Origin of the sequence: Variovorax sp. E3 (genome assembly GCF_016082275.1) — a bacterium.
Taxonomy (GTDB): Bacteria; Pseudomonadota; Gammaproteobacteria; order Burkholderiales; family Burkholderiaceae_C; genus Variovorax.
Genome location: NZ_MOWM01000049.1, coordinates 1 through 46,153, shown reverse-complemented (window position 1 = coordinate 46,153; position 46,153 = coordinate 1). Strand labels below are relative to the sequence as shown.

Genomic DNA, 46,153 nt, shown 5'->3' with positions numbered 1-46,153 from the left:
CGCGCCGCCGCGATGCGCCCGGCCAGCGGGCCGGGGCCCAGCTTCCAGCGCGAGCGGCCGTCGACCTTCACGCTGTGCACGTGGCCGCGGTCGGCCAGGTGGCTCAGCTGCTGGCGCAGCGCGGCGCCGCCGGCTTCGGGCTGCAAGCCGACGATGCATTCGGCCAGCATGCGTTCGAGCTCCTTCGCGGAGGCCGCCTCGTGCGCCTCCAGGTGCGTGGCGACGGCGCGCCGCACGTCGGCCGCCAGTTCGTGGGGGTTGTCGCGTGTCGTCGTGTTCATGCGCGGGTCTCCTCGTCGGTTGCGGGGCCGCCGAAGGTGTCGAGCACGCGGCGGGCGATGCGGTCGGTGCGCGCCTTGCCGGCGCCGTACTTGCCGCTGGCGTTGAGCACCTGGCTCACCGCCGCGGGACTGATGTGCAGTTGCGCGGCGACCTCGGAGCGCGGGCGCCCGGTGCAGGCATCGCGCAGCAAGGCGAACCACGCCTGGCTCATATAGGAAGGGGGCGTGTCGGTCATCGGGCCACCTCCGCGCGGGATGCGGGCAGCGGCGGCGGCGTGGCGCCGATGTCGCGCAGCAGGGCGTAGCGCTTCATGCCGTCCACGCGCCGGGCGTCGACGCGCACGGCCCGCGGGCACTGCCGCGACCACGACAGCAGCAGCGCGCCGGCCTGGCGGCGGCCCTGTGCGATGTCGTCGTCGGCCTGCGCGTTGTCGTTCAGCAGCAGCGCCGCGGCCTCGTCGGCCGTCAGTGCGCGGCGGATGCGCAGCAAGTTCCACAGGCGGGTGGCGAACGGGTCCGCGGCGCGGACCTGCGCATCGGGCGCGGCCGTGGGGGCGCTCGTCTCGCCCTGTGCCGCTGCTTCGGCGCGGCGGTCCGCCAGCGCCATCAGCGCCTTGGCGACGAACCATTCGGATGTCGTGTGTTCCATCACGCGCCTCCTGTCTGGCGCGCGCGGCCTCCGGTCTCGGTCAAGGTTTTCTTCACAGTACGTTTCTCCTCGCTTGTGGCACTGCTGCTCCGTTCACTGGCACGCCCGGTGAAGGCCGGGGCCTTCGTCGGGGACTCTTCAAGCTCCGTTTTCGCGCCCTCCCCGGGGTGCGCGAGGCCGTTCGGATTGCGCGTCAGCGCGATGCCCCGGTCGCGAGGCCGCTGGTAGCGGCCTGGCCAGATCACCTCCGGCGCGACCCCCAGGGCGCGGGCCACGATGCGTTCGGCCGCAACCCACGGACGGTTCAGGACTTCGTTGATATGCGCGTATCCGTGTTCTTTTGCCAACTTGGACAGGTTGGTCCCGCTCATTTCGAGTGCTGCTTTAACCTGAGCAGGGTGCCAATCCATCAAAATATGTTGTTTTGTGTCGATGGGCCTGATTATGCACACAAATCAGGTTTTCACAAACAAGAAAAACATGAAAACGAACATTTACATGAGCTCAGACACGAATCGGGTTGTAAAAAGACTTCCGTGTGTCTAGGATGTGCGCGTTCGCACAAATCAAAGTTAACGTGACCTCGCAAATCAACACTCCACCCGACGACGAACAAGTGAAGGCTCGCGTGGGCGAACTGGCCCTTGCGCAAGGCGCGCGGGTTCGCGATCTGCGCAAGCAGAAGGGGCTCACCATCGACGACCTCGCGCAGCGCAGCGGGCTGCACTTCAATACGGTGGGCCGCATCGAGCGGGGCGTGAGCGACGCCAGCCTCGAGCAGCTGTACGTGATGGCACTGGCGCTGGGGGTCGATCCGTCGGAGCTCAACCCCTTCCAGCCCGCCCACCCGCCCAGCCAGCTGTCGAGCGGGCTGGACGACGAGGTCTTCGTGCTGGTCGAACTGCTCGACGTGCGCGTGAGCGCCGGCAACGGCGCCATCAACGGCTCGCAGGAACACATGGGCCGCTTCGCGTTCAGCCGCTCGTGGATGGCGCGCAAGGGCGTGAAGCCGGTGCACGCGCGCATCGTGCATGCGCGCGGCGACTCGATGGCCGACAAGATCAACAACGGCGACATCCTGCTGGTCGACACCGCCACCAAGTCGCTCGACCAGGACGGCGTGTACGTCATACAGCTCGACGGCCACGACTACGTGAAAGTGCTGCAGCGCGACTTCTCCACCGGCGGGCTGCAGATCATCAGCTACAACCCCGCGTACAAGCCGCAGGTGCTGAGCGCCGAGCAGGCGGCCGACCTGCACATCAGCGGCCGTGTGGTGTGGCACGGCGGCGAGATCTGACGCGCCGTTGCCGGTGCGGTAAAGGGCGCTTCAACGCACCCTGAAAAAAAGAGGCCGGCTCATGTCGGCCTCAGTCGTTTGAGGCCCTCGCCCGACCATTCGGGTCATGGGCAACGACACCTCTCGAACACTCTTTCATCGACGCCGCGCACGTGAGCGCGGCGAGGCGCCGCGCCAGCTGCTGGCCGTGCTCGCGCTCAGCGCGGCGGGGCTCATCGGCATCGTCGCGCGCGAGGGCTACAGCGACAAGGCGTACCCCGACCCCATGCACGGCACGGCCGTGCCGACCATCGGCTTCGGCACCACGGGCGGCGTGCGCATGGGCGACACCACCACGCCCGTGCCCGCGCTGCAGCGCGCGCTGCGCGACGTGCGCACCTACGAAGGCGAACTCAAGCAATGCGTGAAGGTGCCGCTGCACCAGCACGAGTACGACGCCTACGTGAGCCTGGCCTACAACATCGGCGCCTTCAACTTCTGCACTGGCGGCCAGAAGGGCCGCACGTCGGTGCTCGTGCAGCGGCTCAACGCGGGTGACTACGCGGGCGCGTGCAACGCCATCCTCGGCTGGAAGTACGTGGGCAAGACCGACTGCTCGGCGCCCGGCAACAAGTCCTGCGCGGGCATCTGGAAAGACCGCCTCCGGCTGCATGCGCAATGCATGGGGAGCGACGCGCCATGAGCGGCCTTTCCGGCAAGGCCTGGGCGGGCTTGATCGGCGGCGTGGCGACGGTGTCGCTGCTCGCTGCCTGCGGCTTCGCGGTCCACGAGGCCGGCCGCATGAAAGAGCGCGCCGCCTGGCAGCAGAAGGAAACGCAGCGCGCCGTGCAGCTCGCGCAAGACCTGCAGGCCGAGTACGAGCGCGGCCGCGCCGCGTCGGCGAAGTACCAGCTGGGCGCGAGTGCCCTGCAGGCCAGCTATCTCTCCCTCGAGGCCCGACCCATGACTTGCGCCAGCGCGTTTCCCTCGTCGTCCCTGCCCGCCGCACCGGGCGGCCAGCGCCATCACCGGCCGCGACCGCGTCGCCCGCCGACACGCCACCACCGCCCGAGGCTGCTGACGACGGCCCTCCTCGCCTCAGCCTTGCTGCTGTGTGGATGTGGAACAGCGCCCTCGCGGGCACCGACGTACCCGCGGGTGCCTGCGGACTTGCTGATACCTCCAGCGAGGCCTGTGCTGCTGACGCCGGCCTCGGCGTCGACGACGCCTGGGCCAACCACGCCATCACGCCCGCTCATGCGCCGCGGACCGGCTCCGGCACCGCGCGCTGATCGAGTTCCTTACAGAAAGACCCGCCCCATGAGCGACCACCCCCACGCACGCACGCAGGAGCTGCTGCTGCTCGGCCAGATCCACGGCCTGGTGCAGGCCCTGAAGGACGGACAGGACCGGCAGAACCGCCGCATGGACGGCTTCGACACGCGCTTCGATGCGCTCGACGGCCGGCTGCGCACGGTCGAGCAGCGCGCGGCCGTCTTCGGCGCCGCATCGGGCGGCGCGATGGCCATCGGCACCGCGCTGCTCGCCGAGGCCGTCAAGCAGTGGTTCCGCAACGGCCCCGGCATCAACTGAGCGGCGAGGGGGCGGCGGATGTCGGCCTCAGCCATTCGGGCCTGCACCGCGACAGTTCATTCACCAACCCATCCATCAACGAAGCAAGCGATCGATGTTCACTTCCACACCGAACGGAGCCCAGGCATGAGCCGTCTCGACACCCTTCGCAGCGCCATCGTGCAGACGCTGAACACCGTGCCGCAAGTCGGCCGCGTTCACGACCGCGAGCGCTCCCTGGCCGACGAAGCCGCGCTGCGCGCGCTCTTCCTGCATGACCTGCCGGGTGGCGGCCAGCAGCTGCGCGGCTGGTGGCTGCGCCGCACCGCCACCGAGGAGCGCAGCGTGAACGCCGCGGGCCGCGCGATGAGCGTGGACACCTGGACCGTGCACGGCCTGCTCGCGTTCGACGACGCCGCCGCTTCGGAGCTGGTGTTCGACGCGCTCATCGAGGACATCCGCGACGCCGTGCGCGCCGACCCCACCTTCGGCGGCGCGTGCGCCTCTGGCCCGCTCACCGACGACAAGCGCACCGACGGCGTGCAAGTCGACGGCACCGGCCTCGTCACCTTCTGCGGCGTGCGTTGCCACGGCATCGCGCTGCAGCTGCGGACCTGGCGCTACCTCTGACTGCCGCTGGGCAGCTTTTTTCTCTTTTGTTTTTTCGACAACCAACCAACCAACCACCAACGGAGAACGCCGACATGGCAAAACTCATGCGCAAGATGGCCATCCTGGCCAAGGCTGAAACGGTACGCGGCACCGACGCCCTGCCCACCGGCGCGGCCAACGCGATCCTGGTCAGCGAAGTCACGCTGACCCCCATCGAAGGCGACGTCGTCCAGCGCGACAACGTGCGCCCGTACTTCGGCTCGCGCGGCTCCGTGCTGGTCACGCAGTACAGCAAGATCGCCTTCTCGGTCGAGATCGCGGGCGTGGCCGCCGCCGGCGACGTGCCCGGCTACGCCGCGCTGATGCGCGGCTGCGCCATCGCCGTCACCACGGCCGCGGGCACCAGCACCACCTTCGCGCCGGCCACCGACGCGCTCGAGTCGCTCACCATCTACGGCAACGTCGACGGCACCGTCTACAAGATGACCGACGCGCACGGCAACGTGAAGGCCACCATCAATGCCAAGGGCATTCCGAAGTGGCAGTTCGAGTTCACCGGCCTGTTCGTGCCCGCCGAAGACGCGCCGCTGCCCGTGGCCGACTACACGAAGTTCATGGACCCGCTGGGCGTGAACAAGGCCAACACCACGCTCTCGCTCGACGGCCTCGGCGTGGCCGCCAACGCCTTCGCCTTCGACGCAGGCAACACCGTCGTCAAGCGCGACCTGATGACGGTCGACGCCGTCGACATCACCGCGCGCGTGTCGACCGGCTCCGTCACTTTCGAGAACACCTCCGTGGCCACCAAGGACTGGATCGGCATGGCGCGCGCCAGCCAGCGCGTGAACCTGGCGCTCAAGCACGGCCAGGGCGCGAGCAACGTCGTCGAGTTCCTGTCGCCGCGCGCGCAGATCGGCAAGCCGACCTTCAGCGACGTCGACGGCGTGCAGATGATCACCGTGCCGCTCGAGTTCGTGCCCACCGGCGCGGGCAACGACGAGTGGTTGATCGTCGTTCGCTGAGTTTCGACACACCACACCACGCCACTTCACTCCATCGAGGAACAGACAGAGATGCCCCAGAAACTCAAGATCGCGATCAAGCCGACCTTCATCGCGCCGGTCGTGATGCGCGTGCCCGGCGACGGCCAGGTGGAGGAAGTGCGCTTCAGCGCCGTCTTCAAGCGCCTGACCAAGTCCGACAACGACACCCTGCAGACCCGCCTGGACGGCCGCAGCCTCACCGACAGGGAGCTGCTGGACATGGTGCTGGCCGACTGGAAGGACCTGCAAGGCGACGACGGCGCGCCCTTCATCTGCACCACCGAGAACCGCGCGGCGGCGGTGGAGGAATGGCCGTCTTTCGAGGCCGCCATTGCCTACAGCTACTTCGAGCACGCCTACCCGGCCGCGGTAAAAAACTGAGAGGCGCCGCGCGCCTTGTGCTCGGAGCAGAGCATCGCGTCCACGACGAGCTGGACGACGATCTCCGCAGCCAGTGCGCGTCGCTCGGTCTCGACCCGACCCGGCTCGTCTCTTCGACGGCCAACGGCGGCGGCCCGCCACCTTTCGAGCTATGGCCCGAACACCAGGAAGCATTCGAGGTGTTCCATGCCTGCCGAACGCAGTGGCGGGTCGTCGCGGGTGCGGCGGGCGCGTGGTTCCAGGGGCTGGACTTCGCGCCGTCGACGTCGCCATGAAGCGCCTGGGCATTCCACGCGCGCGCCAGCGCGAGGTGTTCCTGCAGCTGCAGGTGATGGAAGACGAAGGCATCGCGGTGCTGAACGTCTAGCGGCACCGCGGGCCCACCGGCCATCGAAGAAGCATGGGGCCGGCAGATGTCGGCCTTATTTTTTCTTACCTCAAACGGACCATATAGACATGGCTGCGACACAACAACTAGCGATTCAGATGACGATGAACGCTTCGTCGATGAAGGCGGACCTGGCCGAGGTCTTGAGCGAATTTTCAAAGTTCGTCGACAGGATATCGAGCGGCGCCAGCAAGGCGGAAGAGGCCAAGGCGAAGGCGGCAGCCTCCGCCAAAGAGGTTGCTTCTTCTTTTCAGAGCCTGTTCTCCAGCATCCAGAGCGGTCAGTCGCCTTTGACCTCGCTGGTGGGTGAAGGAGCGAAGCTTGTGACCTCCTTCGGCGGTGTCGGCTCGGCCGTCGGCGCGGTGGGCTCGTACTTCAAAAGCATCGTCACGCCCCTCAACCTGGCAACGAATGCCGTGACCATGCTGACCGAGGCCTATGTCGAAGGCAGCAAGGAAGCCACGGCCTACGCCACCGCGAAGGCGATGACCGGCAACTACGTCGGCCTCACATCCGACCAGTTGCAGACAAAGGCCATCGATATCGCTGGCACGCAAGGCACACAGGCCAAGGCCGCGGAAGCAGTGGCTGCGGTGGTCAACACCGGCAGGATCAGCGGAAGCGTCGTCAGCGAAGTGGCTGGCGCGACCGCGGAGATGAACCGGGTGCTGGGCACGTCGATCAACGAAGCCGTGGGCAATTTCGTCAAGCTGGCGGACGAGCCCTCGAAGGCGTCGGTCAAGCTCAACGAGACCTACCACTACCTGAGTGCGAGCACCTACGAGCGCATCGTCGCGCTCGAAAAACAGGGCAAGACCGAAGAGGCGGCGGCGCTCGCGCAGAAAACATTCGCCAATGCGATGAAGGAGCGCACCGCGGAGGTCGTCGCCAACCTCGGCAGCCTTCAACGCGGCTGGTTGAGCGTCACTGGAATTGCCGCGAAGGCTTGGGACGCCATGCTCAATGTCGGGCGTCCCGTCACGCTTCAGCAACAGATCGACGCGGTCGACAAGCAGATTGCGCAGATCGATGTCACGAAGCAAGGCAAGGGCTTCGTCAGCAATGGCGGCGGCGCGGCCTTCGGACGAGGCACGTCCGGCGCGAAGCTGGATGTGGAGCGGGCGGAGGCGGTGGCCAAGCGAGACGCGCTGTTGGAAAGCCAGAAGGCCGCATCGAGGGCCGAGTCTCAAAAAGCAGACGCTGTTCGTGTTCGAGATACAGACCTCGCCAAGAGCGTCAAGAACAACGAAAAGAAGGATGGCGAAGGGCGACGAAGCTCAACAGGTACTTCCGGCATCGGCCGTGCCGAAGACGACGGTCTTCGAATGAGCATCGAAGCCGTTCGCGAGGATTACAACGCCAAGGCGCGAGTGACCGCCGAAGGCTTCAAGAACATCGACAGCCTGCGTAAGCGCGATCTGATCGACGATTACGCGGTCGCTCGCCAGAAGCGAGAGCTCCGCCTGAAAGACCTCAAGGACCAGGAAGACGCGATCCTGGCCGAGCGACGCTTGCTGGGCTCCAGGAAGGGCTCGGCCGCTGACAGGCAGAAGCTGGACATCCGTTCGAAAGCGGTTGAGCAGCAGCGCGAGTTTGTCGACAAGGAGACCGACCGCTCTTTCGCGGAGCTGGACGCGACATCCCAGAACGGAGTGTTGAAGACGTCACAGCAGGCCACGGACAAGATTCGCGAACAGGTGCGCGCACAAGAAGAGCAGAACGCGGTGTTCGGGCTCACCAAGGAGGCCGTGCAGCAGCTGAACATCGAGCAGACCCAGCGGCAGATCAACGATCTGGAAGCGACGAACAACGTCGTGCCTGGCTACATCCAGTCTCTACGTGACCGCCTTGATGCCGAGAAAGCGCTCCTGAAGGCCACTCAAGCCGGTGACAGCCTGAAAACCGACGCCGACAAGAAGAAAAACGAAAAGGAAGAGGACGACAAAAAGTCCAAGAAGATGTCTGAAGACATCGGCGGCGTGTTCCGCGATGGGTTCGTGAATCTGCTGGAAGGTGGAGGTCAGGGCGCGATCAACAAGATGGGCGAAGCGCTCAAGAAGAAGCTTGTCAAGTCGTTGGCGGATGCGTTTTACGACGCGACCGTGAAGGACGCCGTGGAGGGTTTTTCCGGTTGGCTGACCGGTGCACTGAAGGGCTCGGGATCAGGGGGAGGCGCTTCTTCCGCTGGGGGTTCTTCTTCGGCACTCGGCGGGATCTTCGGTGCAGTGTCAGGTCTTCTTGGCGGCGCCTGGAGTTCCGCCGCAGCGGGCATTGCCAATGTCATGGGAGGCGACACGCTGGGCACCATGATCGGCTTGCGAGGATGGACCGCGAGCGCCAACGGCAACGTCTTCTCGTCCCCCGGCCTGCACGTCTATGCCAACAGCGTGGTCGGCAAACCCACGTTCTTCCCGTTCGCCAACGGCATCGGCCTGATGGGCGAAGCCGGCCCCGAAGCCATCATGCCTCTGCGCCGTGGCTCCGACGGCCGCCTCGGCGTCAGCGCGCCTGGTGGTGCGGGCGACGCGCCGACCATCCAGTTCGCGCCCTCCACGTCTTCCACATCGACGCCCGTTCCGATCGCGGCGCGGTGATGGCGGACATGCAACGCCTGCTCGCGGAAAACAACCGCGGGCAGATGGAACAACTCAAGCGCGTGAAGGTGCTCCCCCAATGACCATCGTGACTCTTCCGTCCGACCTGCCGGTGAAGCGGCAGGACTTCGGCCTCCAGGTTTTCGACCTGACTTTCAGCAACAGCGAATCGGGATCGATGCAGGTGGCCGTGCTCGGGCCTGCGCGACGCACCTGCTCGCTCGTAAGCGAGGAGCGAATTCCGCTGATGCGCGAAGCCGCCGCCTGGCGTGCGCTCGTGCATTCGATGCGCGGCCAGGTCAACGTGCTGGCCGTGCACGACATGCTGCAGCCCGTGCCGCGCGGCACCGCGCGCGGCACATGGACCGCAAGGGCCGCTGCTGCCGGCGCTTCCGAGCTGACGATCCAGCTGGGCGTTTCCGAGGTCGGCAAGACCTTGCTGCAGGGCGATTGGATCGGCGTCAACCAGGGCTCGAACCATCGCCAGATGCTGCACGTGCAGGCCGATGCCGTGGCCAACGCGGCCGGCGTGATCACGGTGCAGTTCGAGCCCGTGCTGCGCACGCCCGTGGTGGCCGGCAGCGCCGTGGTGTGGGACCGCCCGACCTGCCTGATGCGGCGGGTCGACACCAAGACCACCTGGGCCTCGGAGTCGCGCACGCAGGGCGGCTTCAGCCTGGACCTGATGGAGTCGTGGGAACAATGACCATCCAGACCAGCTCCGGCTTCCAGGCGGCAGCGCACTCGCAGACGTACGGCCAGCTGGCCCTCGTCGAGCTCAAGCTGCGAAGCGGCACCGCGCGCTTCACCAACTGGCCCTTGTCGCTCCAGGTGATGGGCGAGACGTGGCAAGGCGTGGGCAACCTCGGCTCCATCGGCGAGCTTCACGAAAGCGAAGACGGGGCGGCCGAGAAGCTGACGCTCACGCTGTCGCCCGTGGACGTCGGCACGCGCGCACTCGCACTGGGCGACCCGAGCGACTACCAGGACCGCGGCGTGCGCGTGTGGATCGCATTGCTCGATGCCGCCACGCTGCAGATCAGCGGCGAGCCGGTGTTGCGCTTCGCGGGTGTGATGGACCAGATGAAGATCGAGCGGGACGGCCCCACCGCGAAGATCGCGATGGACTGCCGCACCGCGTCGTACGACGTGCGTTCCAACCCCGCGTCCCTGCGCACCAACGATGCCCAGCACCAGGTCAAGCACCCTGGCGAGCGCGGCTTCGAGTACCTGAATTCCATGATCGGGTCGCCCACCGTGTGGGTCAACAAGTACCTGCAGATGGCCCTGAACTACTGGGCCCGAGCACGAGGCAAATGACCATGCAGAAACTAGACGATTTCATCGCGGTGCGAAGAAACGCGCCCTTCGAATACTTCCGGCACGACTGCGCGCACATCGCGGCCGACTGGGTCATCGAGCGCACGGGCACAGACCCGCTCGCGGACCTGCGCGCGCCCGATGCGCCGATCGGAAGAAAGCACCTGCTGGCCACCCTGCGCGCGGTGCGCGCGGCGGGCGGCTTCCTGTCGGCCGCGACCGCGCGGCTCGGCCCTTTCCTGCCCGGAGCGCTGGCGCAGCGCGGCGACGTGGTGCTGGCCCGCAGCGGCGGCAAGGTCGGCCGGGTCTCGGGCTACAGCTTCGGGATCTGTACGGGGTCGCGCATCGCGGCGCCGGCGGCTGACCGGCTCGTGTTCTTGCCACTTACCGCGGGGGTTGCCACATGGCGCGTTTGATTCGTCTTGCTCTTGTTTTTGGGGCGCTCCTCGGGGTCTGTACTGCTGCGATGGCAGAGCCCGTTTCCTCATTTCTAGCTTGGGTCGGTTCTGCGGTTGGGGCGACCACTTCGGCTGCTGCTGTAGGCGGCATGATTGTCTCGACGGCTCTCTCCTTCGTGTCGAGCGCTTACGGCAACATGCAAGCCAAGAAGCAGGCCAAGGCCGCCGCGGCACGCAAGCTCGCCGAAGACGTCGCGAACATCAAGGAGCGCACGACCACCATCATCGCGTCCGACGCGCCGCACACCGTCATCTACGGCGAACCCGCGCCGGTCGGTGGTGCTGTGGTGGCAGTGCTCACCGGCGGTGAGTACAGCCACCTGAAGCACGTCGTGCTGGTCCTGGCCGCGCACCCGTGCGAAGCCGTGACGGACATCCAGATCGAAGGCGTCTCGATCGGCGCGCTCGACGCGAATGGCTACTCGTCGAACCCGGAATTCATCGTCACGGATTCGGAGTCGATCGGTGGTGGCGTACCCGGCGTCAACGTGCAGATCCACCTGTCGCCCGACGGCGTCGACACGGCCGATGCGTACATGCGCGCCAACCTCGACCCGTGGCCGTCGAGCAAGGGCATGTGGACCGAGGCGCACAAGCTCAGCGGCTTCACCTACATCGTCGTCACGCTCAACCTGTTCGTCGAGCGCTTCCAGGGCGGCCTGCCCGCGATCACCGCCAACGTGAAGGGCAAGAAGGTCTACGACCCGCGCACCGGCGCGACGGTGTACACCCGCAACCCCGCGCTGTGCCTGGCCGACTTCCTGCGCTCGGAAGAGGGCTACCTCGCCTCCAACGACCAGATCGACCAGAACGCGCTGATCGTGGCCGCCAACGCCTGCGACACGCCGATCTACAACCTCGGCGGCGCCATTGCGGACCGGCCCAACTACGGCGGCAGCGCCGCGCGCTACACCTGCGACGGCATGTTCCGTTCGGACCAGGACCGCGACAGCACTCGCCAGCAGCTCGAGGACACGATGGCCGGCTACAGCCTCGAGTCGGGCGGCGTGTGGCGCATCCTGGCCGGCGCGTGGACCACGCCCGTCCTGGCCATGAGCGACGACGACCTGCTGGCGCCCATGACCGTGGTGCAGACCTGCAACCCCGGCACCGCGCGCTACAACGGCGCGAAGGGCACGTACGTCAACCTCACGCGCAACGGCGTGTCGGAAGACTTCAAGCAATACCAGAACACGGTCTTTCGCGAGAACGACCAGAAGGACAAGTTCCTCGACCTCGTGCTGCCGTTCACCACGGCCCACGTGCGCACGCACCAAATCGCGCGCGTGCTGGTGGAGCAGAGCCGCGGCGGCTTCGTGCTGCAGATCCATCCGAAGATGCTGGCGTGGCACCTGCAGCCGGGCGACCGCATCGTGCTCACGAGCGCGCTCTACGGCTTTGCCAACAAGCCGTTCCGCGTGCAGGACTGGACCTATTCGATGAGCTCGCCGCTGTCGTTCCAGGTCATCGAGGACGAGGAGTCTTTCTACGACACGGCCGACGAGGTGCGCCGCGATCCGTCGCCGAACACCAACCTGCCGAACCCCTTCCTGCTGCCGCAACCGCCACTCGACCTGCAGGTGCGCAGCGGCCAGGAACAGATGGTGCAGCAGGGCGGCACGCTGGTGATCCGGGCGCGCGTGAGCTGGTCGGCGTCGGTGGACGACGCGGTGCTGCGCGGCGGCAACGTGCAGGTGCAATGGCGCACCACCACGCCGGTCGGCGACTGGCAGAGCGCCACGCTGCCGGGCACGGCCACGGAGACCTTCCTGCTCGGCCTCGAGGTGCACGGCGAATACCAGGTGCGCGTGCGGTTCATGACGGCTTATGCCTCGAGCTACTGGACGATGGTGATGCACACGCTGCAGGGCGCGAGCGTGAAGCCGGGCGATGTCGAGGGACTGAGCCTTGCCGTGGAGTCGACCGGCGTGATGGCGCGCTGGTCGGCCCCGACGGGCATCGACCTGCTCGAATGGGGCGCGACGCGCATCTTCATCGGGCCGACGTTCGAGACGGCCGTGGAGCGATGGACCGGCAAGGCCCTGGCCGCGAACATCGGCTGGTTGCCGGCGGGGACGGTGAAGGTGTGGGCGCAGCACGGGAATACGCAGGGGACTTGGGGGATCCCGATCTCCGCGACGATCGAGATCGCGAAGCCTGCGCAGCCGATCGTGCGAGGCGAGGTGTGGGGCGCGCAGATCGAGCTTGCCTGGCAGGCATGCGGCACCACGCAGCCGATCTCTGCCTACATCGTCAAGGTCGGTCCGACGTTGGCCGAGGCCGTCGAGATCGGCCACACGAGTTCGCTCAACTTCGTGCGCACCGAGCCCGTGGCCGCGACGCGGATCTACTGGGTCACTGCGTTCGACATCGGTGGCAATGGCAGCGATGCGGGCTATGTGCAGCTGGCTTCGCTGCGACGATCGACGACGCGATCAAGGAGCTGCAGGAAGGGCTCGACGAGCAGGTCGCCGACCTGTTGAACGTCAACTCCGGCATCAGCGAGCGGCTGATCGACGAGGCCATCGAGCGCGGCACCGCGATCACGCATGTCGAGAAGGTGGTGACCGACACGGCCGAGCAGCTGGCGCAGCGCATCGACATTGTTTCGGCGCGTGCGGTCGGCTATGTGCGCGCCAACCTGATCTTCAACGGCGGGTTCGAGTTCGACCTCGACAAGTGGGAGCTGCAGGGCAACGCCTGGGAAGTGATGGAAGACGATTGGGGCGCGTCGGCAAGGCTTCATGCGGCAGCGCCCGCGGGCGGACGGCTTGTCAGCGCGAGCTTCCCGGTCAAGCCCGGCACCTGGTACGCGGGCTCGGGCGACTCGATGTTCCAGAGCGACGTGGGCCGGAGCGGGTTCGCGCTCGAGTTCTTCGACCTGACCGGTCACTCGCTGGGCGTCACGGACACGCTCAAGGACGGGCGGCACGGCTTCATGAACGAGCAGCTTCGCCGCAACGACTTCGCGGTGGAAGCGCTTGCGCCGGCCGCCGCGGTCACGGGCAAGATCGTGTTCCTGTGGAACGGCTATGTCGCGGGCGGCGGCATGGGCGTGCGCTTCGTGAAGGTCGAGCAGGGGCGGTTCCCGGTCACGCCGTTCACGTCGGAAGCCAGCGACCGCGGCGCGGTGGCGGCCATCCGCGAGGAAGTGGTGGCGCGCGCTGCGGCCGACGCGGCGGAAGCCGCGGCCCGCACGACGCTGTCCGTGCGTGTGAACGGCGCCGAGGCGGCCATCGACCAGGAGGCACAGGTGCGCGCCGACGAGACCGGCCGCCTGTCGGCCAAGTGGGGCCTGAAGGTCGTGGCCGGCAACAAGGTCGCGGGCGTGCTGCTGAACAACGACGGCCAGGAGAGCAACTTCACCGTGCTGGTCGACCGGTTCGCGATCGCGCAGCAGGCCGCCGGCGGTGTCACGAAGTACCCCTTCGTGGTGGGGGCGGTGGGTGGTACGCCCACCGTCGGCATCGACGGCACGCTGGTCGTGGACGGCTCGATCCTGGCGCGTGCGATCAGTGTCGACCGGCTGTCGGCGATCACGTCGCGGCTGGGCTACGTGACCGCGGGCCAGATCGACATCTCCGGCGACGGCGTGGGCGGCTGGGGCTATCTGCGCAGCGCCAACAAGTGGTTCAACGACGGCGGCTGGGGATGGATCCTGGCGCGCCACACAGGCGGCGACACCTTCGTCGACATGACCTGCAACGGCATGGGCCTGCAGATGCAGAACGCAACCGGGCGGTTCCGGCTCTGGGGCCCGGGGTTCAACCTGCAGAACGAAGGTTTGACGATCAATCAGGTCGATGTCATCGATACGTTGAACCTGCGGGGGCAGGCTGTCACCGTGCCGTCTTTTGCTTCGTCGGCGGCGAACGTGGTGTCGATCAACCACCACGTGCCTGGCAGCGAGCCGTTGCACACCTTCATTCTGGGCTCGGTCTTCGTGATGCAGACGGCACCCGTTTCCTTGACCGTCGACGGCGCGCTTCAATGGCTGGGCGCCGGCATCGCCGGAACCACGGTGACCGGGGGCATCCAGGTGTTGCTGAGCCCTGGCTCGCACACGCTCACTCTTTTCACGCCTGCAATGGCCGGTACCGCAGGCTCCTCCATCTATGCGCTGTCCACGCGCCGCTGAACCATGCCTCACTTCACCGTCTACAACATCCGCACCGGCGAAATCCGTTGCACCGGCACACAGGCCACCGTCGAGTGGTGCCATGCACAGGCGCACCCCGCGAATCGGTCTATCTGGGGCACGCGGCGCCCGGCACCTTCATCCGCAACGGCGTGCCCGAGCCGCTGCCGGCGCGGCCGAGCGCGCACCACGTCTTCGATTGGGCGGCGCATGCCTGGCGCGATCCGCGCACACCCGACGACCTGCGCCGGCAACTCAAGACCGAGCTCGCCGAGGAGCGCTGGCAACTCGAGACCGGCGGTCTGACGGTGGCCGGCGGCCTGCGCGTCAAGACCGGCCGCGAAGACCGCGCGGCCCTCTCCGAGATGCTCGCCGACATGGAGGCACGCGGGCTCGAGCGCATCGACTTCAAGGCGGCCGAGGGCTTCGTCACCCTCACGCGAGAAGAAGCGCAGGCCGTCGCGCGCGCGATCGCCGAGCACGTGCAGCGCTGCTTCAGCGCGGAGCGCGCGGCGCATGTGTTCATCGACGGACTTCGCGACACCGACATCCCGGCCAGCTGCAGCCTGGCCGACTTCATGGGCGACTTGCCCGTCAACCCTTCGCTTGCATAACCAACTCAACCCCAGGAGCACTCAATGGCTTATTCACCCGCATCCGCCAACGCTTTCATCAAGCTGATTCTTCTCGGCACGCCCATCACCGGCCTTGCCGACAACGCGTCGGTGAACCCGGCGACGGACCTCTACATCAGCCTGCTCACGGCGGCCCCGGGCGCCGGCGCCAACCAGGGCACGAACGAACTCGTGTACCCGGGCTATGCCCGCATGGCGGTGCCGCGCAGCCCGGCCGGCTGGTCGGTGATCGGCAACGAGGCCTTCCTCGTCAACGCGCTGGAATTCCTGGAAGTGGCCGGCACGGCGACCGGCACGGCCACCCACCTGGGCATCGGCACCGCGGCGTCGGGCGGCGGCCTGCTGCTGCTGCACGGTGCACTGACGCCCGTGATCCCGATCCAGGCCGGGGTGGTGCCGCGCCTCAAGACGTCGACCAAGGTCGCGTTCCTCACGGTCTGAACGGCACAGCGAGATGGCACACAAAACCGCCGACCGCATCCTGGAGAGCAGCGTCTCCGTGGGACTGGGCGCCTTTGTCCTCGGGGGCGCCGTCGATGCCTATCGACCGTTCTCCGCCGCTGGCATGGCAGAGGGAGACACCTGCCACTACATGATCAACGCGGTCGACTCCGTCGGCCGCCCCACCGGCCTGTTCGAACTCGGCCGGGCCACGATGACCGCCGGCGCGCTCGCGCGCACGCTGGTCATCGCATCGAGCAACGACGGCGCGAGGGTCGATTTTCCCGACGGGCCGAAGCAGGTCGGGCTGACCATCCTGTCGGCCTCGACCGAACAGCTCAAGGCCGACTGGCAGGAGGCCCTCGGGCTCGACCAGACGGGCATGGTCTGCTACTTCGCGCAGTCGGCGCCGCCCGCGGGCTACCTCAAGCGCAACGGCGCGGCGGTCTCGCGCACGACCTATGCACGGCTGTTCGCGAAGATCGGCACGACGTATGGCGCGGGCGACGGCTCGACCACTTTCAACCTGCCTGACGGGCGCGGTGTGTTCGACCGGGGGCTGGACGATGGGCGAGGATTCGATCCTGGCCGGACGTTGGGCTCTTATCAGGACAGCGCGAACTTGTCGCATGCGCACGGAGTGGTGGATCCGGGGCATGCGCATGCGATCACGGATCCTTCGCACGCGCACGGCGTCTACGACCCCGGGCACGCTCACGGTGCATGGACTGACGCTCAGGGCCATCATGCCCACACCTATTCACGTGCGCACATGTCGGGTTTGGGCACGGGCTTTGTTGGCTCGCTTGGCAATATCACCGATGGCTACGAGGGCTGGGGAACCGACGGCGCAGGCAATCACGCCCACAACGTCGGCATCGGAGCCTCCGGCACAAGCGTCAGCATCTACGCCGCCGGCACCGGCATCGTCATCAAGACCGGCCCCACCGGCATCTCGCTGAACACCAGCGGCGAAGCGGAAGCCCGCCCACGCAACAACGCGTACCTCGCGTGCATCAAGTACTGACCATGAAAACCAAGACCGTCTATTCATTCGGCCCCGACCGGATCTACACCGGCCCCGTCGCGCTCGACGAGAGCGATCTCTCGCCGGCCGACGAGGGCGAGGTCTGGCTCGTCCCGGGCAACTGCCTGGTGGCGGAGCCGCCGCCAGCCATCGAGGGCAAGCGCTATTTCGCGGCGGCCAACGGCATGTGGATTGCCGAGGACATCCCCATGCCCGAACCGCTGCCGGAGTCGCCGGTCACGCCGCAACCGCAAGCGCCCGAGAGCGAACCGCCGGTGGTGCCCGAGCCGCATGTGCCGACGCTCGAAGAACGTGCCGCGGCGTTGCGCAACGAAGTGCAGAAGCACCTGGACAGCACCGCGGTCGCCTACGGCTTTGACGACATCCGGACCGCGGTCACTTACGCCGACGAGCCCGCCGTGCCGCGCTTCCAGGCGCAGGGCCGTGCCTTTCGCGCATGGCGTTCGCTGGTGTGGGACTTCTGCTATTTGCTGCAAGACAAGGTCGCGGCGGGCCAAGCCGAGGAGCCGACGCTGGAGCAGCTCTTGCCGATGCTGCCGGTGTGCGATTTCCTGGCGTTCGAACCGGTGCCCGAGCCGGTCCCCGAACAAGGCCCGGCGGCGCCCTCCTCTGAAACCCCGGCGGAGTAGCGCGCGATGTTCGGCGCATTGACCTTCGGAGCCTCGACTTTCGGCGCCAAGCCGTTCTCGGGAGCGCTCGTCTTCGAGGTGACGGGTCTGCTGGCTGGCAGAGCCGATGTGGAGGGTGTCGGCGCGGGGCGTGCGTCTTCTACCGGCTCGATCGAGATGAATGCCGAGCCCACGGCGGGCCTCGTTGCGTTGCGCAGCGCCGTCGCACTGGCGACCCAGGGGGCCACGCTCGGCGGGCAGAGCTCGATCGTGTCCAACGTCACAGGCCTCGCGTCGCAATCCGTACCGCTGATGGGCGTGGGGGCCGCGATCATTTCCTCGGAGGGCTATGTCGAGGCCGCGGCGGACTTCCAGGGCTACCGCCTGCGCGCCTACGACCAGTTGTTCCCCGCGAACGTGGCGAACGGCGACGTGGTGCAGATCGGCGCCCGGCTGTACGAATGGCGCGCGAACGCCGGTCGCTGGCGACCGGCGGGCCCGGCGCCCTGAACTACCGGGGCCGTGCAAAGCCCTGGGCGGTGCCTATGCATTGCCCAGGGCTTTTTTGCGGCCCGTTCGCACGGGGAGGAATCTCAAAGATGAGTATGATTCTCATTCTCCAGAACTTCCCTTCTCCCATGAATCCCCGAACGACCCCGCCCGCCGTCCGGCGCGCGTCGTGACCTCCGGCCTCCGTTACCGCCTCGGCGTAGCCGCCCGCGCCATCGCCGCCATCCTCGGCGGTTACGGCATCGCCGCCCTGTTCGCCGCCGTGCTCGCGCTGTGCCTCCCTGCCGCCTTCGGCATGGCACGCAGCGAAGCCGCGATGACCGGCACGATGGCCTCCTTCCTCGTCTTCGCGCTCGCCGTGATGTGGGTCTTCGCTGCACGCACCGCGCTGCGCGCGTGGTCGGGCCTGGTCATCGCCGCCGTGCCGCTGGGCGTGCTGCTGCTCGTGCTCCCGCGCATCACCGGGGGCGGCGCATGAAGGAAGGTTTCCGCCAATCGATGGCGTGGCTGCACACCTGGTCGGGCCTTCTGGTCGGCTGGGTGCTGTTCATGGTGTTCGCGGCCGGCACGGCGTCGTATTTCAAGGACGAGATCACGTTCTGGATGAAGCCCGAGCTGCATGCCGCCCCGAATCTACCCTGGCCCGCCGTGCCGCAGGCCCGCGCCGTCGACAGCGCCGTGGCCTACCTGCAGCAGCGCGGCGCGCACAGCCCGCGCTGGTTCATCAACCTGCCGAACGAGCGCCAGCCTTCGACCGACGTGCTCTGGCTCGCGCCGCCCCCGCCGCCAGCAGCCGCGGCCGCTTCCGACGACAAGGGCAAGAAGCCGCGCCGCCGCTTCGACCGCGCCTCGCTCGACCCCGCCACCGGCGAAGCCGTGAGCGCGCCGCGCACCACGCGCGGCGGCGAGTTCTTCTACCGCCTGCACTTCGACCTGCACTACATGCCCGCGCTGTGGGCACGCTGGATCGTCGGCTTCTGCGCGATGTTCATGCTGGTGGCGATCTTCAGCGGCATCGTCACGCACAAGCGCATCTTCAAGGACTTCTTCACCTTCCGCCCGAAGAAGGGCCAGCGCTCGTGGCTCGACGCGCACAACGTCTCCGCCGTGCTCGCGCTGCCGTATCACCTGATGATCACGTACACGGGCCTGGTCACGCTGATGTTCATGTACATGCCGTGGGCGCCGCAGGTGGCCTACAAGGACAAGGGCGGCGAGCAGGCGTTCTTCGCCGAGGTCTTCCCCGGCGGCGGCCGCGACCAGTTCAAGGCCTCGGGCAACAAGGTGCCGCTGGCGCCCATCGCACCGATGATCGCGCAGGCCTCCGCGCACTGGAACGGCGCGGCGGTGGGCCGCGTCACGGTGCACCAGCCCAACGACGCCAACGCGGTGGTCTCGATCACGCGCGCCGAAGGGCCGCAGCTGTCGTTCGACCAGCCCTCGATGCAGTTCAACGGCGCGACCGGCGCATTGATCGGCGCGTTCGGCGACGTGCCCAAGCCCGCGGCCGAAACGCGCGGCGTGCTCTACGGGCTGCACATCGGCCGCTTCGCGAATCCGTTGTTGCGCGCGCTGTTCTTCCTGTCGGGCATCGCCGGCTGCCTGATGGTGGCGACGGGGCTGCTGCTGTGGGCGGTGAAGGAGCGCCAGAAATTCGCGAAGACGCTCAAGCAGGGCGGGCGCGTCAGCGTCGGGCTGCGGCTGGTGGACGGGCTCAACCTCGGCGCGATCGCGGGGCTACCCGTGGCGATGGCGGCTTTCTTCTGGGCCAATCGCCTGTTGCCGGTCGAGATGGCCGAGCGCGGCGAGGCGGAGATCCGCTGGTTCTTCATTGTGTGGGGCGCGGCCGCCGTGCTGGGCCTGCTGCGGCCGACGCTTCGCATGTGGCAAGCACAGCTTGCGCTCGGCGCGCTGCTGTTCGTGCTGTTGCCGGTGCTCAATGCGTTCACCGGCCCCGCGCCGCTGACGGTGAGCCTGCGCTCAGGGCCGAGCGCGGTCGCGGGCTTCGACCTGGTCACGCTCGCGCTGGGCCTGGGGCTTGCAAGCGCGGTCTGGCTGGTGGAGCGCAAGCGCCGCAAGGCCGTTGCGCAGAAGCAGGCCGCGAAGACGCCACCGCAGCAACAGCAGCCGCAGCAGCAGGGGCTCGCCACTTCGGGGCGAGGCTCGCAATGAACGCGTTGCTCCTGGCACTCGTGTTCTCCGCTCCGCTCGCGGGTTTCTGCGCGTTGAGTCTCGCGATGGACCGCCACTGCGAAGACGTGTTCGGCCGCGGCAGCACGCCGGGGGCGTGGCGGCGCTGGCTGCAACTGGGCGGCGCCGCGCTGCTGTGCCTGTCGCTGGGCGCGAGCCTGCAGGCGGCCGGCGGCGCGATCGGCTGGGTGCTCTGGCTGGGCGCGCTCACGGCGGCGGCGCTGTCGACGGTGGGCCTGCTGAGCGCAGTGCCCAATCGCTTCCACTGGGTCGCCTCGGTGGTCGCGGCTTTCGCGCTCGGCGGCACGCTGCTCTATCTGTTGCTGGCCGCGCTCACCTGACGACGCGCAGCGCGCGGTCAAGCGCGCATCAACGCCTCGATCTCGTCCGCCTTCACCGGCACGCCGCGCGAAATGAGTTCGCAGCCGGTGGCCGTGACGATCGCGTCGTCCTCGATGCGGATGCCGATGTTGTGGAACTGCTCGGGCACGCCGTCGCCGGGGCGCACGTAGATGCCGGGCTCCAGCGTCAGCACCATGCCCGGGTGCAGGATGCGGCTCGGGCGGTTCTTGATGACTTCGTTCGACAGCGGATCTTTTCGCTCGCTCACTTCGCCGATCTGCGTGGGCTCGACGTAGCTGCCGCAGTCGTGCACGTCCATGCCGAGCCAGTGGCCTGTGCGGTGCATGTAGAACTTGAAGTAGGCGCGCGTGTCGATCACGTCCTGCACATTGCCGACCTTGTCGGCGTCGAGCAGGCCCAGGTCGAGCATGCCCTGCGACAGCACGCGCACCGCCGCGTCGTGCGGGTCGTTGAAGCGGTTGCCGGCCTTGGTGGCCGCGGCGGCGGCGTCCTGGCTGGCCAGCACCAGGTCGTACAGCGCGCGCTGCGGGCCGGTGAACTTGCCGTCGGCCGGGAAGGTGCGCGTGATGTCGCTGGCGTAGCCGTCGAGTTCGCAGCCGGCGTCGATCAGCACCAGCTCGCCCTTGCGCACCGGCGCCGCGTCGGCGCGGTAGTGCAGCACGCAGGCATTGGCACCCGCCGCAACGATGGAGTAGTACGCCGGGTACTGCGAGCCGCCCAAGCGGAATTCGTGCAGCAGCTCGGCGTCCAGGTGGTATTCGCGCGGGTCCTTGCCCTCGCGCAGCATGCGGGCCGACAGCTGCATGGCGCGCACGTGCGCACGCGCGCTGATCTGCGCGGCGCGGCGCATGATGTCCTGCTCGTGCGCGTCCTTGACCAGGCGCATCTCGTCGAGCGGGCCGCACAGGTCGCGCTGCTCCTCGGGGCACAGCGCGCCGTAGCGCACGCGGGCGCGCACCGACTGCAGCCAGCCGTCGATGCGGGTCTCCAGGCCCTTGTGGATCGCGAACGGGAACCACACGGTCGACCGGTTCTCCAGCAGCTTCGGCAGTTTGGTGTCCAGGTCGGTGACCGAGAAGGCCTCGTCGACGCCCAGCGCCGCGGGCGCCGCGTCGGGGCCCAGGCGATAGCCGTCCCAGATCTCGCGCTCCAGGTCTTTCGGTGCGCAGAACAGCGTGGCGCGGCCGTCGCCCGCCAGCACCAGCCACGCATTGGGCTCAGTGAAGCCGGTCAGGTAGTAGAAGTAGCTATCGTGGCGGTAGAGGAAGTCGGTGTCGCGGTTGCGGGCCCGCTCGGGCGCGGTCGGGATGATGGCGATGCCGTCCTTGCCCAGTTGCGAAGCCAGGCGCGCGCGGCGCTCGGCGTAGATCGTGGTGGTGTCTGCTGCTGAGGTCATCTTGGCGTGTTCAGTTGGGCAAGCCGTTCGGGGGTTCCCACATCGGTCCAGGGGCCGGTGTAGAGCTCGGCGCTCACGCGTTCATTGTCCATCGCGGCACGCAGGATCGGCGCCAGCGGGGCTTTGCGGCCGGCCGGGTTGCCGGCGGGAATGTCGCAGTACGGCGGTGCGAACAGCGCGGCGCGGTACAGGCCGATGGTCGAGAAGGTGAATTTCTCGGGCGCTGTGTTGAGCGCGAGGCCGTCCGCCGACAGCCCGAAGTCGCCCTTGAGGTTGTGCGCCGGGTTCGGCACCAGCCACAGGTGCGCGAGCTTGCCGCTGGCGACGAAGCGCTCGACCGAGGCCCGCGTGAAGACAAAGCCGGGCGCGAACACGTCGCCGGCCGCGACCCAGAACACCTCGCCCAAGAGGGGCAGCGCGCGCACGATGCCGCCGGCCGTTTCGAGCGCGCCGCCGAAGTCGCGGCCCTCGTCGGAGTATGAAATCGATAGCGCGCCGTGCCCGTTCAGCAAGGGTTTCGCGCCGAAGCGCCCGGAAACCTGCGCGCCCAGCCAGTCGGTGTTGATCACCAGTTCGGTGAAGCCGCCGGCGGCCAGCGCCTCCATCGGCCATTGCATCAGCGGCTTGCCGCGCACTTCGAGCAGGGGCTTGGGGCAGGTGTCGGTCAACGGCCGCATGCGCTCGCCGCGCCCCGCGGCAAGGATCATGGCCCGCACCGCGTTCACGCGGAGACCTTGCCGCGCTGCAGCTCGTTGCGTTCGCTGTGGCGCGGCTGGAACAGCGCCACCAGGCACTCCATCAGCGCATGCGCCTTGGCCGAATGGTCGCCGCTGAAATTGCAGACATACACGTCCAGCGTCACGCCGCGCTGCTCGGGCCAGGTGTGGATGCACAGGTGCGATTCGGCCAGCAGCACGGTGGCGGTGACGCCGCCCGGCCCCTGCGCCGTGGCCGGAAAACCGTGCACCAGCCTGCCCACCGCCTGCAGCCCGGCGGCCGAAACCGCCTTCAGGCAGACAGCCCCCAGCGCCTCCCGGTCGGTGAGCCATTGAAGGCCGCATTGGCAGTCGTGGAGGTCGGCGGTGAGGTGCAGCCCATGCATGGGTGGCAACTCTAGCAGTCCGGCTGCCGCACAAGAACATCAGTCGGGTGTTCAGGCTGTATCGGCGGCCGGGCGGGCCGGCCCGGTAAAATCGCGGGTTCCCCCCTATCCCACCCACCCTTTTCCCCCGAAAGTCCCATGCCCATGGCAAACCAAGCCCTGATGGCCAACGCGATCCGCGCGCTGGCTATGGATGCCGTTCAACAAGCGAATTCCGGACATCCGGGTGCACCGATGGGCATGGCCGACATGGCCGTCGCGCTCTGGGGCGAACACCTGCGCTACAACCCCGCGAACCCCCATTGGTTCGACCGCGACCGCTTCGTGCTGTCCAACGGCCACGCCTCGATGCTGCTGTACTCGGTGCTGCACCTGACCGGCTACAACCTGCCGATCGAAGAGCTCAAGAACTTCCGCCAGCTGCACAGCAAGACCGCCGGCCACCCTGAAGTCGACGTGACCCCGGGCGTGGAAACCACCACCGGCCCGCTGGGCCAGGGCATCACCAACGCCGTGGGCTTCGCGCTGGCCGAGAAGCTGCTCGCCGCCGAGTTCAACCGCAAGGACCACGCCATCGTCGACCACCACACCTACGCCTTCCTGGGCGACGGTTGCATGATGGAAGGCATCAGCCACGAAGCCTGCGCATTGGCCGGCGCCTGGCACCTGAACAAGCTCATTGCCCTGTACGACGACAACGGCATCAGCATCGACGGCCAGGTCAAGCCCTGGTACATCGACAACGTGGCCGAACGCTTCCACGCCTATGGCTGGCACGTGATCGGCCCGATCGACGGCAACAACGCCGCCGAAGTGGCCAAGGCCATCGCCAAGGCCAAGCAGTCGAGCGACAAGCCCACGCTCATCAACTGCAAGACCGTCATCGGCAAGGGCAGCCCGAACCGCGCCGGCACCGCCAAGGCCCACGGCGAAGCACTGGGCGCCGAAGAAATCAAGCTCACGCGCGACGCCATCGACTGGCACTACGCGCCCTTCGAGATCCCGGCCGAGGTGTACGCCGACTGGGACCACAAGGAAGCCGGCGCCAAGACCGAAGCCGAGTGGAACGACAAGTTCGCCGCCTACGCCGCCGCCTTCCCCGAGCTGGCCGCCGACTTCACGCGCCGCATGAAGGGCGAGCTGCCCAAGAACTTCCACCAGGTCGCGTTCGACACCGTGGTGGCCGCGCACACCAAGGGCGAGACCGTGGCCAGCCGCAAGGCCAGCCAGCTCGCGCTGGAAGCCTTCACGGCCGCGCTGCCCGAAATGCTCGGCGGCAGCGCCGACCTGACCGGCTCGAACCTCACCAACACCAAGAGCACGCCCGCGCTGCGCTTCGACGCCAAGGGCCATGTGGTCATGACCCTGCCCGCGGTGGAAGCCAAGCAGGGCGCCGAGGACGAGGCCGCACCCGCTGCACCGGCTCAGGCGCCGCACGGCACCATCGGCCGCCACATCAACTACGGCGTGCGCGAGTTCGGCATGGCGGCCATCATGAACGGCGTGGCGCTGCATGGCGGCTACATCCCCTACGGCGGCACCTTCCTCACGTTCAGCGACTACAGCCGCAACGCCATCCGCATGGCCGCGCTCATGAAGCGCCGCGTGATCCACGTGTTCACGCACGACTCCATCGGCCTGGGCGAAGACGGCCCGACCCACCAGTCGATCGAACACGCCGCGTCGCTGCGCCTGATTCCCAACCTCGACGTCTGGCGTCCGGGCGACACGGCAGAAACCGCCGTGGCCTGGGCCGTGGCGCTGCAGAACCAGACGCGCCCGACCGCGCTGCTGCTGAGCCGCCAGAACATCGCCTACGCACCGAAGAGCGAACTCGGCGACATCAGCCGCGGCGCCTACGTGCTGTCCGAGCCCGAGGCCGTGGGCCTCAAGAGCAAGAAGACGGCCGCCGTCATCATCGCCACCGGCTCGGAAGTGCAGCTCGCGCTGGCCGCCCAGAAGCTGCTGGCCGAGAAGAAGATCGCCGTGCGCGTGGTGTCGATGCCCTCGACCACCACCTTCGATCGCCAGGACATCGCCTACAAGAAGGCCGTGCTGCCGAAGAAGCTGCCGCGCATCGCCGTCGAAATGGGCTGCACGGGCGGCTGGTGGAAGTACGGCTGCGCAGCCGTCGTGGGCATCGACTCGTACGGCGAGTCGGCGCCCGCGCCGGAGCTGTTCAAGTACTTCGGATTCACGGCGGAAAACGTGGCCGCCACGGTGGAAGCCGCGCTGCGCGACTGATCGCGTCGCAGCGTTTCTTTTTGCCGGTTTTCACAACAAGTTTTTCAACCTTCAGGAGCAAGTCAGATGGCTATCAAACTCGGTATCAACGGCTTCGGCCGCATCGGTCGCAACGTGCTGCGCGCAGCAGTGCAGAACTTCAAGAACGACATCGAAATCGTTGCCATCAACGACTTGCTCGAGCCCGAATACCTGGCCTACATGCTCCAGTACGACTCGGTGCATGGCCGCTTCAAGGGTGAAGTGACGGTCGAAGGCAACACGCTGATCGTGAACGGCAAGAAGATCCGCCTGACGCAGGAGCGCGACCCGTCGCAGCTCAAGTGGGACGAAGTCGGCGCCGACATCGTGCTCGAATCGACCGGCCTGTTCCTCACCAAGGAAACGGCGCAAAAGCACATCGACGCGGGCGCCAAGAAGGTCATCCTGTCGGCACCGTCGAAGGACGACACCCCCATGTTCGTCTACGGCGTGAACGACAAGAAGTACGCCGGCGAAGCATCATCAGCAACGCCAGCTGCACCACCAACTGCCTGGCCCCGCTGGCCAAGGTGCTGAACGACAAGTGGGGCATCAAGCGCGGCCTGATGACCACCGTGCACGCCGCCACCGCCACGCAGAAGACCGTCGACGGCCCGAGCAACAAGGACTGGCGCGGCGGCCGCGGCATCCTGGAAAACATCATTCCCTCGAGCACCGGTGCCGCCAAGGCCGTGGGCGTGGTGATCCCCGAGCTCAACAAGAAGCTCACGGGCATGAGCTTCCGCGTGCCGACCTCCGACGTGTCGGTGGTCGACCTGACGGTCGAGCTGGTGAAGGACGCCACGTACAAGGAAATCTGCGCCGAAATGAAGGCACAGAGCGAAGGCGCGCTGAAGGGCGTGCTGGGCTACACGGAAGACAAGGTGGTGGCCACCGACTTCCGCGGCGACCCGCGCACCTCGATCTTCGACGCCGAAGCCGGCATTGCGCTGGACGGCACGTTCGTGAAGCTCGTGAGCTGGTACGACAACGAATGGGGCTACTCGAACAAGTGCCTGGAGATGGTGAAGGTCGTTTCGAAGTAAGGCTTCGGGGCTTGAACTAAAAAACGCGCCTGAGGGCGCGTTTTTTCATGGTGCTGGTGGACGTTGCGGCGCTAGCCTGGCGTTCGTTCCGTTTCGTACCAGCCAAAAAAGCCGCGCAGGCCTTCCGCATCGTAGAGGTCGGGGCCGGCCCATTTCAGGCGCTCTTTCAACTTCTCATCGTGACTGGCATTGGGCACGACCATGCGGCCCCCTTCCTGCAACCGGAAGCCATTGCCGAGCAGCCATGCCACGGACAGCCCCAGCGATTCCAGGTGCGGCCCCCAGTACAACTGGGCAAGAAGCCATGCCTCCGTGTTGTCGGCCATGCCGTACTCCAGCGCGGCATCGTCGAGGGCGCGTTTGAACTCCGTCCAATCCATCGGAGATTGCCCTTCGTGAAAGACGCCCGCGCCGGGCGAATCGATGGGCTGTGCGATCAATGCGTGCAGCGAGGCGACGAACGATGGCTCAAGAGAAACCGAGCCTTTCCTCGCCGAGGCGACAACGCTGTGCCATCCGGACCGAATGGCGGCCTCGAGCGAATCCCTTGATGCGGTGACTGGCCCCCAGTTGCACAAAGCCAGCTCCATGCGGGCCAGTTCCCGCGCAAGCTCCGGTGCGCGGTGTTCGGCATCTTCCCAAAGGGCTTCGGTCTTTTGCATTGCTTGAATTGTCGGTCGCCCGCCTCGCGGGACGTTCCACTTCACCAGCAAAGGGCCTCTCGAGCGCTTCTAGAATCGAATAACAATTTATTACGAGGAGAAGCGTGTGATCGGAAAACTGCTTGCCATTGGCTTGGGCGCCCTTTTGCTTGTCGGCTGTGCCCACAAAGTGGAAGTCGGAAGCACATCGGCAGCGTACGAAGTGCGTCGCGACAGGGTGCAGTCCACCAAGGCCTATGTGGCGGTGTCCGGCGATCTGGCCAACCTCGAGAAAGTCGTCAAGCCGGGACAGATCTGCGGCGCGCACAGCTACCCCGTCAGCGTGGGCCCTGCCATCAAGACCTCCATCGTGCGCACCGTTTCCGCGGCGCATCAGTCGGTGGTGCCAGTTCAGACCGCCGGGGAGTCCGGCAAGGACGGGGTGCTGTACACCTTCGCCCTCGACGACTTCAATCCGCGACTGCGTTTTCAGCCAGGCTTCTTCGTAGGCACGGCGGACGCGAGCGTTGAACTCTCCATCAGGACCACTGCCGTGTCCGCCGAGGGCCGAGAACTGGCGACCACAACGGTTCGTGGCTTCGGCCAGGAGTCCATCGACGGCGACTGCCCTGCTGGCGCCGAAGCGCTGGGGAAGGCGACGGAGAAAGCCGTGCGCGTGTCGCTCGAGAACTTCGTGGCGCGCGTGATCAACCAACGCCTGGACTGACGCGGGCGCGCGAGAAGCTCACCGCAGCTTCTCGCTCCTGCGAATTTCACTGCTCAACTGCGACGTCAACCGCGTCGCCGCTCTTCGCGCGGCAAGCCCGAAGTCGCCCTTGAACTCGCCGAACTCCGCCGTGCCGTTGCCTGCCGCGCGCACGCGCGTGACCTCGGCGCCCGCCGCATCGGTCACCACGCACGACACTTCGGCGGTGAACGAGGTCGGCGGCCAGCTGATCCACGACGACGAGCTGGAGTCGGTGGTGATGCGCGGCGTGAACACCAGCGACACGCCCGCCGCTTCGTTCGCCTTTGCATCGCCGGCCGTGCGCAGCACCACCACGTCGCGGTACACCGCGCGCAACGCATCGCGGATCGACTTCTCCAGGTCGCGGTACGGAAAGTAGCTCACGCGGTCGCCGCTGCCGCCCGGCGTGACCACCTCCTTGTCGCGGTCGGCATCCGTCATCACGTAGGCGACCTTCTTCGGAATCAAGTGCGCCTGCGATCGCGGCGGCGCGGTCTCGGTGATCATCGTGATCGGGTGCACGCAGCCCGCGAGCAGCAGGGTCGCGAGTGCCAGGGCCGTGCCATGCCGAATCGCGGTCACCGGAATTGAGAACTGCATCGAAGCGCCTCCAGGCCAGGGTGTCAGCGGCCGACGGCGGCCACGAACTGCGGGTCGGCATACACCTGCCGCAGCAAGGCACGCACGAGGCGTGGGTACGCGGCCTGCCCGGCCGGCACGGCGACGATGCTCGCGTAGCTCGAGTCGAAGGCCGTCTCCGCGCGGTAGGTCTTGCGCAGCCGCTGCGTGGCGTCGCGCGTGACGGTGACTTCGACATCCATGCGGCCGGTGCCGTTGATGACGCCCAGGTCGATGTCGTTGACCACGATGCGCGCCGCGATGCGTGTCGGCGCCTTCGGGTCGTAGACGGAAATTTCGCTCAGGTCGCGCATCAGCGCGTCCTGCAGGTACTGCGCGAAGCTGCCGCTGGGCGACAGCAGCCGGGCGCTGCGCAGGCGCACGGTGTTGACCTTTTCCTGCGGATCGGTGGGCTCGGCCTTCGCGACCGCCACCATGCCGGGGCGCGTGGCTTCGAGCCGGTCGAGCGCTTCATAGTCGGCCGCGTAGGGCGGCGCCAGCAACGGCGCGCAACCGGTGAGTGTCAGCAGGACCAACGCGGCCAGTGCGCCCGATGCGGCGACAGCGCGCGAACGAAAGATCGCCATGTCGGCAGTCCCCCTCTGCGTTGTGGTGCGTCCTCGCTGGAACGCCGGCTCCCCGGCGCGAAGGTAGCACGCCTTGCGCCGCACGCGAAGGCGGGGAATGCCGGAAGGCTCAGACCGGCTCGAGCACGTGAATCAGCTTGCTTGCCGTCAGCTCCTTCGTCTGCTCGCTGTGGGCCTTCATGTGCGGCGCCACGGCATGTGCCTGCAGGTGCGCCAGCGTTTCCCATTTCTCGACGACGACGAAGGTGTCGGGGCCGAAGCTGGCCTTCGACGGCGGAATGCCCTGTGCGTCGACGGTGGCGCCGTATTCGATGCAGCCCGCTTCGGCCAGCACGGCCGCGCGGTTGGCGGCAAAGGCTTCGAGCAGCGCGGGGCGCTGGCCCGGTTTGGCGGTGATGACGGCGACGACGTGGATCATTGGGAAAAGTCTCCGGGGTTGATGTGAGAGTGAGTGCGCGAGTGCCGAATCTAAAAGATCCGGCGCCATCGCGCAGGTCCGGTCCGCGACAACATCACGGCCTTGTCCCTATCATCGCCCGCATGTTCTTCCCCCTGCCCCGCACGGCCACCGCGCCCTTCTGCCCGTCTGAAGTCAAGGGCAGCGTCGCCGTCCCGCAGGAGCTGCCCTTCTTCAAGAAGCTGATGCGCTACGCGGGCCCCGGCCTGCTGGTGTCGGTCGGCTACATGGACCCGGGCAACTGGGCCACCGACATCGAGGCCGGCTCGCGCTTCGGCTACGGGCTGCTGTTCGTGGTGCTGCTCGCCAGCCTGGCGGCGATGCTGCTGCAGACGCTGTGCGTGCGCCTGGGCATCGTCGCGCGCAAGGACCTGGCGCGCGCCTGCCGCGAGCACTATTCGCCGCGCGTCAACCGCCTGCTGTGGCTCGGCGCCGAGCTGGCCATCGTGGCCTGCGACCTTGCGGAGGTGCTGGGCAGCGCGCTGGCGCTGCACCTGCTGTTCGGCGTGTCGATCCCGGTCGGCATCGCCATCACGGCCTTCGACACGCTGCTGGTGCTCGGCCTGCAGGGCGCGGGTTTCCGGCGCGTGGAGGCCATCGTGCTGGGGCTCGTGGGCACCATCGCGGGCTGCTTCGTGGTCGAGCTCATGATGGCGCCGCCCAACTGGTTCGGCGTGGCGATGGGCTTCGCGCCGAGCCTGGAGCGGCTGCACCAGCCGGGCGCGCTGTACCTGGCCATCGGCATCGTCGGGGCCACGGTGATGCCGCACAACCTGTACCTGCACTCCTCCATCGTGCAGACCCGGCTCGTGGCCGACACCGAGCCCGCGCGGCGCGAGGCGGTGCGCTTCTGCACGCTCGACGCGGTGGTGTCGCTGTCGCTCGCGCTGCTGGTCAACGCGGCCATCATGGTGCTGGCGGCCAGCGCCTTTCACGCCACCGGCCACCGCGAGGTGACGGAGATCGACGACGCCTACCGCCTGCTCGAGCCTATCGTCGGCAGCGCCTTCGCGGCCACGCTGTTCGGCATTGCGCTGCTGGCCTCGGGGCAGAGCTCGACCTTCACCGGCACCATCGCGGGCCAGATCATCATGGAAGGCTTTCTCGACCTGAAGATCCCGTGCTGGCAGCGCCGCCTGATCACGCGCGCACTGGCGCTGGGCCCGGCCTGGCTCGGCGTCTGGTGGTTCGGCGACGGCGGCGTGGGCAAGATGCTGGTGCTCAGCCAGGTGGTGCTGAGCTTCCAGCTGCCGTTCGCGATGTGGCCGCTGATCCGCTTCACCAGCAGCCGCGCCCTGATGGGCGGCTTTGCCAACGGGCCGGTGCTCAAGTCGCTTGCGTGGGGCCTGTTCGGCGTGATCAGTGCGGCCAACGTGTGGCTGGTGGTGTCGGTGTTCAGCGGCGGGTGAGCGAAGGCTCGGCGCCGTCCTTGTCGCCGAGCGCCGCCGCGATGAAGTCGACAAAGGCCCGCACGCGCGCCGACAGTTGGTGGCGCTGCGGGTACACGGTGTAGATGTCGGCATCGGGCGTGCGGTAGTTGGCCAGCACCTGCACCAGCCGGCCGCTGCGCAAGTAGCGCGCAATGTCCCATTCGGCGCGCATCAGGATGCCGTGCCCGTCGAGCGCCCAGTTGACCGCGATCTCCCCGTCGTTGGTGCTGAGCGCGCCGCGCGTCTTCACGGCCTCGGTGCGCTGCGCCGTGCCCCGGCCCGTGCTGAGCCGCCACATGCCGTAGGCCTCGTCGCCCTGGCGGATGCCGATGCAGCGGTGGCGCGTGAGGTCGTTCGGCACTTTCGGCAGACCGGCGCGCGCCAGGTAGGCCGGCGATGCGCACAGCAGCCGCCGGTTCGACGCAATGCGCCGCGCGATCACGCGGGCCTCGGGCGGCGCGCCGAAGCGGATGCAGACGTCGAAGGCATCGTCGGTCAGCGGCGGCGGGTTGACCGACAGCTGCAACTGCACCTCGACCTGCGGATGCTTGCGAACGAACTTCGAGATCAGCGGCGCCACGTGGCTTCGCCCGAAGCCCAGCGTGGCGTTCACGCGCAGCAGGCCCTGCGCCTCGCCCCTGGCGCCGCCCAAGAGCTGCGCCATGTCGTCGATGTCGCCGAGGATGCGGCGCGCGTGCGCCACGTAGAGCTCGCCCTCGGGCGTGAGGCTCATGCGCCGCGTGGTGCGGTTCACCAGCGGCACGCCCAGGCGCGCTTCCATCTGCGCAAGGCGCTTGCTCACGGCCGGCGTGCTGATGCCGAGTTCGCGCGCCGCGGCGCTCAGGCTGCCGCAGGCCGCGAGCGCGGAAAAAAAGCCGAGGTCGGCGGGTTGGACAGGGGAAGCCATGGCCACCTCACTGTTGAATTGAAGTTAACGATGGATTCACTTCGGGCGTGAATCGTTCGGGTCACCCGATCCTACAGTGGGCTCATTCAATGAGCACACAAGGACATCGATGACCAGCTACAGCATTGCCACCATTCCCGGCGACGGCATCGGCAAGGAAGTGATCCCGGCGGGACGCCGCGTGATGGAGGCGCTGGCCGAGGCCTCCGGCGGCGCCCTGCAATTCAGCTTCGAGGACTTCGGCTGGGGCGGCGACTGGTACCGCGCGCACGGCGAGATGATGCCGGCCGACGGCCTCGACGCGCTGCGCAGGAAAGACGCCATCTTGTTCGGCTCCGCGGGCGACCCGCACATTCCCGACCACGTCACGCTGTGGGGCCTGCGCCTGAAGATCTGCCAGGGCTTCGACCAGTACGCCAACGTGCGGCCCACGCGCATCCTGCCGGGCATCGACGGCCCGCTCAAGCGCTGTGCGCCGGGCCAGCTGGACTGGGTGATCGTGCGCGAGAACTCCGAGGGCGAATACGCCGGCGTCGGCGGACGCGTGCACCAGGGCCACCCCATCGAGGCCGCGACCGACGTGAGCATGATGACCCGCGCGGGTGTCGAACGCATCATGCGTTTCGCCTTCAACCTGGCGCGCTCGCGGCCGCGCAAGCTGCTCACCGTGGTGACCAAGAGCAACGCGCAGCGCCATGCGATGGTGATGTGGGACGAGATCGCGCTGCAGATATCGAAGGAGTTCCCCGACGTGACGTGGGACAAGGAGCTGGTCGACGCCTGCACCGCGCGCATGGTCAACCGCCCCGCCACGCTCGACACCATCGTCGCGACCAACCTGCACGCCGACATCCTGAGCGACCTCGCGGCCGCGCTGGCCGGCAGCCTGGGCATCGCGCCCACCGGCAACATCGACCCGGAACGCCGCTACCCCTCGATGTTCGAGCCCATCCACGGCTCGGCCTTCGACATCATGGGCAAGGGGCTGGCCAACCCGGTCGGCACCTTCTGGTCGGTGGTGATGCTGCTGGAGCACCTGGGCGAAGCCGATGCGGCGCGCCGCGTGATGCAGGCGGTGGAGCACGTCACGGCCAACCCGTCGCTGCACACGCGCGACCTGGGCGGCAGCGCGACCACGGAGCAGGTGACACAGGCGGTGTGCGCACACATCGCGGGCGAGCCGATGCGGCTCGCGGCGTGATGGAGTGACCGGGTGAAGGCCCGGGCCCTCCAGAGCGACACGACGGTATCCGCGCGCCTCGATGCGCGCATTACGACACAACGAGCCGGAGACAAAACCATGAACGCTTCTTTCAACGCGCGCCTCGGCAGGCGCACCGTGCTTCAGACGGCGGCCCTTGCGCTGGGCCTCGGCGCCACCGCGCTGGCCTTCGCGCAGCAACAGCCGCAGCAGGCACCGCCCGGCTGGCCGACGCGCCCCATCAGCCTCGTCGTGCCCTTCCCGGCCGGCGGCACCACCGACGTGCTGGCGCGCGCGCTGGCCGACAAGCTCTCCCAATCGCTCGGCCAGCCCGTGGTGGTCGAGAGCAAGCCCGGCGCCGGCGCCACGCTCGGCGCCGACTACGTGGCCAAGGCCAAGCCCGACGGCTACACGCTGCTGATGGGCGCGGTGCACCACACCATCGCGACCAGCGTCTACAAGAAGCTGCCCTACGATTTCCAGAAAGACCTGGCGCCCATCACCGTGGTGGCCATGGTGCCGAACGTGCTGGTCATCAACGCGGCCAACACGCCCGCGAAGAACGTGGCCGAGCTGGTCGCGCTGGCCAAGGCCGCGCCCGACAAGCTGGCCTACGGCTCCAACGGCAACGGCACCGCGCAGCACCTGATCGGCACGCAGTTCCAGGCCAGCACCGGCACCACGCTGCTGCACGTGCCCTACAAGGGCAGCGGCCCGCTCACCACCGACCTGCTGGGCGGCCAGGTGGCGATGTCCTTCGACACCATCACGCCGGTGCTGCAGCACATCAAGAGCGGCAAGCTGCGCGCGCTGGCCGTGACCACGGCGCGCCGCTCGTCGGTGCTGCCCGACGTGCCGACGCTGGAAGAGGCGGGGCTCAAGGGCTTCGACATCGGCACGTGGTTCGGCGTGCTGGCGCCAGCGGCCACGCCGAAAGAGATCGTCGCGCGCCTGAACACCGAGATGGTCAAGATCATCCGCTCGCCCGACTTCGCGCAGCGCATGCAGGCCATCGGCGCCGAGCCGCTGGGCGGCACGCAGGAAGAGATGGCGCGCCAGATCCGCGAGGAGACGGCCAAGTTCGCGAAGCTGGTGAAGGAAGGCGGCGTGGCCATCGACTGATGCCGCCGGGGCCCATAGGATCGGGGCTTTCGCATTCACCGGCGCCCTCTTCCATGTTCATCGTCACCCTGACCTACATCCGCCCGCTCGAAGAACTCGACGCGCTGATGGACGCGCATGTCACCTGGCTCAAGAAGCACTACGAAAGTGGTCTGTTCGTGGCCTCGGGCCGGCAGGTGCCGCGCAAGGGCGGCGTGATCCTGGCGCGTTCGGGCGACCGCGAGGCGTTGGAGGCGGTGCTGGCGCGCGATCCGTTCGTGCAGAACGGCGTCGCGCGCACCGAGGTGATCGAGTTCGTGCCCAGCATGACCGCGCCGGGCGCCGAAGCGCTCAAGTCACTCTGAGCAAGCAGGCGCCGGGGCTCAGGCCTGCGGCACCTCTTCGCGCCCGCCCGGGTGCTTGGCGAAGCGCGCGGCCTCGCGGCCGTGCACCGGCGCCGAATCGTCCCACGGCCAGCCGCCGAACTGGGTGCGGCGGTAGTCGGCCATGGTCTGGCTGATCTCGGCCTGCGTGTTCATCACGAAGGGGCCGTACTGCACCACCGGCTCGGCAATCGGGCGGCCCTGCAGCACCAGGAACTCGCTCTCTTCGGCGCCGTTGGCAATTTCCACGGCCGCGTCGCCGCGCAGCTCGATGGCCGCCGGGCCCTCCACGAGGCGGCCCGCGACGAACGCCGACGCACCCTTGAAGAAGTACAGCATGCGGCGCGTGCCCTCGCCCGTGGCGGCCGGCAGCGTCCATTGCGCGCCGGGCGTCATCTTGAGCGTCCAGATCGCCACGTCGGCATCGGCCTGCGCGGCCCATGAGTCGGGTGGCGGCGCGAGCGGCTGGATCGGGTCTTGCCCGTTGGCGGCGTCGCCCAGCCGGCCCGCGATGACAGCGACGTCGGTGCGGCCGCCCTTGGCGTCGTCGGACGCGAAACGCGGAATGGCGTCGGACCAGAACATCGTGAAATGCGGCTCGGCCATCTTGTTGCGCGCCGGCAGGTTCAGCCAGATCTGGAACAGCTCCAGCGGGTTCGGCGCGCCGGCGTCCAGGAGCGGGAACATCTCGGAATGCACGATGCCCTTGCCCGCCGTGAGCCACTGCACGTCGCCGCCGCCGAAGCGCGCGGTGGCGCCCAGCGAGTCGGAGTGGTCGACCAGGCCCTTGCGCACGATGGTCACGGTCTCGAAGCCGCGGTGCGGGTGCGACGGAAAGCCCGGCACCTTGTCGCCGTGGTACATGCTCCAGCCGTCCTTGCGGCTGAAGTCCTGGCCGATGTCGCGCCCGGCCAGCGAGGCTTCGGGGCCCAGGCCGGCATTGCCCTTCGGGTAGGCGTCGTCGTGGTAGACGCAGAACAGGAACGGGTCGATCGTCTGCCACGGAAAACCGAGCGGGGCGATCCGCACGATGGGGCTGTTGCGCTCGTTGTTGTTGTTGCTGTTGTCGTCGGACATGCTGATATTCCTTTCCATGTGGGGCTCGGCCGATGATGCCGTGCCAGTGGAGGGAATATCGGGGCGCGGCCGTCGTCCGGTAGAGGCCTTCCGTGCAACAGTGAAGAGCGCGTATGGAACGATCGGCATCGCTCGGCCCGTGGTGCGTCGGCGGCAGTGCTTACTGCTTCGGGATCTCGGCGTTCGGGTCCATGTACATCACTTCCCACAGGTGGCCGTCGAGGTCCTGGAAGCCGTGGCCGTACATGAAGCCGTAGTCCTGCGGCTCGCGCGGGGTGGTGCCGCCGGCCGCCTTGGCCTTGGCCACCAGCTCGTCGACCTCGGCGCGGCTCTCGCACGACAGGCACAGCAGCACTTCGGTGTTCTTCGAGGTGTCGGTGATGCTCTTGGTGGTGAAGGTCTTGAAGAAGTCCTCGACCAGCAGCATCGCGTAGATGCTGTCTTCGTGGATCACCATGCACGCGGCGTTGGCGTCGGTGAATTTCGGGTTGAAGGTGTAGCCCAGCGCGGCGAAGAACGCCTTGGCCTTGTCGAGGTTCTTGACGGGGAGGTTCACGAAGATCTGCTTGTTGGCCATGGTGTCGTCCTGTGTCTGTGAGAAATGGAGTGGTGTACGGCGACGTCTTGTGTACGCCGTCCACAAAAGATATCAAAGAAACTGGACGGCGTCCACATGATTTTCGAGGCAGGGGATTTGGATGCCCCCGAAAGGCGGGGAAGGCATCATCGGCGCCTATGGAAATCGAGTTCAAGTTCTGCATTCCCGCCGACCGCCTGAAGGCCGTCGAAGCCGCCCTGAAGCGCGGCGCCGTCGTGCGCACGCGCCTGCAAGCCCGCTATTTCGACACCGGCGACCTGCGGCTCGCCGCTGACGGCATGGTGCTGCGGCTGCGCAAGGAGGGCCGGCGCTGGGTCCAGACCGTGAAGGCCACGGGCGACAACGCGCTGCACCGGTTGGAGCACAACGTCGACCTGGGCACGGCCGCCGCGGTGCCGGCCATCGACCCGCAACGCCACCAGGGCACGCCCGTGGGCGACCGGCTCGCGAAGCTGCTGGTGGACGGCGACGGCGCCGTGCCGCTGGTCGAGCGGCAATCGACCGACATCGTGCGGCTCACGCGCGACGTGCGCGTCACGGGGCTCGGCGGCGCGGTGGTCGAGATGGCGCTCGATGTCGGCAAGGTCGTCGCGCACGCGGGCACGCCCGAGCGGCGCGAATCGCCGGTGTGCGAGCTGGAGCTGGAACTCAAGCACGGTGACGTGCAAGGGCTGGTGACGCTCGCGCGCCGCTGGTCGCAGCAGCACGGGTTGTGGTTCAGCACCGTGTCGAAGGCCGAACGCGGCGCGCGGCTGCTGGCCGCGCAAGACATGGTGGAGGCCGTGAAGGCCGAGCCGCCGCGCTTCGGCTCGGCGCATCCGGACGGGCGCGCCATCCAGCAGGCGGTGGTGGCCTCGTGCCTGGCGCAGATGCTGCCGAATGCCAGCGAGATCGCGGCGGGCAGTTCGCACGAAGAACAGGTGCATCAGCTGCGCATCGGCATCCGGCGGCTGCGCACGGCGCTGCGTGAACTGGCGGGGCTCGACGAGGCGCCGGGCCTGTTCGACGCGGCCGAATGGGAGCCGCCGCTGGTCGCCGCTTTCCGCGCGTTGGGCGAACTGCGTGACCGCGAGCAGGTGGTGAAGCTGGCGCAGCCGCAACTGCGTGAGGCGGGCGCGCCGGAATTCGATCCGCTGGCGGGCGATGAGGCGGGCAACGCGCCGTCTCCCGGCGACGTCGTGCGCGCTGCCGAGTTTCAGAACGTGCTGGTTTCGTTGATCGGCTTCACCGCGGCCGGGCCTGCAAAGGCCGCGCCTCCCGGCGATGGCGAAGAGGCGCCGTCAGCACCGGCGCCCCTGGACGCCGATGCGGCCCGCCGGCTGCTGCGCGAGCGCCTGCAGCACCTGCACAAGCAAACGGTGCGCGACGGCCAGCGCTTCGAATCGCTCGACACCGAAAGCCAGCACCGCGTGCGCAAGCGCCTCAAGCGCCTGCGCTACCTCGCCGAATTCGTGGCGCCGCTGTTCGACGCCGCAGACAAAAACGCCGCCGAGCGCTACCTGAAAGCGCTGCGGCCGGCGCAGGACGCATTGGGCACATTCAACGACGAGGCCGTGGCGCTTGCGCTGTACCGCGAAGCAACGACGCGCGATGCGCGTGCATGGTTCGCCGTCGCTGGTTCACCGCGCGCCATGCGGCGGGGGCGAAGGCCTGCGCCAAGGCCCTGGCAAAGATCGACGGGGCCTCCAGGTTCTGGAAGAAGAAGTGAGATGGTCGCAAGCGTGCCGATGACAACCCCTGCCCCTTTGCCCGAACCCCAGGACGAAACGCTGCAACTCCGATTCAGGCTCGCGCCCGAAGACGCGGAGCAACTGGCCGACGCGGCCCTGGACCGCCGCCTCGAAGAACACGATCGGCAGTCGGAGCGCCTTCATGCGGCCGTGCAGCGGCTGGTGCCGCGCGCGCTCTCGGTCTTCTTGATGGCCGCGCCCGTGCTCGCCATCGCGCTTCTGTACGCGTTCGAGCCTCGGCCGGTTCGCGCCGAGTTCTGGCTGGGTTCGGCAATAGCGACCGTGCTGGCGTGGCTGGCGCTGTGGATTTTTCGCGCGCGTCTGGTCGGGTACATCGCCGCCCTGGGCGCGCGCCGCAGGGAACGGGTCCAGCCCGTCATGCGGGACCGCGTGGCCCGCGCGCTGCACCGGTCGGTCACGCGCTCCGCGACCCGGTCCGTCGGCATTCACGAGGTGACGATCAGCGCGCAGGGGCTGAGCCTGGCGGCGCCCCAGAGCAGCAAGGCCGCCGTCGTGCCGTGGCAAAAACTCACGCGCATCGAGGAAGGCGAGCGCTTCTACCGGCTCTACACAGCGGCCACCGAGCGCTTCGGCCTCAGCTACCTGGTGGCCAAGAACAGCAGCGAAATGGACGCCGCTGCCTACGAGGCCGGCCTGCAGTGCCTGCTGGCGCGAAGCCCCGTCAAACCCGGCAGCCGCTAGGCGAATTTCTCAGTGATGGTGCCCGTGGGCGCCATGCACATGGCGGTGCTCGATTTCCACCGGCAGCGCCGCGCGCACGTCCGTCACCTGCAGGCTGAAGCGCAGCGCCTTGCCGGCCCAGGGATGGTTGCCGTCGAGCAGCACGACCGGGCCCTTGATCTTCGTCACCGTGAACACATGCTCGCGGCCGTCGTCCAGGCGCCCCTGCAACTGCCCGCCCACCTTCACGCCCGGCGGGAAATCGGTCTTGGGAATGCTGCGCACCAGCGTTTCGTCGCGCTGGCCGAAGGCGTCTTCAGGCGCGAGGTTCAGCACGGTCTGGTAGCCCTTTTCCTTGCCATCGAGCGCTTCCTCGATCTTGGGCAGCGTGTTCTCGTACCCGCCATGCAGGTAGGCCATCGGCTCGGGGCTCGCCTCGATGAGCTTGCCCTGGGCGTCGGAGACCTTGTACTTGATGGTGACGACGGTGTCTTTTTCGATTTTCATGGGGAGGCATTTTCAGTGGAAACGAATGGGCCCTGGTGACTAGGCTTTCCCGGGAGGCGGCGGCTCTTTCAGCAGGTTCATCTGGCCCAGCTTGCTCATCACCAGTTCGATGAACGCCGACACCGCCAGCGGCAGGTGCTTGCGGCTCGGGTAGACCACGTTGAGCCCGCGCCCGGTGTACCGGTACTGGGGCAGCACCCGCACCAGCCGCCCTTCCTGCTCGTCGCGCGCGGCCATCGTCGGCGGCAGTTGCGCGATGCCCAGCCCCGCCAGCACCGCCTTGCGCAGCGCCTGCGCGGTGTTGCCGGTGAAGCGGCCCGTCACCTGCACTTCTTCCTCCGTGTCGTCGGGGCCCACGAGGCGCCACAAGGTTTGGCCCGCCGGGTTCGACGGGGTCACGCAGTCGTGGTTGACCAGGTCCTGCAGGCTCGTGGGGTGGCCGCGCCGCGCGATGTACTCGGGGCTCGCCAGCAGGCCGCCGCTGCTCGTGGCCAGCCTGCGGCCGACATAGCCCGAATCGCGCAGCACGCCGCCGCGAAAGGCCACGTCGATCTGCTCGGCGATGAGGTCGGCGGCCGCGTCGCTGAGCACGAAGTCGAGCTTCACCAGCGGGTGCGCGGCCAGGAAGTCGGCCACCCATTCCATCGGGAAGAAATCGAAGAAGTCGGCCGGCGCCGCCACCCGCACCAGCCCGCTCGGCGCCTGCCCGCCCGCCACCAGCGCCTGCCCGGCCGCCACCAGCCCGTCGACCGCCCCCGCGCACCGGTCATGAAAATCCTGCCCCGCGCCGGTGAGCGTGAGCTTGCGCGTCGAGCGCTGCATCAGCCGCGTGCCCAGTTGCGCCTCGAGCTGCTGGATGCGCCGGCTCACGGTGTTCGGCGGCAGGCCCAGCCGCCGGCCGGCCTCGGCAAAGCTGCCGTAGCGCACCACCTGCACGAACATGGCGATGTCGTTGAGGTCGAGCATAGGGTTGATTCCTTCGATTGATGGACGAGTGCAATCCGACTCTACCGCCTAGTCGATCAATGGGTGTCGTCCTAACCTTGTGTCCATCGACTTCCTCCCCCTCATCCAAGAGCGCCCCATGACCGCACAACAACCCCGCATCGGCATCATCCTCGCCTCCACCCGTGAAGGCCGCTTCGGCGAAAAGCCCGCGCAATGGATCCACGAGATCGCGCAGCAGCGCACCGACCTCGCCTTCGAGCTGGTCGACCTGCGCGACCATCCGCTGCCCTTCTTCAACGAAGCGGGCGCGCCGGCCTGGGGCCCCGTGAAGAACGAGGCCGCGCAGCGCTGGCAGGCCAAGCTGGCCGGCTTCGACGGGCTCGTCGTCGTCACGCCCGAATACAACCACGGCCCGAGCGCGGTGCTGAAGAACGCGATCGACTGGGCCTACAAGGAATTCATCCGCAAGCCGATCGGCTTCGTGGGCTATGGCGGCGTGGGCGCGGCACGCGCAATTGAGCAGCTGCGGCTGATCTCGGTCGAGATGCAGATGGCGCCGGTGCGCCATGCGGTGCACATCGGCATGGTCGAGTTCATGGGCATCTGGCAGCAGGGCAAGACCTTCGCGGACTTTCCGCATCTGGCGCAGGCCGCCACCGCGATGCTCGACGACATGGCCTGGTGGACCCGGGCGCTGAAGACCGCAAGGGAGGCCGCATGACCACCACGGCCGCATCCGTCGACACCCAGGCACGCGCCATCGTCTACCGCACGCGCGGCAGTTCGCACGGCGCGATCACTCGGCTTGTGAGCCCCGGCGACCTGGGCGAATTCCTGAAGCCCTTCGTGTTCCTCGACCTGTTCGGCTTCAACACCGAAGGCGGCCACAAGGGCTTCGGCCTGCATCCGCATTCGGGCATCGCCACGCTGACGTATCTGATCGAGGGCGACACGCTCTACGAAGACACGACCGGCGAACAAGGCACGCTGCATGGCGGCGGTGTCGAGTGGATGCGCGCCGGCAACGGCGTGTGGCACACGGGCGCGCCCGCGCCGGGCGTGAAGCGCGTGCGCGGCTTCCAGCTGTGGGTGGCGCTGCCGCCCTCCGAGGAAAACGCCCCGGCGCAGAGCATGTACTCGCGCCCGCGCAGGTGCCGCGCGAAGGCCCGGCGCGCGTGCTGCTCGGGCGCTACGGCGCGGCGCAAAGCGCCATCGCGGCGCCTGCGTCGATGAACTACCTGGCCGTCGAATTGAAAGACGGCGAGCGCTGGCGCTACACGCCGCCCGCCGGCCATACGGTGGGCTGGGTCGCGGTCAACGCAGGCGGCCTCGGCACGGGCGACACGCGGGGCGGGCCGATCGGTGCGGGCGAGCTCGCGGTGTTCGAGGAGTCGGGCGCGGCCATCGACTTCGTCGCCCACGGCGACACGGCCTTCGTGCTGGGCTCGGCGGTGAAGCATCCGCACGAGCTGGTGATGGGCCACTACTCGGTGCACACGAGCCAAGCCGCGCTCGACCAGGGCGAGGCCGAGATCCGCCGCATCGGCGCAAAGCTGAGGCAAGAGGGGCGACTCGCGTAAGCCTGCATGCGCGTGGCGGGCGGCTGCGCCAGAATCGTTCGCTTCATTCGAACGACTCGCAGCCCCGCCCCGCCATGAACATCGCTGATTCCTTCGCCGACATCTCGCGCTTCGTCGAGATCCGGCGCGACATCCACGCCCACCCCGAACTCGGGTTCGAAGAACACCGCACCTCCGAAAAGGTCGCGAACCTGCTGACCGGCTGGGGCATCGAGGTGCATCGCGGCATTGCCGGCACCGGCTTGGTCGGCGTGCTGCGCAAGGGCACCGGCAGCCGCACCATCGGCCTGCGCGCCGACATGGACGCGCTGCCGCTGCACGAGGCCAACGAGTTCGCCCACAAGTCGACGAACCCCGGCCGCATGCACGCCTGCGGCCACGACGGCCACACCACCATGCTGCTGGCCGCTGCGTGGCACCTGTCGCAACAGGGGCCCGACGACTTCGACGGCACCGTGCATTTCATCTTCCAGCCCGCCGAGGAGATGGGCAAGGCCGGCGCCAGGAAGATGATCGACGAAGGCCTGTTCGAGCGTTTCCCGTGCGACGCGGTCTTCGGGCTGCACAACTTTCCGGTGGGCGACGTGGGCCGCTTCGCGCTCAACGAAGGCGCGCTGATGGCGTCGAGCAACACCTACAAGATCACCGTGCACGGGCGCGGCACGCACGCGTCGATGCCGCACACGGGCATCGACCCGGTGGCCGCGGTGGTCACGCTCGCGCAGCAGCTGCAGACCATCGTGGCGCGCACCATTCCGAGCACCGAGCGCGCGCTGCTCGCCGTGACGCAACTGCAGGGCTCGGACGCACCCAACGTGATTCCCGACGTGGCCACGGTCGGCGGCACCATCCGCACCTTTTCCATCGACGCCATCGACAAGATCGAGGCGCGCCTGCGCGAAGTGGCCGCGGGCGTGGCGGCGGCGCATGGCTGCACGGCCGAGGTGTACTTCAACCGCTCGTCGCCGCCCACCGTCAACCACGCGGCCGAGGCGCGTTTTGCCGCGAACGTGATGCGCGAGGTGGTGGGCGACGACATGGTCACCGACAACTTCCCCGCCGTGATGGGCGCCGAAGACTTCGCGCACATGCTGCTCGCGCGGCCCGGCTGCTATGCCTTCCTGGGCAATGGCGACGGCGACCACCGGCTCGACGGCCACGGGCCCGGCCCTTGCATCATCCACAACACCTCGTTCGACTTCAACGACGAGATCATCCCGATCGGCGCCAGCTACTTCGTGAAGCTGGTGCAGCGCTGGCTGCGGCCGGGCGCCTGAGGTTCTTCCCTGTTGATGACGACGACCAAAAAGAAAGCGGCCACACCGATGCCCCCCACCCTGTTCACCCGACGTTCGCTGGCTGCCGCGGCAGCGCCATGGCCCTCGGCGTTTGCGGCCTCGCCCATGCGCAGCAGCAGCGCGTGCTGCACATCGTCGTGCCCTTCGGCACGGGCGCGGTGCAGGACACGGTGGCGCGCGCCTTCAACAACGAGCTGGGCGCGGCGCTCGGTGCCAGCGCCATCGTCGAGAACCGCGCGGGCGCGGGCGGCACCGTGGGCGCGGCCATCGTGGCGCGCGCGCCGGCCGACGGCAACACGCTGATCCTCGCGGCCGCGAGCCACAACATCGCGGGCTTCCTCTACAACAAGCTCTCGTACGACCCGCTGAAGGACTTCGTGGGCGTGGCCAACGTCGGCAACGCGGGCTACGTGCTGGCGGTGGCGGGCGGCATGAACGTGTCGAACACGGCCGACTTCATCAAGGAGGTCAAGGCCCACCCGGGCAAGTACAACTACGCCTCGGCCGGCAACGGCAGCGCCACGCACCTCGCGATGGCGTCGTTCCTGGCCAAGGCCGGGCTGCAGATGACGCACATCCCGACCAAGTCGACCGGCGAGGCCGTGAACGAAGTGCTCGCGGGCCGCGTGCAGGCGGTGATCTCGTCGAGCATCGGCGTGATCGGCTTCCAGGACGACGCGCGCATCAAGCTGCTGGCCTCCACCGGCCAGGCGCGCAGCCCCTTCCTGCCCAAGCTGCCGACCGTGGCCGAGAGCGGCCTGCCGGGCTACGCCTTCGACTCGTGGATCGGCCTGCTCGCGCCGGCCGGCACGCCCAAGGCGGAGGTCGAGCGCATCAACATTGCCGCCAACAAGGTGCTGGCCGACCCGGCGATCCAGGAGCGCTTCAAGCGCCTGGGCGTGGAGCCGCGCAGCCAGAGCGCGGAAGAGTTCCAGAAGCTGCTGCGTTCGGACTGGGACGCGATGGGCGCGGTGGTGAAGGCGTCGGGCGCGAAGATCGACTGAGGCCGCGGTTCAGAGGCTCGAGCTTGTAGGGGTCGAATACAGGAATAAGCCGATAGATCGTAAAAATACGGCAAAGCCGATATTTTGACAAAACAAGCCAAGGCCGATATTCTGTGCCCAGCATGGACTATCCCCTTCGCTTCGTCGACCAGCTGCGGCTGCACCTCAAGGCCTTGCGCAAGCAACGCGGCCTGACGCAAGCGCAGGCCGGCGCGCTCGTCGGCGTCAGCCAGGCCCGGATCGCCGAAATCGAAGCGAATCCCGGCGCTGTCAGCTTCGAGCAGTTGATGAAGCTGGTGTCGGCGCTGGGGGCGTCCTTTTCCCTGCGGGACGAAGCGGCGCCCAGCCACGCCCTGAGCGCCCAGGAGAAAGAGCCCCCGCCCTACGTCGACGTCAACCTCCCGCCCGGGCCTTGGACCACCACGCGCATGGGCGATCAATCGGTGCTGGTCCGGCTGGACTCGGGGCCTGCGGTGCGCCCGGCGAATCGCTTCGCGCGCTGCAGGCGCTGAACCCCGGCAAGGACGTCAAGCCGACGTCGCGCCGCAGCTTTCTCGTCCGGCCGAAGAAGGAGTCCTGGTGACGCAGGCGCTGAGCGCCTGGATGAACGGCGAGCACGTCGGCACCTGGTCCGTGGACCGCGGTGTCCACGCCTTCCGCTACGACGCCGGGTGGCTGGAATCGCCCCGGCGTCGCTCGCTGTCGCTGTCGATTCCACTCAACAGCACGCTCGAGGTGCGCGGCGAGGTGGTCCGCAACTACTTCGACAACTTGCTGCCCGACAACGACCGGATCCGCGCACGTCTGCGCAACCGCTTCAGGCTCAAGGACGCGAAGACCTTCGACCTGCTCGAGGCCATCGGCCGCGACTGCGTGGGCGCCGTGCAGCTGTTGCCCGAAGGGGCCGCGCCGGAAGGCTGGAACGCCATCCGCTGCGAGCCGCTGGACGAGGCGCAGATCGTCGAGCTGCTGCAGGCCGTGCCGTCGGAAGACACCCCGCAGCATGCGCGACGAAGACCTGTTTCGCATCTCCCTGGCCGGCGCGCAGGAGAAGACGGCGCTCACCTTCTGGAAGGGCGCGTGGTGCCGTCCGCACGGCGCCACGCCGACCACGCACATCGTCAAGCTGCCGCTGGGGCTGATCGGCGGCTCCAGGCGCGTCGACGCCTCCGACTCGGTGCAGAACGAATGGCTGTGCGCGCAGATCGTCGAGGCGCTCGGCCTGCTCGTGGCGCCGACCGCCATGGCCACCTTCGGCGGGCAGACGGTGCTGGTCGTGGAGCGCTTCGACCGCGAATGGATGGACGGCGGCAGCTGGATCGCGCGCCTGCCGCAGGAAGATTTCTGCCAGGCCATGGGCCTGCCGTCGGACAAGAAGTACGAGCAGCACGGCGGCCCCGGCATGCGCAGGTGCCTGCAGCTCCTGCAGGGCAGCCGCAGCGCGGACGACGGTGCGCGGTTCCTGCTCGCGCAACTGGCCTTCTTCCTGCTCGCGGCCACCGACGGCCATGCCAAGAACTTCTCGACCCATCTGCTGCGCGGCGACGCCTACGAGATGACGCCGCTCTACGACATCATTTCGATGTGGCCGTATTTCGGCGACGGTGCGAATCAGTTCCAGCCGCGCCGGGCCGGCCTGGCCATGGCGGTGCGCTCCCGGAATGCGCACCATGTCTTTCACACCATCCAGGCCCGCCATTGGCATGGCCTGGCCATGAAGAACGGCGGCATCGACGTCTGGAACGCGATGCTGGACATGGTCGCGTCGGTGGACGTGGCGCTGGACGAGGTCGAGGCCCTGTTGCCCGCGGACTTTCCCGCGAGGACGTGGGAGGCCATTTCGCGGGGCATGCGAAGCGAGGCCGCGCGGTTCCTGGCGGGGGTGGCGGGCATCGGCGTGTAGGACGCCGGTCAATTGACAACGCGCCGTCCGCGTCCATGCTCTGGGGTGGGTTCCGGCGTACTCCGCGCCGGACAGAAAAGGATCTTTTGTCATGGACTCGACGTCGCCACTCAACCCGCCTCCCGGCTCGCCTGCTGGCGGCAAATCGCCCAAGGCGCTGTGGGCCGTGATCGGCGTGCTGGCCGTGGCCGTGGTGGCGCTCGGCGGCGTGCTGTTGCACAAGCAGGGGCAAGACACGAGCGCAGCCGCGCCACCGCCGGTGGCTGCCGCCATGGCGCCCCAGGCGCCGGACGATTTCAAGCCTGAGCTGATGCCGGCGGCGCCCGCCGTGCCGCAAACGGCCCCCGCTGTCGCACCGCAAGCCATGGCCGCCGCGCCGATGCCCGCGCCTGCCAGGGCGCCTGAACCGATGCCGGCCCAGGCCGTCCAGCCCGG

Annotated in this window: 50 protein-coding genes and 4 pseudogenes; 38 read left to right on the top strand and 16 right to left on the bottom strand. The window is 67.9% G+C overall.

From position 1 onward, the window contains the following. From BMG07_RS18535 to BMG07_RS18520, 4 genes are all read right to left on the bottom strand, one after another. The coding region (locus BMG07_RS18535) for a hypothetical protein (RefSeq protein ID WP_198085794.1) at positions 1–281 on the bottom strand (281 nt) is incomplete at its 3' end. Beyond that, entirely contained in the window at positions 278–517 is a 240-nt protein-coding gene (locus BMG07_RS18530; protein ID WP_198085793.1) for a hypothetical protein, read from the bottom strand. The genes BMG07_RS18530 and BMG07_RS18535, both read right to left, overlap by 4 nt. Then, positions 514–930, bottom strand: coding sequence for a hypothetical protein (locus BMG07_RS18525; protein WP_198085792.1), 417 nt, complete (start codon positions 928–930; stop codon positions 514–516). Before BMG07_RS18525 ends, BMG07_RS18530 begins: the two co-directional genes overlap by 4 nt. After that, positions 930–1,340, bottom strand: coding sequence for a helix-turn-helix domain-containing protein (locus tag BMG07_RS18520; protein ID WP_269759138.1), 411 nt, complete (start codon positions 1,338–1,340; stop codon positions 930–932). Before BMG07_RS18520 ends, BMG07_RS18525 begins: the two co-directional genes overlap by 1 nt. A 167-nt stretch (positions 1,341–1,507) precedes the next feature. On the opposite strand from BMG07_RS18520, the gene BMG07_RS18515 reads away from it, so the two are divergent. The 22 genes from BMG07_RS18515 (at position 1,508) to BMG07_RS18415 (ending at position 20,488) form a co-directional block, all read left to right on the top strand. Further along, entirely contained in the window at positions 1,508–2,230 is a 723-nt protein-coding gene (locus tag BMG07_RS18515; RefSeq protein WP_307867004.1) for a S24 family peptidase, read from the top strand. A 106-nt stretch (positions 2,231–2,336) separates the two neighbouring features. After that, positions 2,337–2,912 (top strand): lysozyme, encoded by a 576-nt coding sequence (locus tag BMG07_RS18510; RefSeq protein ID WP_198085790.1) that lies wholly within the window; start codon positions 2,337–2,339, stop codon positions 2,910–2,912. Then, positions 2,909–3,802, top strand: coding sequence for a hypothetical protein (locus BMG07_RS42385; RefSeq protein ID WP_269759137.1), 894 nt, complete (start codon positions 2,909–2,911; stop codon positions 3,800–3,802). Before BMG07_RS18510 ends, BMG07_RS42385 begins: the two co-directional genes overlap by 4 nt. Before the next feature lie 126 nt (positions 3,803–3,928). After that, positions 3,929–4,411 carry a hypothetical protein gene (locus BMG07_RS18500; protein WP_198085789.1) on the top strand — a complete coding sequence of 161 codons (483 nt, stop codon included), beginning with the start codon at positions 3,929–3,931 and terminating at the stop codon, positions 4,409–4,411. Between the two features lie 74 nt (positions 4,412–4,485). Beyond that, entirely contained in the window at positions 4,486–5,415 is a 930-nt protein-coding gene (locus BMG07_RS18495; protein ID WP_198085788.1) for a hypothetical protein, read from the top strand. Positions 5,416–5,466: 51 nt separating this feature from the next. Next, positions 5,467–5,817 (top strand): hypothetical protein, encoded by a 351-nt coding sequence (locus BMG07_RS18490; RefSeq protein ID WP_198085787.1) that lies wholly within the window; start codon positions 5,467–5,469, stop codon positions 5,815–5,817. A 17-nt stretch (positions 5,818–5,834) separates the two neighbouring features. After that, positions 5,835–6,092: a DUF1799 domain-containing protein gene (locus tag BMG07_RS18485; RefSeq protein WP_198085798.1), complete on the top strand. Its 258-nt coding sequence runs from the start codon at positions 5,835–5,837 to the stop codon at positions 6,090–6,092. Continuing rightward, entirely contained in the window at positions 6,089–6,184 is a 96-nt protein-coding gene (locus BMG07_RS44945; protein ID WP_269759135.1) for a DUF1799 domain-containing protein, read from the top strand. Before BMG07_RS18485 ends, BMG07_RS44945 begins: the two co-directional genes overlap by 4 nt. Positions 6,185–6,273: 89 nt before the next feature. Continuing rightward, positions 6,274–8,799, top strand: coding sequence for a phage tail length tape measure family protein (locus BMG07_RS18475; RefSeq protein WP_198085785.1), 2,526 nt, complete (start codon positions 6,274–6,276; stop codon positions 8,797–8,799). A gap of 79 nt (positions 8,800–8,878) precedes the next feature. Beyond that, the gene (locus tag BMG07_RS18470; protein WP_198085784.1) at positions 8,879–9,505 is read left to right on the top strand and encodes a hypothetical protein; all 627 of its coding nucleotides are present in this window, start codon (positions 8,879–8,881) and stop codon (positions 9,503–9,505) included. Next, positions 9,502–10,119, top strand: a complete 618-nt coding sequence (locus BMG07_RS18465; RefSeq protein WP_198085783.1) for a hypothetical protein — start codon at positions 9,502–9,504, stop codon at positions 10,117–10,119. The genes BMG07_RS18470 and BMG07_RS18465 overlap by 4 nt, the downstream gene beginning before the upstream one ends. A gap of 2 nt (positions 10,120–10,121) precedes the next feature. Further along, complete coding sequence (locus BMG07_RS18460; protein ID WP_198085782.1) at positions 10,122–10,535, top strand: hypothetical protein; 414 nt, start codon at positions 10,122–10,124, stop codon at positions 10,533–10,535. A gap of 158 nt (positions 10,536–10,693) precedes the next feature. Further along, a complete protein-coding gene (locus BMG07_RS18455; RefSeq protein WP_198085781.1) occupies positions 10,694–13,060 on the top strand; it encodes a hypothetical protein in 2,367 nt (788 codons plus the stop codon). After that, positions 13,057–14,715, top strand: coding sequence for a DUF1983 domain-containing protein (locus BMG07_RS18450; protein WP_198085780.1), 1,659 nt, complete (start codon positions 13,057–13,059; stop codon positions 14,713–14,715). The genes BMG07_RS18455 and BMG07_RS18450 overlap by 4 nt, the downstream gene beginning before the upstream one ends. Before the next feature lie 74 nt (positions 14,716–14,789). Further along, positions 14,790–15,329 carry a DUF4376 domain-containing protein gene (locus BMG07_RS18445; protein ID WP_198085779.1) on the top strand — a complete coding sequence of 180 codons (540 nt, stop codon included), beginning with the start codon at positions 14,790–14,792 and terminating at the stop codon, positions 15,327–15,329. A 24-nt stretch (positions 15,330–15,353) separates the two neighbouring features. Further along, the gene (locus BMG07_RS18440; protein WP_198085778.1) at positions 15,354–15,791 is read left to right on the top strand and encodes a hypothetical protein; all 438 of its coding nucleotides are present in this window, start codon (positions 15,354–15,356) and stop codon (positions 15,789–15,791) included. 13 nt (positions 15,792–15,804) lie between these two features. Further along, complete coding sequence (locus BMG07_RS18435; RefSeq protein WP_269759133.1) at positions 15,805–16,818, top strand: phage tail protein; 1,014 nt, start codon at positions 15,805–15,807, stop codon at positions 16,816–16,818. Between the two features lie 2 nt (positions 16,819–16,820). Then, a complete protein-coding gene (locus BMG07_RS18430; RefSeq protein WP_198085777.1) occupies positions 16,821–17,468 on the top strand; it encodes a hypothetical protein in 648 nt (215 codons plus the stop codon). 6 nt (positions 17,469–17,474) lie between these two features. Continuing rightward, positions 17,475–17,957, top strand: a complete 483-nt coding sequence (locus BMG07_RS42380) for a hypothetical protein (RefSeq protein ID WP_269759132.1) — start codon at positions 17,475–17,477, stop codon at positions 17,955–17,957. A 169-nt stretch (positions 17,958–18,126) separates the two neighbouring features. Further along, positions 18,127–18,435 carry a DUF3649 domain-containing protein gene (locus BMG07_RS42375; RefSeq protein WP_307867003.1) on the top strand — a complete coding sequence of 103 codons (309 nt, stop codon included), beginning with the start codon at positions 18,127–18,129 and terminating at the stop codon, positions 18,433–18,435. Beyond that, positions 18,432–20,129: a PepSY domain-containing protein gene (locus BMG07_RS18420; RefSeq protein ID WP_198085775.1), complete on the top strand. Its 1,698-nt coding sequence runs from the start codon at positions 18,432–18,434 to the stop codon at positions 20,127–20,129. Before BMG07_RS42375 ends, BMG07_RS18420 begins: the two co-directional genes overlap by 4 nt. Beyond that, complete coding sequence (locus BMG07_RS18415; protein WP_198085774.1) at positions 20,126–20,488, top strand: DUF3325 domain-containing protein; 363 nt, start codon at positions 20,126–20,128, stop codon at positions 20,486–20,488. Before BMG07_RS18420 ends, BMG07_RS18415 begins: the two co-directional genes overlap by 4 nt. 17 nt (positions 20,489–20,505) lie before the next feature. On the opposite strand, the gene BMG07_RS18410 is transcribed toward BMG07_RS18415, so the two are convergent. The 3 genes from BMG07_RS18410 to speD are packed head-to-tail and all read right to left on the bottom strand — an operon-like array spanning position 20,506 to position 23,008. Then, complete coding sequence (locus BMG07_RS18410; protein WP_198085773.1) at positions 20,506–21,906, bottom strand: aminopeptidase P N-terminal domain-containing protein; 1,401 nt, start codon at positions 21,904–21,906, stop codon at positions 20,506–20,508. Beyond that, complete coding sequence (locus BMG07_RS18405) at positions 21,903–22,613, bottom strand: nucleotidyltransferase family protein (protein WP_198085795.1); 711 nt, start codon at positions 22,611–22,613, stop codon at positions 21,903–21,905. The genes BMG07_RS18410 and BMG07_RS18405 overlap by 4 nt, the downstream gene beginning before the upstream one ends. Positions 22,614–22,627: 14 nt before the next feature. Then, positions 22,628–23,008 carry an adenosylmethionine decarboxylase gene (gene speD, locus BMG07_RS18400; RefSeq protein ID WP_198085772.1) on the bottom strand — a complete coding sequence of 127 codons (381 nt, stop codon included), beginning with the start codon at positions 23,006–23,008 and terminating at the stop codon, positions 22,628–22,630. A 144-nt stretch (positions 23,009–23,152) separates the two neighbouring features. Between speD and BMG07_RS18395 the strand changes: the two genes are divergently transcribed. Together BMG07_RS18395 and gap are read left to right on the top strand one after the other, a co-directional pair. Continuing rightward, positions 23,153–25,252, top strand: a complete 2,100-nt coding sequence (locus BMG07_RS18395; protein ID WP_198085771.1) for a transketolase — start codon at positions 23,153–23,155, stop codon at positions 25,250–25,252. Positions 25,253–25,318: 66 nt separating this feature from the next. After that, a pseudogene (gene gap / locus BMG07_RS18390) lies at positions 25,319–26,319 on the top strand (type I glyceraldehyde-3-phosphate dehydrogenase). Positions 26,320–26,390: 71 nt separating this feature from the next. Here gap and BMG07_RS18385 read toward each other — a convergent pair. Next, positions 26,391–26,981, bottom strand: a complete 591-nt coding sequence (locus BMG07_RS18385; RefSeq protein WP_198085770.1) for a hypothetical protein — start codon at positions 26,979–26,981, stop codon at positions 26,391–26,393. Positions 26,982–27,087: 106 nt separating this feature from the next. Between BMG07_RS18385 and BMG07_RS18380 the strand changes: the two genes are divergently transcribed. Continuing rightward, positions 27,088–27,687: a hypothetical protein gene (locus tag BMG07_RS18380; protein ID WP_198085769.1), complete on the top strand. Its 600-nt coding sequence runs from the start codon at positions 27,088–27,090 to the stop codon at positions 27,685–27,687. 18 nt (positions 27,688–27,705) lie between these two features. On the opposite strand, the gene BMG07_RS18375 is transcribed toward BMG07_RS18380, so the two are convergent. From BMG07_RS18375 to BMG07_RS18365, 3 genes are all read right to left on the bottom strand, one after another. Then, positions 27,706–28,308 carry a hypothetical protein gene (locus tag BMG07_RS18375; RefSeq protein WP_198085768.1) on the bottom strand — a complete coding sequence of 201 codons (603 nt, stop codon included), beginning with the start codon at positions 28,306–28,308 and terminating at the stop codon, positions 27,706–27,708. Between the two features lie 23 nt (positions 28,309–28,331). After that, positions 28,332–28,913: a hypothetical protein gene (locus BMG07_RS18370; RefSeq protein WP_198085767.1), complete on the bottom strand. Its 582-nt coding sequence runs from the start codon at positions 28,911–28,913 to the stop codon at positions 28,332–28,334. Positions 28,914–29,022: 109 nt separating this feature from the next. Beyond that, the gene (locus tag BMG07_RS18365) at positions 29,023–29,331 is read right to left on the bottom strand and encodes a putative quinol monooxygenase (RefSeq protein WP_198085766.1); all 309 of its coding nucleotides are present in this window, start codon (positions 29,329–29,331) and stop codon (positions 29,023–29,025) included. 122 nt (positions 29,332–29,453) lie between these two features. On the opposite strand from BMG07_RS18365, the gene BMG07_RS18360 reads away from it, so the two are divergent. Further along, complete coding sequence (locus BMG07_RS18360) at positions 29,454–30,779, top strand: Nramp family divalent metal transporter (RefSeq protein ID WP_198085765.1); 1,326 nt, start codon at positions 29,454–29,456, stop codon at positions 30,777–30,779. Here the strand turns inward: BMG07_RS18360 and BMG07_RS18355 are convergent. Beyond that, positions 30,766–31,707 carry a LysR family transcriptional regulator gene (locus BMG07_RS18355; RefSeq protein WP_198085764.1) on the bottom strand — a complete coding sequence of 314 codons (942 nt, stop codon included), beginning with the start codon at positions 31,705–31,707 and terminating at the stop codon, positions 30,766–30,768. The two genes, BMG07_RS18360 and BMG07_RS18355, sit on opposite strands and share 14 nt — an antisense overlap. Positions 31,708–31,816: 109 nt before the next feature. Between BMG07_RS18355 and BMG07_RS18350 the strand changes: the two genes are divergently transcribed. From BMG07_RS18350 to BMG07_RS18340, 3 genes are all read left to right on the top strand, one after another. After that, entirely contained in the window at positions 31,817–32,908 is a 1,092-nt protein-coding gene (locus tag BMG07_RS18350; RefSeq protein ID WP_198085763.1) for a tartrate dehydrogenase, read from the top strand. A 99-nt stretch (positions 32,909–33,007) separates the two neighbouring features. Further along, positions 33,008–34,030, top strand: coding sequence for a tripartite tricarboxylate transporter substrate binding protein (locus BMG07_RS18345; protein ID WP_198085762.1), 1,023 nt, complete (start codon positions 33,008–33,010; stop codon positions 34,028–34,030). Between the two features lie 53 nt (positions 34,031–34,083). Then, a complete protein-coding gene (locus BMG07_RS18340; protein ID WP_198085761.1) occupies positions 34,084–34,374 on the top strand; it encodes a YciI family protein in 291 nt (96 codons plus the stop codon). 18 nt (positions 34,375–34,392) lie between these two features. Here BMG07_RS18340 and BMG07_RS18335 read toward each other — a convergent pair whose 3' ends face one another. Next, positions 34,393–35,469: a pirin family protein gene (locus tag BMG07_RS18335; protein WP_269759131.1), complete on the bottom strand. Its 1,077-nt coding sequence runs from the start codon at positions 35,467–35,469 to the stop codon at positions 34,393–34,395. 160 nt (positions 35,470–35,629) lie between these two features. Beyond that, the gene (locus tag BMG07_RS18330) at positions 35,630–36,046 is read right to left on the bottom strand and encodes a VOC family protein (protein WP_198085759.1); all 417 of its coding nucleotides are present in this window, start codon (positions 36,044–36,046) and stop codon (positions 35,630–35,632) included. A 158-nt stretch (positions 36,047–36,204) separates the two neighbouring features. On the opposite strand from BMG07_RS18330, the gene BMG07_RS18325 reads away from it, so the two are divergent. Then, positions 36,205–38,499, top strand: coding sequence for a CYTH and CHAD domain-containing protein (locus BMG07_RS18325; protein WP_307867002.1), 2,295 nt, complete (start codon positions 36,205–36,207; stop codon positions 38,497–38,499). A 9-nt stretch (positions 38,500–38,508) separates the two neighbouring features. Here the strand turns inward: BMG07_RS18325 and BMG07_RS18315 are convergent, their stop codons facing one another. Then, the gene (locus BMG07_RS18315; protein ID WP_198085757.1) at positions 38,509–38,985 is read right to left on the bottom strand and encodes a peptidylprolyl isomerase; all 477 of its coding nucleotides are present in this window, start codon (positions 38,983–38,985) and stop codon (positions 38,509–38,511) included. A gap of 39 nt (positions 38,986–39,024) precedes the next feature. Then, a complete protein-coding gene (locus tag BMG07_RS18310) occupies positions 39,025–39,951 on the bottom strand; it encodes a LysR family transcriptional regulator (protein ID WP_198085756.1) in 927 nt (308 codons plus the stop codon). 118 nt (positions 39,952–40,069) lie between these two features. Here BMG07_RS18310 and BMG07_RS18305 point away from each other — a divergent pair, with 118 nt between their 5' ends. The 8 genes and pseudogenes from BMG07_RS18305 to BMG07_RS18275 all read left to right on the top strand — a co-directional run. Continuing rightward, positions 40,070–40,654, top strand: coding sequence for an NADPH-dependent FMN reductase (locus BMG07_RS18305; protein WP_198085755.1), 585 nt, complete (start codon positions 40,070–40,072; stop codon positions 40,652–40,654). Further along, positions 40,651–41,513 (top strand): annotated as a pseudogene (locus BMG07_RS18300) (pirin family protein). The gene BMG07_RS18305 and the pseudogene BMG07_RS18300 overlap by 4 nt, the downstream one beginning before the upstream one ends. A gap of 74 nt (positions 41,514–41,587) precedes the next feature. Next, the gene (locus BMG07_RS18295) at positions 41,588–42,790 is read left to right on the top strand and encodes a M20 aminoacylase family protein (RefSeq protein WP_198085754.1); all 1,203 of its coding nucleotides are present in this window, start codon (positions 41,588–41,590) and stop codon (positions 42,788–42,790) included. Between the two features lie 98 nt (positions 42,791–42,888). Next, positions 42,889–43,815: a tripartite tricarboxylate transporter substrate-binding protein gene (locus BMG07_RS18290; RefSeq protein ID WP_198085753.1), complete on the top strand. Its 927-nt coding sequence runs from the start codon at positions 42,889–42,891 to the stop codon at positions 43,813–43,815. Between the two features lie 122 nt (positions 43,816–43,937). After that, positions 43,938–44,327, top strand: coding sequence for a helix-turn-helix domain-containing protein (locus tag BMG07_RS18285; RefSeq protein ID WP_198085752.1), 390 nt, complete (start codon positions 43,938–43,940; stop codon positions 44,325–44,327). A gap of 91 nt (positions 44,328–44,418) precedes the next feature. Then, positions 44,419–44,646, top strand: a pseudogene (locus tag BMG07_RS44940) (HipA N-terminal domain-containing protein); the annotation flags it as partial. 172 nt (positions 44,647–44,818) lie between these two features. After that, the gene (locus tag BMG07_RS18280) at positions 44,819–45,718 is read left to right on the top strand and encodes a HipA domain-containing protein (protein ID WP_374221295.1); all 900 of its coding nucleotides are present in this window, start codon (positions 44,819–44,821) and stop codon (positions 45,716–45,718) included. Between the two features lie 91 nt (positions 45,719–45,809). Beyond that, a pseudogene (locus BMG07_RS18275) lies at positions 45,810–46,153 on the top strand (hypothetical protein); the annotation flags it as partial.

Coding starts and splice junctions, on each gene's coding strand:
- BMG07_RS18530 (WP_198085793.1), bottom strand. CDS start 517: ATGACCGACACGCCCCCTTCCTATATGAGCCAGGCGTGGTTCGCCTTG.
- BMG07_RS18525 (WP_198085792.1), bottom strand. CDS start 930: ATGGAACACACGACATCCGAATGGTTCGTCGCCAAGGCGCTGATGGCG.
- BMG07_RS18520 (WP_269759138.1), bottom strand. CDS start 1,340: ATGGATTGGCACCCTGCTCAGGTTAAAGCAGCACTCGAAATGAGCGGG.
- BMG07_RS18510 (WP_198085790.1), top strand. CDS start 2,337: ATGGGCAACGACACCTCTCGAACACTCTTTCATCGACGCCGCGCACGT.
- BMG07_RS42385 (WP_269759137.1), top strand. CDS start 2,909: ATGAGCGGCCTTTCCGGCAAGGCCTGGGCGGGCTTGATCGGCGGCGTG.
- BMG07_RS18500 (WP_198085789.1), top strand. CDS start 3,929: ATGAGCCGTCTCGACACCCTTCGCAGCGCCATCGTGCAGACGCTGAAC.
- BMG07_RS18495 (WP_198085788.1), top strand. CDS start 4,486: ATGGCAAAACTCATGCGCAAGATGGCCATCCTGGCCAAGGCTGAAACG.
- BMG07_RS18490 (WP_198085787.1), top strand. CDS start 5,467: ATGCCCCAGAAACTCAAGATCGCGATCAAGCCGACCTTCATCGCGCCG.
- BMG07_RS44945 (WP_269759135.1), top strand. CDS start 6,089: ATGAAGCGCCTGGGCATTCCACGCGCGCGCCAGCGCGAGGTGTTCCTG.
- BMG07_RS18475 (WP_198085785.1), top strand. CDS start 6,274: ATGGCTGCGACACAACAACTAGCGATTCAGATGACGATGAACGCTTCG.
- BMG07_RS18470 (WP_198085784.1), top strand. CDS start 8,879: ATGACCATCGTGACTCTTCCGTCCGACCTGCCGGTGAAGCGGCAGGAC.
- BMG07_RS18465 (WP_198085783.1), top strand. CDS start 9,502: ATGACCATCCAGACCAGCTCCGGCTTCCAGGCGGCAGCGCACTCGCAG.
- BMG07_RS18460 (WP_198085782.1), top strand. CDS start 10,122: ATGCAGAAACTAGACGATTTCATCGCGGTGCGAAGAAACGCGCCCTTC.
- BMG07_RS18440 (WP_198085778.1), top strand. CDS start 15,354: ATGGCTTATTCACCCGCATCCGCCAACGCTTTCATCAAGCTGATTCTT.
- BMG07_RS18435 (WP_269759133.1), top strand. CDS start 15,805: ATGGCACACAAAACCGCCGACCGCATCCTGGAGAGCAGCGTCTCCGTG.
- BMG07_RS18430 (WP_198085777.1), top strand. CDS start 16,821: ATGAAAACCAAGACCGTCTATTCATTCGGCCCCGACCGGATCTACACC.
- BMG07_RS42380 (WP_269759132.1), top strand. CDS start 17,475: ATGTTCGGCGCATTGACCTTCGGAGCCTCGACTTTCGGCGCCAAGCCG.
- BMG07_RS18420 (WP_198085775.1), top strand. CDS start 18,432: ATGAAGGAAGGTTTCCGCCAATCGATGGCGTGGCTGCACACCTGGTCG.
- BMG07_RS18415 (WP_198085774.1), top strand. CDS start 20,126: ATGAACGCGTTGCTCCTGGCACTCGTGTTCTCCGCTCCGCTCGCGGGT.
- BMG07_RS18410 (WP_198085773.1), bottom strand. CDS start 21,906: ATGACCTCAGCAGCAGACACCACCACGATCTACGCCGAGCGCCGCGCG.
- BMG07_RS18405 (WP_198085795.1), bottom strand. CDS start 22,613: ATGATCCTTGCCGCGGGGCGCGGCGAGCGCATGCGGCCGTTGACCGAC.
- speD (WP_198085772.1), bottom strand. CDS start 23,008: ATGCATGGGCTGCACCTCACCGCCGACCTCCACGACTGCCAATGCGGC.
- BMG07_RS18395 (WP_198085771.1), top strand. CDS start 23,153: ATGGCAAACCAAGCCCTGATGGCCAACGCGATCCGCGCGCTGGCTATG.
- BMG07_RS18385 (WP_198085770.1), bottom strand. CDS start 26,981: ATGCAAAAGACCGAAGCCCTTTGGGAAGATGCCGAACACCGCGCACCG.
- BMG07_RS18375 (WP_198085768.1), bottom strand. CDS start 28,308: ATGCAGTTCTCAATTCCGGTGACCGCGATTCGGCATGGCACGGCCCTG.
- BMG07_RS18370 (WP_198085767.1), bottom strand. CDS start 28,913: ATGGCGATCTTTCGTTCGCGCGCTGTCGCCGCATCGGGCGCACTGGCC.
- BMG07_RS18365 (WP_198085766.1), bottom strand. CDS start 29,331: ATGATCCACGTCGTCGCCGTCATCACCGCCAAACCGGGCCAGCGCCCC.
- BMG07_RS18360 (WP_198085765.1), top strand. CDS start 29,454: ATGTTCTTCCCCCTGCCCCGCACGGCCACCGCGCCCTTCTGCCCGTCT.
- BMG07_RS18355 (WP_198085764.1), bottom strand. CDS start 31,707: ATGGCTTCCCCTGTCCAACCCGCCGACCTCGGCTTTTTTTCCGCGCTC.
- BMG07_RS18350 (WP_198085763.1), top strand. CDS start 31,817: ATGACCAGCTACAGCATTGCCACCATTCCCGGCGACGGCATCGGCAAG.
- BMG07_RS18345 (WP_198085762.1), top strand. CDS start 33,008: ATGAACGCTTCTTTCAACGCGCGCCTCGGCAGGCGCACCGTGCTTCAG.
- BMG07_RS18340 (WP_198085761.1), top strand. CDS start 34,084: ATGTTCATCGTCACCCTGACCTACATCCGCCCGCTCGAAGAACTCGAC.
- BMG07_RS18335 (WP_269759131.1), bottom strand. CDS start 35,469: ATGTCCGACGACAACAGCAACAACAACAACGAGCGCAACAGCCCCATC.
- BMG07_RS18330 (WP_198085759.1), bottom strand. CDS start 36,046: ATGGCCAACAAGCAGATCTTCGTGAACCTCCCCGTCAAGAACCTCGAC.
- BMG07_RS18325 (WP_307867002.1), top strand. CDS start 36,205: ATGGAAATCGAGTTCAAGTTCTGCATTCCCGCCGACCGCCTGAAGGCC.
- BMG07_RS18315 (WP_198085757.1), bottom strand. CDS start 38,985: ATGAAAATCGAAAAAGACACCGTCGTCACCATCAAGTACAAGGTCTCC.
- BMG07_RS18310 (WP_198085756.1), bottom strand. CDS start 39,951: ATGCTCGACCTCAACGACATCGCCATGTTCGTGCAGGTGGTGCGCTAC.
- BMG07_RS18305 (WP_198085755.1), top strand. CDS start 40,070: ATGACCGCACAACAACCCCGCATCGGCATCATCCTCGCCTCCACCCGT.
- BMG07_RS18295 (WP_198085754.1), top strand. CDS start 41,588: ATGAACATCGCTGATTCCTTCGCCGACATCTCGCGCTTCGTCGAGATC.
- BMG07_RS18290 (WP_198085753.1), top strand. CDS start 42,889: ATGGCCCTCGGCGTTTGCGGCCTCGCCCATGCGCAGCAGCAGCGCGTG.
- BMG07_RS18285 (WP_198085752.1), top strand. CDS start 43,938: ATGGACTATCCCCTTCGCTTCGTCGACCAGCTGCGGCTGCACCTCAAG.
- BMG07_RS18280 (WP_374221295.1), top strand. CDS start 44,819: ATGCGCGACGAAGACCTGTTTCGCATCTCCCTGGCCGGCGCGCAGGAG.